48 protein-coding genes and 4 pseudogenes (1 of these 52 running past the window's edge) are annotated in these 55,922 nt (G+C 70.5%); 27 read left to right on the forward strand and 25 right to left on the reverse strand.

All coding sequences use genetic code 11. The features are described 5' to 3' along the window. On the reverse strand, window positions 1–945 hold a 945-nt coding region (locus ACFU5K_RS14190; RefSeq protein ID WP_384060536.1), incomplete at its 3' end, for an IS1380 family transposase. A 508-nt stretch (window positions 946–1,453) separates the two neighbouring features. Here ACFU5K_RS14190 and panD point away from each other — a divergent pair. Then, entirely contained in the window at window positions 1,454–1,879 is a 426-nt protein-coding gene (gene panD / locus ACFU5K_RS14195; RefSeq protein WP_384060538.1) for an aspartate 1-decarboxylase, read from the forward strand. A gap of 36 nt (window positions 1,880–1,915) precedes the next feature. Then, window positions 1,916–2,272: a GNAT family N-acetyltransferase gene (locus tag ACFU5K_RS14200; protein WP_384060540.1), complete on the forward strand. Its 357-nt coding sequence runs from the start codon at window positions 1,916–1,918 to the stop codon at window positions 2,270–2,272. 325 nt (window positions 2,273–2,597) lie between these two features. Here ACFU5K_RS14200 and ACFU5K_RS14205 read toward each other — a convergent pair whose 3' ends face one another. From ACFU5K_RS14205 to ACFU5K_RS14225, 5 genes are all read right to left on the reverse strand, one after another. Next, window positions 2,598–3,881: a diaminopimelate decarboxylase gene (locus ACFU5K_RS14205; RefSeq protein WP_384060543.1), complete on the reverse strand. Its 1,284-nt coding sequence runs from the start codon at window positions 3,879–3,881 to the stop codon at window positions 2,598–2,600. Between the two features lie 139 nt (window positions 3,882–4,020). Then, window positions 4,021–4,818, reverse strand: a complete 798-nt coding sequence (locus ACFU5K_RS14210; protein ID WP_384060546.1) for a family 1 encapsulin nanocompartment shell protein — start codon at window positions 4,816–4,818, stop codon at window positions 4,021–4,023. Next, a complete protein-coding gene (locus ACFU5K_RS14215; RefSeq protein WP_384060549.1) occupies window positions 4,818–5,885 on the reverse strand; it encodes a Dyp-type peroxidase in 1,068 nt (355 codons plus the stop codon). The genes ACFU5K_RS14210 and ACFU5K_RS14215 overlap by 1 nt, the downstream gene beginning before the upstream one ends. A 251-nt stretch (window positions 5,886–6,136) precedes the next feature. Then, a complete protein-coding gene (locus ACFU5K_RS14220; protein WP_384060552.1) occupies window positions 6,137–7,960 on the reverse strand; it encodes an ABC transporter ATP-binding protein in 1,824 nt (607 codons plus the stop codon). Between the two features lie 434 nt (window positions 7,961–8,394). Beyond that, window positions 8,395–8,853 (reverse strand): DUF5709 domain-containing protein, encoded by a 459-nt coding sequence (locus ACFU5K_RS14225; RefSeq protein ID WP_384060553.1) that lies wholly within the window; start codon window positions 8,851–8,853, stop codon window positions 8,395–8,397. 121 nt (window positions 8,854–8,974) lie between these two features. Between ACFU5K_RS14225 and ACFU5K_RS14230 the strand changes: the two are divergent. The 4 genes and pseudogenes from ACFU5K_RS14230 to ACFU5K_RS14245 all read left to right on the forward strand — a co-directional run. Beyond that, window positions 8,975–9,189 (forward strand): annotated as a pseudogene (locus ACFU5K_RS14230) (carboxylate--amine ligase); the annotation flags it as partial. A 408-nt stretch (window positions 9,190–9,597) separates the two neighbouring features. Next, window positions 9,598–11,190, forward strand: a complete 1,593-nt coding sequence (locus ACFU5K_RS14235; protein ID WP_384060555.1) for a UDP-N-acetylmuramoyl-L-alanyl-D-glutamate--2,6-diaminopimelate ligase — start codon at window positions 9,598–9,600, stop codon at window positions 11,188–11,190. A 343-nt stretch (window positions 11,191–11,533) separates the two neighbouring features. Further along, window positions 11,534–13,042: a carboxylesterase/lipase family protein gene (locus ACFU5K_RS14240; protein WP_384060558.1), complete on the forward strand. Its 1,509-nt coding sequence runs from the start codon at window positions 11,534–11,536 to the stop codon at window positions 13,040–13,042. Window positions 13,043–13,247: 205 nt separating this feature from the next. Continuing rightward, a complete protein-coding gene (locus ACFU5K_RS14245; RefSeq protein ID WP_384060694.1) occupies window positions 13,248–14,384 on the forward strand; it encodes a S1 family peptidase in 1,137 nt (378 codons plus the stop codon). Between the two features lie 160 nt (window positions 14,385–14,544). Here the strand turns inward: ACFU5K_RS14245 and ACFU5K_RS14250 are convergent, their stop codons facing one another. Together ACFU5K_RS14250 and ACFU5K_RS14255 are read right to left on the reverse strand one after the other, a co-directional pair. Then, a complete protein-coding gene (locus ACFU5K_RS14250; RefSeq protein ID WP_384060561.1) occupies window positions 14,545–14,925 on the reverse strand; it encodes a hypothetical protein in 381 nt (126 codons plus the stop codon). A gap of 154 nt (window positions 14,926–15,079) precedes the next feature. After that, window positions 15,080–15,310: pseudogene (locus ACFU5K_RS14255) on the reverse strand (family 1 glycosylhydrolase); the annotation flags it as partial. A 92-nt stretch (window positions 15,311–15,402) separates the two neighbouring features. Here ACFU5K_RS14255 and ACFU5K_RS14260 point away from each other — a divergent pair. Beyond that, the gene (locus tag ACFU5K_RS14260) at window positions 15,403–16,740 is read left to right on the forward strand and encodes an ROK family transcriptional regulator (protein ID WP_384060563.1); all 1,338 of its coding nucleotides are present in this window, start codon (window positions 15,403–15,405) and stop codon (window positions 16,738–16,740) included. Between the two features lie 306 nt (window positions 16,741–17,046). Beyond that, window positions 17,047–18,315, forward strand: a complete 1,269-nt coding sequence (locus ACFU5K_RS14265) for a transglycosylase family protein (protein WP_384060566.1) — start codon at window positions 17,047–17,049, stop codon at window positions 18,313–18,315. Here the strand turns inward: ACFU5K_RS14265 and ACFU5K_RS14270 are convergent. The 6 genes from ACFU5K_RS14270 to ACFU5K_RS14295 form a co-directional block, all read right to left on the reverse strand. Then, complete coding sequence (locus tag ACFU5K_RS14270) at window positions 18,285–19,487, reverse strand: DMT family transporter (protein WP_384060567.1); 1,203 nt, start codon at window positions 19,485–19,487, stop codon at window positions 18,285–18,287. The genes ACFU5K_RS14265 and ACFU5K_RS14270 overlap by 31 nt on opposite strands. A gap of 245 nt (window positions 19,488–19,732) precedes the next feature. Then, complete coding sequence (locus ACFU5K_RS14275) at window positions 19,733–20,188, reverse strand: ATP-binding protein (RefSeq protein ID WP_384060569.1); 456 nt, start codon at window positions 20,186–20,188, stop codon at window positions 19,733–19,735. 98 nt (window positions 20,189–20,286) lie between these two features. Beyond that, a complete protein-coding gene (locus tag ACFU5K_RS14280; protein ID WP_327112058.1) occupies window positions 20,287–20,730 on the reverse strand; it encodes a response regulator in 444 nt (147 codons plus the stop codon). Continuing rightward, on the reverse strand, window positions 20,727–22,352 hold the full coding sequence (locus ACFU5K_RS14285) for a CHASE3 domain-containing protein (RefSeq protein WP_384060573.1): 1,626 nt from the start codon (window positions 22,350–22,352) through the stop codon (window positions 20,727–20,729). The genes ACFU5K_RS14280 and ACFU5K_RS14285 overlap by 4 nt, the downstream gene beginning before the upstream one ends. Continuing rightward, window positions 22,349–23,605, reverse strand: coding sequence for a PP2C family protein-serine/threonine phosphatase (locus ACFU5K_RS14290; protein WP_384060574.1), 1,257 nt, complete (start codon window positions 23,603–23,605; stop codon window positions 22,349–22,351). Before ACFU5K_RS14290 ends, ACFU5K_RS14285 begins: the two co-directional genes overlap by 4 nt. Before the next feature lie 117 nt (window positions 23,606–23,722). Continuing rightward, window positions 23,723–24,580 (reverse strand): RNA polymerase sigma factor SigF, encoded by an 858-nt coding sequence (locus ACFU5K_RS14295; protein WP_384060696.1) that lies wholly within the window; start codon window positions 24,578–24,580, stop codon window positions 23,723–23,725. A 280-nt stretch (window positions 24,581–24,860) separates the two neighbouring features. Between ACFU5K_RS14295 and ACFU5K_RS14300 the strand changes: the two genes are divergently transcribed. The 3 genes from ACFU5K_RS14300 to ACFU5K_RS14310 all read left to right on the forward strand — a co-directional run bounded on the left by ACFU5K_RS14300 (window position 24,861) and on the right by ACFU5K_RS14310 (window position 28,562). Next, window positions 24,861–26,324 carry an MFS transporter gene (locus tag ACFU5K_RS14300; RefSeq protein ID WP_384060577.1) on the forward strand — a complete coding sequence of 488 codons (1,464 nt, stop codon included), beginning with the start codon at window positions 24,861–24,863 and terminating at the stop codon, window positions 26,322–26,324. Between the two features lie 157 nt (window positions 26,325–26,481). Further along, the gene (locus tag ACFU5K_RS14305; RefSeq protein WP_384060579.1) at window positions 26,482–27,972 is read left to right on the forward strand and encodes an SDR family NAD(P)-dependent oxidoreductase; all 1,491 of its coding nucleotides are present in this window, start codon (window positions 26,482–26,484) and stop codon (window positions 27,970–27,972) included. 401 nt (window positions 27,973–28,373) lie between these two features. Continuing rightward, window positions 28,374–28,562, forward strand: coding sequence for a hypothetical protein (locus ACFU5K_RS14310; protein ID WP_384060581.1), 189 nt, complete (start codon window positions 28,374–28,376; stop codon window positions 28,560–28,562). Between the two features lie 76 nt (window positions 28,563–28,638). Here ACFU5K_RS14310 and ACFU5K_RS14315 read toward each other — a convergent pair whose 3' ends face one another. The 3 genes and pseudogenes from ACFU5K_RS14315 to ACFU5K_RS14325 form a co-directional block, all read right to left on the reverse strand. Then, complete coding sequence (locus ACFU5K_RS14315) at window positions 28,639–30,078, reverse strand: lipase maturation factor family protein (protein ID WP_384060584.1); 1,440 nt, start codon at window positions 30,076–30,078, stop codon at window positions 28,639–28,641. Window positions 30,079–30,108: 30 nt separating this feature from the next. Further along, a pseudogene (locus tag ACFU5K_RS14320) lies at window positions 30,109–30,617 on the reverse strand (DUF1990 family protein). 73 nt (window positions 30,618–30,690) lie between these two features. Next, window positions 30,691–30,918, reverse strand: a pseudogene (locus tag ACFU5K_RS14325) (YndJ family transporter); the annotation flags it as partial. Between the two features lie 150 nt (window positions 30,919–31,068). On the opposite strand from ACFU5K_RS14325, the gene ACFU5K_RS14330 reads away from it, so the two are divergent. From ACFU5K_RS14330 to ACFU5K_RS14340, 3 genes are all read left to right on the forward strand, one after another. Continuing rightward, window positions 31,069–33,132: a SpoIIE family protein phosphatase gene (locus ACFU5K_RS14330; RefSeq protein WP_384060586.1), complete on the forward strand. Its 2,064-nt coding sequence runs from the start codon at window positions 31,069–31,071 to the stop codon at window positions 33,130–33,132. A 120-nt stretch (window positions 33,133–33,252) separates the two neighbouring features. Next, complete coding sequence (locus tag ACFU5K_RS14335) at window positions 33,253–34,611, forward strand: wax ester/triacylglycerol synthase family O-acyltransferase (protein ID WP_384060588.1); 1,359 nt, start codon at window positions 33,253–33,255, stop codon at window positions 34,609–34,611. Between the two features lie 77 nt (window positions 34,612–34,688). Further along, the gene (locus ACFU5K_RS14340) at window positions 34,689–35,549 is read left to right on the forward strand and encodes an Fpg/Nei family DNA glycosylase (RefSeq protein ID WP_384060591.1); all 861 of its coding nucleotides are present in this window, start codon (window positions 34,689–34,691) and stop codon (window positions 35,547–35,549) included. A gap of 9 nt (window positions 35,550–35,558) precedes the next feature. Here ACFU5K_RS14340 and ACFU5K_RS14345 read toward each other — a convergent pair whose 3' ends face one another. Continuing rightward, window positions 35,559–35,804 (reverse strand): hypothetical protein, encoded by a 246-nt coding sequence (locus ACFU5K_RS14345; protein WP_384060593.1) that lies wholly within the window; start codon window positions 35,802–35,804, stop codon window positions 35,559–35,561. A gap of 72 nt (window positions 35,805–35,876) precedes the next feature. Between ACFU5K_RS14345 and ACFU5K_RS14350 the strand changes: the two genes are divergently transcribed. The 4 genes from ACFU5K_RS14350 to ACFU5K_RS14365 all read left to right on the forward strand — a co-directional run bounded on the left by ACFU5K_RS14350 (window position 35,877) and on the right by ACFU5K_RS14365 (window position 39,765). Beyond that, window positions 35,877–36,629, forward strand: coding sequence for a LytR/AlgR family response regulator transcription factor (locus tag ACFU5K_RS14350; RefSeq protein ID WP_384060595.1), 753 nt, complete (start codon window positions 35,877–35,879; stop codon window positions 36,627–36,629). 63 nt (window positions 36,630–36,692) lie between these two features. Continuing rightward, window positions 36,693–37,055 carry a hypothetical protein gene (locus ACFU5K_RS14355; RefSeq protein ID WP_384060598.1) on the forward strand — a complete coding sequence of 121 codons (363 nt, stop codon included), beginning with the start codon at window positions 36,693–36,695 and terminating at the stop codon, window positions 37,053–37,055. Further along, window positions 37,052–38,542: a cation acetate symporter gene (locus tag ACFU5K_RS14360; RefSeq protein WP_384060601.1), complete on the forward strand. Its 1,491-nt coding sequence runs from the start codon at window positions 37,052–37,054 to the stop codon at window positions 38,540–38,542. The genes ACFU5K_RS14355 and ACFU5K_RS14360 overlap by 4 nt, the downstream gene beginning before the upstream one ends. After that, entirely contained in the window at window positions 38,539–39,765 is a 1,227-nt protein-coding gene (locus ACFU5K_RS14365) for a sensor histidine kinase (RefSeq protein ID WP_384060603.1), read from the forward strand. The genes ACFU5K_RS14360 and ACFU5K_RS14365 overlap by 4 nt, the downstream gene beginning before the upstream one ends. Window positions 39,766–39,806: 41 nt before the next feature. Here ACFU5K_RS14365 and ACFU5K_RS14370 read toward each other — a convergent pair whose 3' ends face one another. Further along, window positions 39,807–40,313, reverse strand: a complete 507-nt coding sequence (locus ACFU5K_RS14370) for a hypothetical protein (RefSeq protein WP_384060605.1) — start codon at window positions 40,311–40,313, stop codon at window positions 39,807–39,809. A 111-nt stretch (window positions 40,314–40,424) separates the two neighbouring features. On the opposite strand from ACFU5K_RS14370, the gene ACFU5K_RS14375 reads away from it, so the two are divergent. Continuing rightward, window positions 40,425–40,622, forward strand: a complete 198-nt coding sequence (locus ACFU5K_RS14375) for a zf-HC2 domain-containing protein (RefSeq protein WP_384060608.1) — start codon at window positions 40,425–40,427, stop codon at window positions 40,620–40,622. Here the strand turns inward: ACFU5K_RS14375 and ACFU5K_RS14380 are convergent. After that, window positions 40,556–41,125: a sigma-70 family RNA polymerase sigma factor gene (locus tag ACFU5K_RS14380; protein ID WP_384060610.1), complete on the reverse strand. Its 570-nt coding sequence runs from the start codon at window positions 41,123–41,125 to the stop codon at window positions 40,556–40,558. The two genes, ACFU5K_RS14375 and ACFU5K_RS14380, sit on opposite strands and share 67 nt — an antisense overlap. 257 nt (window positions 41,126–41,382) lie before the next feature. Between ACFU5K_RS14380 and ACFU5K_RS14385 the strand changes: the two genes are divergently transcribed. Continuing rightward, complete coding sequence (locus tag ACFU5K_RS14385; RefSeq protein WP_384060613.1) at window positions 41,383–42,594, forward strand: CapA family protein; 1,212 nt, start codon at window positions 41,383–41,385, stop codon at window positions 42,592–42,594. A 35-nt stretch (window positions 42,595–42,629) separates the two neighbouring features. Here the strand turns inward: ACFU5K_RS14385 and ACFU5K_RS14390 are convergent, their stop codons facing one another. Beyond that, window positions 42,630–43,091 (reverse strand): universal stress protein, encoded by a 462-nt coding sequence (locus tag ACFU5K_RS14390; RefSeq protein WP_384060615.1) that lies wholly within the window; start codon window positions 43,089–43,091, stop codon window positions 42,630–42,632. Window positions 43,092–43,255: 164 nt separating this feature from the next. Between ACFU5K_RS14390 and ACFU5K_RS14395 the strand changes: the two genes are divergently transcribed. Continuing rightward, window positions 43,256–44,104, forward strand: coding sequence for a polysaccharide deacetylase family protein (locus tag ACFU5K_RS14395; RefSeq protein WP_384060617.1), 849 nt, complete (start codon window positions 43,256–43,258; stop codon window positions 44,102–44,104). Between the two features lie 102 nt (window positions 44,105–44,206). On the opposite strand, the gene ACFU5K_RS14400 is transcribed toward ACFU5K_RS14395, so the two are convergent. Further along, window positions 44,207–44,869, reverse strand: coding sequence for a class F sortase (locus ACFU5K_RS14400; protein WP_384060619.1), 663 nt, complete (start codon window positions 44,867–44,869; stop codon window positions 44,207–44,209). Window positions 44,870–45,194: 325 nt separating this feature from the next. Here ACFU5K_RS14400 and ACFU5K_RS14405 point away from each other — a divergent pair, with 325 nt between their 5' ends. Further along, entirely contained in the window at window positions 45,195–45,818 is a 624-nt protein-coding gene (locus ACFU5K_RS14405) for a hypothetical protein (protein ID WP_384060622.1), read from the forward strand. A 97-nt stretch (window positions 45,819–45,915) separates the two neighbouring features. On the opposite strand, the gene ACFU5K_RS14410 is transcribed toward ACFU5K_RS14405, so the two are convergent. Together ACFU5K_RS14410 and ACFU5K_RS14415 are read right to left on the reverse strand one after the other, a co-directional pair. Then, complete coding sequence (locus ACFU5K_RS14410) at window positions 45,916–46,452, reverse strand: hypothetical protein (protein ID WP_384060625.1); 537 nt, start codon at window positions 46,450–46,452, stop codon at window positions 45,916–45,918. A gap of 187 nt (window positions 46,453–46,639) precedes the next feature. Next, the gene (locus ACFU5K_RS14415) at window positions 46,640–47,407 is read right to left on the reverse strand and encodes a hypothetical protein (RefSeq protein WP_384060628.1); all 768 of its coding nucleotides are present in this window, start codon (window positions 47,405–47,407) and stop codon (window positions 46,640–46,642) included. Between the two features lie 761 nt (window positions 47,408–48,168). Here ACFU5K_RS14415 and ACFU5K_RS14420 point away from each other — a divergent pair. The 3 genes from ACFU5K_RS14420 to ACFU5K_RS14430 all read left to right on the forward strand — a co-directional run bounded on the left by ACFU5K_RS14420 (window position 48,169) and on the right by ACFU5K_RS14430 (window position 52,317). After that, a complete protein-coding gene (locus ACFU5K_RS14420; RefSeq protein WP_384060631.1) occupies window positions 48,169–49,125 on the forward strand; it encodes an SCO0930 family lipoprotein in 957 nt (318 codons plus the stop codon). A gap of 202 nt (window positions 49,126–49,327) precedes the next feature. Then, the gene (locus ACFU5K_RS14425) at window positions 49,328–50,146 is read left to right on the forward strand and encodes an SAM-dependent methyltransferase (protein ID WP_384060633.1); all 819 of its coding nucleotides are present in this window, start codon (window positions 49,328–49,330) and stop codon (window positions 50,144–50,146) included. After that, window positions 50,143–52,317, forward strand: a complete 2,175-nt coding sequence (locus ACFU5K_RS14430; RefSeq protein ID WP_384060636.1) for a putative bifunctional diguanylate cyclase/phosphodiesterase — start codon at window positions 50,143–50,145, stop codon at window positions 52,315–52,317. The genes ACFU5K_RS14425 and ACFU5K_RS14430 overlap by 4 nt, the downstream gene beginning before the upstream one ends. A 12-nt stretch (window positions 52,318–52,329) precedes the next feature. Here ACFU5K_RS14430 and ACFU5K_RS14435 read toward each other — a convergent pair whose 3' ends face one another. Continuing rightward, window positions 52,330–53,262: a LysR family transcriptional regulator gene (locus ACFU5K_RS14435; RefSeq protein WP_384060699.1), complete on the reverse strand. Its 933-nt coding sequence runs from the start codon at window positions 53,260–53,262 to the stop codon at window positions 52,330–52,332. 96 nt (window positions 53,263–53,358) lie between these two features. Here ACFU5K_RS14435 and ACFU5K_RS14440 point away from each other — a divergent pair, with 96 nt between their 5' ends. Then, window positions 53,359–54,066, forward strand: coding sequence for a succinate dehydrogenase (locus tag ACFU5K_RS14440; RefSeq protein WP_384060638.1), 708 nt, complete (start codon window positions 53,359–53,361; stop codon window positions 54,064–54,066). Window position 54,067: 1 nt separating this feature from the next. Then, a protein-coding gene (locus ACFU5K_RS14445; RefSeq protein WP_384060640.1) for a fumarate reductase/succinate dehydrogenase flavoprotein subunit crosses the window boundary here: on the forward strand, window positions 54,068–55,922 show its 5' portion. 95 nt of this gene lie beyond the right edge of the window; 1,855 of the gene's 1,950 nt are visible here — the first part of the coding sequence; it begins with the start codon at window positions 54,068–54,070; the stop codon falls past the right edge of the window.

A 55,922-nucleotide genomic window follows, 5' to 3' on the forward strand; every position in this document is an offset into this window, starting at 1 on the left:
GCGGCGCACGATCAGACGGGCGGTGACCTGCTGTTTCTTCGGTTTGGAAGTGAAGGCGGTGTAGGTGGTCTCGGCTATCTCGGCGTCGGAGATCCAGCACTGGCCTTCCTCGTCCCAGAGCGCTTTGGGGTACTTGATCGGCGTCCAGGCCGCTTCATCGATGGCTGCGATGGCGGCCTTGACGGAATTGTTCATCCGCACGGTGATGGAGAAGCGTGCGCCCAGCGCCCGGCAGGCGTTGACGACATCGGCGCCGTAGAACGCGGAGTCCGCGCGCAGCACCAGCAGGCCGCCGGCGCCGCAGGCGTGGGCGGTGCGGATGGTCTCGGCGACGAAGGCTGCTGCCCCGCGTGCGGAGTTCGTCGGTCCTTTGCGCAGTCTGGTGGCGGCGATCACCGGGGCGGACAGGGGTGTGGAGACGACGCCTAGCAGTGCGTTCAGGCCCTTGACCTTGCTGTATCCGTAGCCGGCGCCCTGCTTGGCGTAGCCGTAGGTGCGGCGGATGGTGTCGTCGATGTCCACGTAGGCGACTTGGTCGGCGCCGGGCAGCAGCGGGGTGTGGTGGGCCAGGGCGGGCAGGAACCGGCGGGCCACGGCGTGCAGTTGCTTCACATGTCCGTGCGTGAAGGAGCGCAGGAACGATCCCAGCGTGGAAGGTGCCCGCACCCCGGCGAACAGGCGGCCCATTGCGCCGTGCCGCAACCGGTCCATGTCATCGATGCTGTCGGCGCCCGCGACCATGCCGCCCACCAGTGACATCACTTTCGCCGCGGGGAAGGCGCCGGTGCCGTCCTTCGATGCGGGCAGCCTGATGAGCTCGCCGGCCAGAGCGGGCAGACCGCACCGCTCGGCCAGCCGCACCACCGGCTCCAGCCCGCCGTACGCGATCAGGTTCGGATCATCGAACGCGGATGAGACCGCCGCCGCGGCATGGGAAGATTGCATCTCGGAAGTGCCTTGCCGATCGTGCCTGATGTGGTCCTAGAGAAACCCCATCATCGCAGGTCACAAGGCACTTCTTCGTTTCCGGAAGACTATCCACAGGCATCAAGCCGGTGGATCCGGGATGAGTCGTGGCCATAGTCACGAGAGCCGTCGGCTTTGCCGAACCGGGATTCACTGCTAGGCAGCTGCGCTGCCTCGAAGGTTCTTGCGGAGACATGGCCCCGTCGTGTGCGTCAGGGCCGTCGTCCTGCTGTAGGGGTGACGATGATCACCAGAGCTCTTGAGGGGAGCGCTGCGTGGCTTGTGAGGGTCGTCGGGGTGGAGGCAAGGGAGCGGGTGAGGCTCTCCAGGCTTGCCTGACGATGCGTCAGCAAAGTCAGCATTGGGTCAGCATTAGTCCTGAAAAACCTGCTGCCCCCTGCCCGAACATGCGACTCGTTGTACTCTGGCTGCACCGCACTTGACCTGCGAAAACGCAGGCAGGGAGCCTAGTAGACGGAGTACCTCCATGATGCGTACAATGTTCAAGTCCAAGATCCACCGTGCCACCGTCACCCAGGCCGACCTGCACTACGTGGGGTCCGTGACCATCGACGCCGATCTGATGGACGCCGCCGACCTGCTGCCCGGCGAGCTGGTGCATATCGTGGACATAGACAACGGCTCGCGGCTCGAGACCTACGTGATCGAGGGGGAGCGCGGCTCCGGCGTCATCGGGATCAACGGTGCCGCCGCTCACCTGGTGCACCCCGGTGACCTGGTCATCCTCATCAGTTACGCCCAGGTCGACGACGCCGAGGCGCGCGCGCTGGTGCCGAGTGTCGTGCATGTGGACGCCGACAACCGCATCGTCGCCCTTGACACCGACGCGTCGGCGCCGGTGCCCGGCACGCCCACCGAGCGCAGCCCGCACGCGGTTCCCGCGCGGAGCTGACCCGCCCCGCGCGCACGACAGCGAGGAGCACCCGCCATGGCAGCAGAGCACGCCGCAGTCGAGATCCGGGACGACCGGGGGAGCGGCAAGCTGGTGGCCTTTCTGGGCGGCGCCGCCGCCGGGGTCGTCACGTACTTCGTGATGGACCCCGGCCCCGGCTCCCTCGTGGCCGTGCACACCGTCGTCGAGCCGGAGTACGAGGGCAGGGGCGTCGCCGGCGCCCTCGTCCGTGAGCTCTACTCCATGGCGGCCCGCGAAGGCGTGCCTGTGGTGCCGCTCTGCCCCTACGCCGCCGAGTGGGCCCGGCGCCATCCCGATCAGGCCCCGGAGGCCGGCCATGAGCTCGTGCGGAGCGCCGGGCTGCAGCTCGGGGCGCATCCGGAGCTGTTCTGAGGCACCCGGCGGGGCATGGCTCCACGATCCGTACGTATGGACTCGGCAGGCGAGGGCAGCCGCACGGGGAGACGGTGGAGAGGAGATCCACTCGTCCTGTCCGATGCACTTGGAGGCACGACATGACGCACCCGTATCCCGATCCCGTACCGCCCGCGCCCGCGCCCGTGCCGGGACCGCCCACGCCGGTGCCCTCCCCGCCGCCCGTGCCGCCGGGCCCGGTCCCGCCCGGCCCCGCGCCGGATCCGATTCCGCAGCCGCCGAGCCCGAATCCCGACCCGGTGCCCGAGCCCGAGCCCGCGCCCCAGCCCGCGGGCGGGCCCGCCTAAAGGCCCTCGGCGGGCTCGAAGAGAGAGGTCAGCGCGTCGGAGTGGTTCAGGCCGCTCTCCGCCGCCACCGAGTCCAGCGACTGCGCGTCGCGCACCGGGGCGAAGCGCAGAGCGCCGGACCGCCCGGCGAAGCCGTGTACGGCCGGCCGGAGGAGGCTGTTGTACGCCCACGGGGTGGAGAAGTAGTACGCCCCCGTGTCGTACAGGGCCACGAAGTCGCCCTCGCGCAGTTCCGGCAGTTCCCGTCCACGGGCCACCACGTCCCCGGCGAAGCAGCACGGCCCCGCGATGTCCTGCACCATGGGCGGTCCGTTCCGGGGGCGGCCCTCTCCGTCGAAGGCGCCGACCCTGAGCGGCCAGGCATCGGGCATGAGGACGGTCCGGGTGGCGATCTGCGCACCCGCGTGGGTGAGCGCGATGCGGCGCCCGCCGGCGTCCTTCGTGTACTCCACCCGGGCACCGATGAAACCGTTCTTGGCGAGCAGGGACCGGCCGAACTCGGTGACCAGGTCGTACCGCCCGTCGAAGAGTCCGGGAACAGCCGTACGGAGGGCCGCGACGTACTCGGAGAAGGCCGGCCGGGACTCGTCGTCGTCGAAGTTGACCGGGAGCCCGCCCCCGATGTCGATCCCGGTGATCCGGCGCGCGTCCAGCGCCCCGTTGACCTCCTCGGCCAGGGCGTAGGTCTCGGCGATGCCCGCCGCGATGAGCTCCAGTGGGCAGCCCTGGGAGCCCACGTGGGCGTGCAGCCGGGTCAGCCAGGGCCGCTCCGTGAACGTACGTACGACCTGCTCGCGGGCGCCCGGGTCGCGGAGTGCCACGCCGAACTTCGACGTCGACGTCGCCGTGCTCATGGCCCCGATGGAACCACCGCCGACCTGGGGGTTCACCCGCAGCCCCAGGACGGAGGCCGAGCCGGGGGAGCGGAGGCCGTCGATGCGGCGGATCTCATCGAAACTGTCCGCGTTCACGGCGACACCGAGTGCCAGTGCCAGCCGCAGTTCGTCGCGGGTCTTGGCAGGCGAGTCCAGGACGATCCGCTCGGGAGGGAACCCGGCCTCGAACGCGAGCCGCAGTTCCCCAGGGCCGGCGACCTCGCACCCCATGCCGCAGTCGGCGAGCAGCCGCAGCACGGGGATCAGGGAGGCGGCCTTGGCGGCGAACGTGTGCAGCACCCGCACACGAGGCTCCGCGGCGAACGCGTCCCGCAGCGAGGCGACGGACTCGCGCACCCCGTCCGCGTCGAGGAAGCCCGCGAGGGGCCGCGTCTCACCGAGCATCCCTTCCTCGACGGCCAGGCGGAGGGCCTCGGCGAACCTTGCCGAGCGCTGTGCGTGGACGCTGCCCGCGGCCGGTGCGGGGTCCGGCTGTGTGCGGCGGGTCTCGTCGATGGGAGCCTCCCAGGTCGGCCCTGCGCCCTCAGGCGATGAGCGGGACGACGGCCTCGGGGGTCAGCATCCGGAAGGTGAACGCCTGCTGGAAGTAGAGCCGGACGTCCCTCGCGTCGTGGTCCTGGTAGCCGATGGACAGGTCCTGGCCCAGGCACAGTTCGAAGTCGCCGCCCCGGGTGGACAGCAGCACACCGCCCGACACCGCGGGCGCCCACAGGATCGGGTCCTCCAGGATCCGGCCCAGGTGGGTTGCCACGGGATAGCCGTGGTCGGAGGTCTCGGTCGCCTCCGTGAACGCCTCAGCGCCGAGCAGCAGCCGGTAGGGTCCGTCGACGCCCGCGAGCCGCAGCCGGGTCAGGGCCTGGCTCACCGTGGCCGGGTAGTCGCGTGCGTCCGCGGGCAGCGGCAGCGGGGCGTGCGAGGAACCGTCGCGCAGCCCGGTGATGCCCGCTGCCGCGTATCCGTCGATGACGGCCATGTCCTCGGCGAACGCGCAGGTGCGCGCCGCGTCCTTGACCGGCTGCCAGTCGCTGTCCTCGGAGCCGCGCTCGACGTCGTCCACGGCCGCCCGGGAGACGGTGAACGGCACCCGCCACTCGATGACCGGTGTGGCTGTGCGGGCGCGGGCGATCACATCGGGGGTGGGCGGGTCGATGTCGCGCAGGTGACCGTCACCGACAGCCGAGAATCCCGGCCCCTGCGGGTCGGTCACGTCCACGACCCGGCGGGCCGCGACGTGCCGGCTGAACGTCCGCCGGGCCTCCTCCTCGATCTGGTCCCAGGCGGTTTCGGTGACGGGGGCGAGTTCACGGTGGAGGTTGTTCATCACGGGGCGCTTTCTTGCAGGCTGCCGATGTGCAGAGAACCGTCGCGCACCCTCGCGGGGTCCACGGGCCGTGACACGGTGGTCTGCGGCTCGGGAGCGGCCGCGGCCGCGGTGGATGAGGGCGGTGGCGGAGGGGCGTCGAGGAAGTCGGCGCTGGGAGCGTGGAAAAGGGTGCCGGTGACGGCGGTCGAGAAGTCGAGAATGCGGTCGTGGGTACCGGGTGGACTGCCCAGGAACATGTTGCGGAGCATCTGTTCGGTGACACCCGGGTCGGCCGCATAACCGATGAAGTACGTGCCGAACTCGCCCTGTTCGAAACTGCCGAAGGGCATGTTGGCGCGCAGGATGTCGTGTTCCGTGCCGTCGGGGTCCGTGATGGTGTTCAGGGCGACGTGCGAATCGGCGGGTTTGACGTCGTCGGCGAGTTCGATGTCGGAGAACTTCGTGCGGCCGATGATCCGTTCCTGCTCCTCGGTGCTGATCCGGTTCCAGCCGGGCAGATCGTGGAGGTACTTCTGCACGACGACGTAACTGCCCCCCTCGAACCCGGGGTCCTCGGATCCGACGACGGCCGCCTTCCGTGCGTCGTCGCCGACCGGGTTCTCCGTACCGTCGACGAAACCGAGCAGGTCGCGGTGGTCGAAGTAGCGGAAGCCCTGGACCTCGTCGACGACCTTCACGGCGCCACCGAGCCGGTCGATGAGGTGCGAGGCCCACTCGTAGCAGACGTCCATCCGCTCGGCCCGCACGTGGAACAGCAGATCACCCGGGGTTGCCGGGGCACGGTGCTGCGGCCCCCGCAACTCCTGGAACGGGTGGAGGTGGGCCGGCCGGGGCCCGGCGAAGAGCCGGTCCCAGGCGTCCGAGCCGAAGCCCGTCACGCAGGCGAGACCCGCGCTCGGCATCCGGAAGCCAACCGAGCGCGCGAACGCCGCGAGGTCCGGCAGGACGTCGCGTACGGCGGACTCCCCGCCCGGCTCGATCGTCGCGACCAGGACCAGCGCGGCGCTGGTCAGCGGGGCGACGACGGTCTGGACCACGACGGGGTCCGGTACTGCCTCCGACATGCGCGCACTCCGTGGGTGGTGGGCGGAACTCCCTGCCACTTATCCACACCACGGCTCCGGCCGCACCCCGAGCCGGTCCGGCCGGGCGACGGCACTCCTGGTGCGCGGAACGCCGCTCGGGCCGCCCCTCGGACGCCTCCGGTCCCGCTCGGCGGGTCGCAGGGCCGGTCAGGGGCGGCGGCCCTCGTCGGCGGGGCCGATCGTGACCCGCCCCCGCCGTCGCCGGGTCGGGGGCCGCGCGCACGGCAGGCCTATTCGGTCGCGGCGGCGGGCTGAGCCGCCGCGGTGTCGACGAGGAAGCCGCCGGACTGGTGGTGCCAGAGCTTGGCGTAGGCGCCATCGGTGAGCAGCAGTTCGTGGTGCGTGCCCTGTTCGACGATGCTTCCGTGGTCGAGGACGATGAGGTGGTCCATCGCCGCGACCGTGCTCAGCCGGTGTGCGACGACCAGCGCGGTCCGCCCTTCCATGAGCTGCCACAGGGCCTGCTGGACGAGCGTCTCGCTCTCCGAGTCCAGCGCGCTCGTCGCCTCGTCCAGCAGCAGGACCGGAGCGTCGCGCAGGATCGCCCGCGCGAGGGCGACGCGCTGGCGCTGGCCGCCGGACAGCTTGACGCCGCGTTCCCCGACCATCGTGTCGAAGCCGGCGGGGAGCTGATCGGCGAACTCCGTCACGTGGGCCGCGCCGGCGGCTGCCCGGATCTCCGCGTCGGTGGCTCCCGGGCGGGCGAAGAGGATGTTCTCGCGCAGCGTGCGGTGGAACATGGCCGGTTCCTGGGGGACGTACGCGATCAGGTTCCGCAGGTCGGACTGACGCATCCGGCTGATGTCCTGACCCCCGATCAGGATGCGGCCCGACTGGACGTCGGCCATCCGCAGCAGCAATCGCGTGAGCGTGGTCTTGCCGCCGCCGGACCGCCCGACGAGGCCGAGCCTCGTGCCGCTCGGCACGGCCAGGTCGAGTCCCTCGAAGATCGGCCGGCTCCCGCCGTGGGCGAAGCCGACGTGCTCGAACCGGACGTCGGCGGATCCCCGGCGCACCGGCTCGGGGGCCGGCGGATCCAGCACGGTGGGCGGGTCCACGAGCAGCTCGGTGAACTGCGCGGCCTCGGTCATCGAGCTTTCCAGCCGGCGGTAGATCTGGTTGAACTCGAACATGATGCGGGTCGAACCGGTGTAGTAGGTGAACGCGACCACGATCGCCTCCACGCTGCCTCCGCCCGCGCCGAACGAGACGGCGAGCAGCAGGCCGAGCCCGTTGGTCAGCACCGACAGCGGTGCGACCAACGTGTCGATGCGGAGGTTGCCGTAGTCCCACGAGCGCAGTGTCAGACGTCGCGACTCCGCGACCCGGGACCTGTGCTCGGCGGCCTCCCGCTCCTCGGCCGCGAACGCGCGCACGGTGTCCATGTTCATCAGTGCGTCGGACACGTGCCCCGAGACCCGTGCGATGGCCTCCTCGCGTTCGTTGACCAGCTTCTGACGGCGGCGGATGAGAGGTGCGGCGCAGAACGCGGTCACTGTGATCATCGTCAGCAGCCCGGCGACCAGCAGCGGGTCGTAGTGCCAGAGGATCACCGTGCCGAACAGCAGCGGGGCCAGGCTCCCCACGACGTTGAAGGTCAGCGTGTCGACGAACTCCTCGAAGCGGGCGGCGAAACTCAGCACCCGCTTCGTCAGAGAGCCCGCGAAGTTGTCCTGGTAGAACGCGGCGTCCTTGGCGAACAGCGCGTCCATGCCGGTGACGTACAGGTGCTCGATGCCGCGGGCGTCGACCCGGTTCAGGCAGTGCAGACCCAGCCTCCACAGGGTCTCCGCGAGGAGCAGGACCCCGGCGAACACACCGACGTAGGGGAGCGCCTCGTGTAACCCGATGGCACCGTCCCGCGCGATCCGGCCCACCAGCTTGGCGACGACCAGCGGCGCGACGTAGGTGATCCCGATGTTGCCGAGTGCAGGGAGCAGGAGTGCCGGAACCGACAGTCCTCGTTGGCGGGACAGTTCGTTCAGGTAGTGGCGGAGTGCGAGCCGGACCGGGCCCCTGTCCGGTCCGGTGCCGTGTGAGTGCTGCGATCCCATGCCGACCTCATGTCGCTGCGCGGGCAGTTGCTCCGGGCCCCGCCACGGTGGCCGGCCTCCGCCCCGGGGCGCAGCGAACCACCGGGCACAAGCGCTCGATGCGCGTGCGCGGCGCGGTGTCCGGGGGAGAAAGTGTTCCGTGGCCGTGCGCCTGACGTCCAAGTGTTTTCGGGGGTAACGGCAGTGCACCGGTGTGTTTCGGCCTCGCCGTCCGCGCGCCCTCGCACGACCCGGCGCGCGCCGATCCGCCGGTTCCGCGTGCGGCCCTCGCGTGCACCGGGACGCCCCCGCGCGCACGTCGAGGGCTCACCCAGGGTGCTCGGGGAACGCGCACGCACGGCCGCGTGGGGCCGTGGAGTGCCCCTGGGGAGTGCCGGGCGCCGCCGGGTACGGCCTGATCCGCCCGAAGGGGTCGCGCCGGGCAGGGCCCGTTCCTACCCGAACAGGTCCTCTTCCTCCGGGATCAGATGCATGGCAGCCTCCTCCGCCGAAGCCCCGGCGCCGTCGATCCCCACATCCTGCGCGGTGAGTGTCGAGTGCACATGCCCGTCGCCCTCCTGCGTGAGGCGGCCCGCACGGTCCGTCCCCACTTCGAGGTCATAAGGCTCCCCGTCGCCGTCCGCGAGATCGCCGATACCGTCCCCGGGGTCCGATCTCTCGGGAACCTCCCTGGTCAGGCGGCTGTCGAGGGACTCTCCAGACTGCTGTTCCGCGGCGGTCGTGCCCTTGTCGTCGACGGCCCACGGCCGCTCGGGCGGCGAGTAACCCTCGTCCAGGACGTCGGTGATCCCGGAGGCGTCGAGGGTGTCCTCCACATCCAGCAGGTCATCGGGGTCCGAAGCCTCCGGCTCCTGCGGCTGGTAGACGTCGTCCCCCCGGTCGCTGTAGGTCATTGCGTGCCCCTTCCTCCGGGTCCCCTCTACGTAATTCCACTCCGGTCGGGCGAGGGGCGCAACGGAAGCAGTTTCCCAACGCGAGCGACGCTGTTTCAGATGCCGATGAGAACGATTGTCGATCACTTCCTGTGACTGCTGTCTACCCGCCACCGCTCGGATCGCCGCTCGCCCGGGCTCTCGCCCGAGACGATGGAGAACGCGACCCGGCAGGTGCTCGCAGCCGCCGGGGTTCCGGGGCCGCGGTTCGCGGTCTGCGCGGACGAGGCGGAAGCCGTCGTCCCGGCCCGCGAGATCGGCTACCCGCTGGTAGTGAAGCCGGTGGACCTGTGTGCGAGCACGAAGCCTTCCTCGGGCTCGCCACCCGTCTCGTCGCCCACCGACACGTCCAACGCCTTTGTCAGGACCTCCGAGTGGAATCGGAGTCCCCTTCCGGACGTACACTCGGCCACATGAGTCGCCCCGGCGTCAGTGGGAAGTGCCTGCACCAGGCCGCCCCCGGTGTGCTCGCGAGCTGCCGCACCGCCCCGCACGGGCACGGCTAGCGACCTTCCGCGCCTCCATCGCCTGACGTCATCCCGTCCCTCGTCTCTCCGCCGCGCCAGTGCGTCACCTCGCGCGGCGCGGCGCGCACCGCGTGGACATCGCACCCGCCCTACGTCACCACCGCAGCTCGGCGCACCGCCGTTGCCGCGCTCCGGCGATGGCCGCACCACGGCCCGAGCCACCCTCGAAGGGACCATCTTGAAGCTGAGCGAGCTGCTGGCCGGACAGAATCACCGCATTCTCCAGGGCGACCCCGAGGCCACGCGCATCACCGGGGGAACGGTCTTCGACGCGGACCGGGCAGCGCCGGGTTCGCTGTTCATCGCCGTGCCCGGACATCTGGAAGGCGGTCCGGGCACGGTCGCCGCCGTTCTGGCCCGAGGCGCGGCGGCGGTCATCGTGGAGGACGGCTACGCGCTGCCCTCCGGGGTGGAAGGTGCCTGTGTCGTGCAGGTGGCGGACGTCCGGTCGACGGCCGCCGTGGTCGCGTCCCGCTACTTCGGCGAACCGGGGAGGCGCATGGACGTCGTCGCCGTCACGGGTACCAACGGGAAGACCTCGGTCTCCTACATGGTCGAGTCCGCGCTGCGGATCTCGCAAGGCGTGAGGGCGGGGGTCATCGGGACCGCCGGAAGCCGGATCGGCGACGATCTGATCCCGATGCCCCGCTCGGTACTGACCACTCCCGAGTCCCCTGACCTCCAGTACCTGCTGGGGTGCATGCGGGACCGTGAGGTCGGCACCGTGGTGCTGGAGGCCACGTCGATGGGCCTGTTGACCCACCGGGTCGACCGCACCTTCGTCGACGTGGGGGTCTTCACCAACCTGAGCCAGGACCATCTGGACGACCACGGCACGATGGCGAACTACCGTGACGCCAAACTCCTGCTCTTCCAGGGGCTCTGCCGGCACGCCGTGGTCAACTCCGACGACCCGGTGGGCGCTCGTATCGCGACGATGATGCCCGGCGCGGTGACCACGTACGCCCTCGACACCGAGGCCGACTACCGGGCCACCGACCTGGTCGTGGACTCCACGGGAACCCGCTTCACACTGCACCACGGCGGCGTCAAGTATCCGGCCGCCATCCCGGCCCCCGGCAGGTTCTCCGTATCCAACGCGCTGGCCACGGTGGCTGCCTGCCACACCCTCGGGCACGATCTCGGCGGGCTGGTCTCCGCGCTCGAACAGATGCCGCAGATCCCGGGCCGGTTCGAGCGTGTCACCACCGCCGGCGGCACTTCCGTGATCGTGGACTACGCGCACTCCCCGGACTCCCTGGAGAAAGTACTCGGCACCATCCGTGGTTTCGCCCGGGCCAGGGTCATCACCGTCTTCGGCTGCGGCGGGGACAGGGACACCACCAAGCGGGCGGAGATGGGCTCGATCGCCGGGGCACACTCCGACCTGTGTGTCCTGACCTCGGACAACCCGCGCAACGAGGACCCCGGGACGATCCTGGACCAGATCGTGCCGGGCGTCGAGGAGACCGGCACCCCGTACCGGCGCATCCCCGATCGCCGCCGCGCCATCGAGTTCGCCCTCTCCTGCGCCGGTCCGGAGGATGTCGTCCTCATCGCCGGCAAGGGCAGCGAGCCCCACCAGATCGTCGGTGACGCGCTGCTGCCCTTCAGCGACATGGCCACCGTGCGGGAACTCGGGGGAGTGGGCACGGCGCAGTCAATCCGTTCCGATGCGCTGGATCTTGGCCGGCCCGGCGGACACGCCCCGCGCCCCTCTTGCTCAGGTGCCCCTCTTACCCAGGCCACGGTGAATCGAGAACGGTGCTGACGAAGTCGCCGCGCTCGAAGCCCGGAACGTAGTGCTCGAGCAGTCGTCGATCGTGTCCCGCACCAGTTCGGTCGCCCGGATCGCGAGCTTCGTATCGGGTACGCGTACGCCTGCTACTCCAGGCGGATAGGGCGGCGTGGTGTCACCGGGCTTCCTGTGCGAACGATCCGGGCTCCCACCAGGATCGGCGCACGGCACGTCGCACCCCGGCCGACAGGCCGGACGCCGCAAGACCGATTCACATCTCAGGTGTGTAGACGGTTGCAGTTCAGGTGTTGGTCCGGGGCGCCCGCCCGATGCGAAACTGACGCGAGAGCGGCAGGGACGGAACAGGGGGAGCGGGATGAGGGTGTTCGCCACGAGGACCGGGGTGGTCTCGGGCAGGCCGGCGGCCCGTGATCCGGACGTCGTCGTTGTGCGCGGAATCCCTTACGCCGCTCCGCCCTTCGGCGCGAACAGGTTCATGGCCCCGCGTCCGCCGACGCCCTGGGACGGGGTCCGGGACTGCGCGGCGTTCGGGCCGGTGGCACCTCAGTCGGCGCAGCTGCCTGGGGCGCCCGTCTGGTCACCGGGGGACGAGGACGTCCTCAGCCTCAACATCTGGTCGCCGGTCGGAGACGATCCGCTCCCCGTACTCGTATGGATCCACGGAGGCGCGTACGTCTTCGGCTCCTCGGCGCAGCCCGACTTCGACGGCACGGTCCTGGCCGGGCACGGTGTCGTGGTGGTCACGCTCAACTACCGCCTCGGATTCGAGGGTTTCGGCCGCGTCCCGCCACCCACGGGCGACGGGGAGCCCTGTCCGGACAACCGGGGCCTGCTCGACCAGATCGCCGCTCTTCGCTGGGTGCGGGACAACATCGCCGCGTTCGGAGGCGACACCGAGCGCGTCACGGTGGCCGGGCAGTCCTCCGGAGCGACCTCGGCGGCATGCCTGGCGGCCATGGACGAAGCGCGCGGCCTGTTCCACCGGGTCATTCTCCACAGCGCGGTGAACGCATGCGCCACACCCGGGTCGGCGGCCCTCACGACCGCTGAGGTCGCCGCTGCGGCCGGGGTCCCCGCGACGTACGACGGACTGCTGTCCGCCTCGCCGCAGGCCCTTGTCGACGCGTCCGACCGGGTGGCCGACGGTTACCGGCGCGACTCCGGATCAGGCCAGCGCCATTACGATCCGGCGATCTACGGTCCGGTGGCCGGAGTGCCGTCACTGCCACTCGATCCTCTCACCGCATGTGCCGAGGGGGGCGCGAGGGGCCTCGGCCTCATGGTCTGCCACACGAGCGAGGAGTACTGGCTGCTCGACGCCGTCGGAAGTTGCGCGAGAGTGGACGACGAGGAGCAACTCGCGGTCTTCGCAGCCGACTTCCGTCTGCCCGACACCCTGCTGGACGGCTACCGGGCGCTACGGCCGGGGGCGCCGGTCCGCGACATCTACCTGGCCGTGTGCGGAGACATGCTGTTCGGCGAGTACAGCAGCCGGCTGGCGGACGCCCACGCCGAAGCGGGCGGCCGGGTCCATCTGTCCCGCTTCGTGCGCCGGTGCGGTGGCCTGGGCGAGAGGGTGAGGGCCTGGCACTGCGCCGACATCCCGTTCGCCTTCGGCAACGTGGAGGACGAGTACCTCCACTTCCTCATCGGAGGCCCACCGGGTCCCGCCGACCGGCGGCTCGCGGCGCGCATGACACGGGCGTGGGCGGCGTTCGCGGCGACCGGCGATCCAGGCTGGGCCCCCGTCGGCACCTCAGGGGGCCGTACACACGTGTGGGACACCACGCCCGAATCGTCGGGCAGGACGTGGGACGCCTTCCGTGCACCCTGGCGCGCCGGACTCCCGCTGCTCGCACCCTGAACCGCTGCTCGCACCCTGAACACCTCCCGCACGGAGCGAAGTCCGCCGAATCCCTTCGGGTTTTTGGCATGGACCTGCCTATCGAACTGCACTACAGTCCGTAGCGGCGCCTCTGAGAGCGCTCTCGGACGGCTCTCGGGCGCTTCCTGTTCCACCCCCACGATGCTGGAACAACAGAAGGGGCACTCCCTTGAGGCACACGACGATGGTGCGGACCGGTCTCTCCGCACTGCTCATCATCGGTACCTGGGCGACCGCAGGCCTCACCCAGGCCACGGCGGCGGACTCCGCCTCGGCCGCCGCGGAACCGCAGGCCTCCGCGGGAATCATCACCGCGATGCAGCGCGACCTCGGGCTGACGAAGGGTCAGGCACAGACCCGTCTCGCCGCCGAGAAGGCGGCGACGGCTCTGGAGGGGACCGCACGGAACGCGGCCGGAGCGGCTTACGGCGGCTCCTGGTTCGACTCCGGCAGTGGCAGGCTGACGGTCGCCGTCACCGAGAGCGGCGCGGCGCGTGCCGTCCGTGCCACGGGGGCCGAGGTCCGGGTGGTCGACCACACGGCGCGCAAGCTGGACGCGGTCATGAACCGGCTGGACTCCCTCTCCGCTCCCAAGGGCGTCAGCAGCTGGCACGTCGACCCCCGGGCGAACACGGTCGTGGTGAACGTCGTCTCGTCCGAAGAGCGTGACAACGATGTCCGCGCCTTCGTCGCGAAGGCTCGCGAAGCCGGTCCCGTCACGGTGGAGCGCACCGCCGGGGCCCCGCAGACCCTCGCCGCCGGGACGGTCGGCGGCGACCCCTACTACACCGGCAACGTCCGCTGCTCCATAGGCTTCTCGGTGCACGGCGGATTCGTCACCGCGGGGCACTGCGGCCAGGCGGGTGGCGCCGTCCGAGGGTGGGACGGCTCGGCCATCGGCAACTTCCAGGGATCGTCGTTCCCCGACAACGACTACGCCTGGGTGAACGTCGGCAGCGGCTGGTGGACCGTCCCGGTGGTCCTGGGCTGGGGCACCGTCTCCGACCAGTTGGTCCGAGGCTCGAACGAGGCTCCGGTCGGTGCCTCGATCTGCCGCTCGGGTTCGACCACGCACTGGCACTGCGGCAACGTCCTCGCGAAGAACGAGACCGTGAACTACAGCCAGGGCGCTGTGCACCAGATGACCAAGACCAGCGTGTGCGCCGAACCGGGCGACTCCGGTGGCTCGTTCATCAGCGGTGACCAGGCGCAGGGCGTCACCTCGGGCGGCTGGGGCAACTGCAGCGGCGGCGGCGAGACATGGCACCAGCCCATCAACGAGATCCTCAACCGTTACGGGCTGACCCTCCACACCGCCTGACGCAAGGACTCCGCCGGCTCAGGAGGAACCGACGGAACGTGCGGGGTCTGCTGCGGCAGCAGGGTGGCCCCCTGTCGCAGCAGACCCCCGTGCGCGCGCTCGCCGATCGCCGCCGGCTCCCGGAGGCCGGGCCGTCGGGCCGGCGGGGGCGTGCGGCCGATCAGGCGGATTCCTCGGGGCCTTCGTCGTCGGAGCTCAGTTCCTCCGCCCTCAGCGCAAGGTCCTGGAGCACGTCGGCGGAGGTCACGTCCTGCTGCCCGGAGTCGTGGATCTGTGCCAGCGCGATGAAGGCCAGGGTGAAGGCGCCGACGAGCTGCTCGACGGCTCCGCCCACCTCACGCCCGACCAGCGCCGCCATCTCCTCGACGCTGGCGTCGGCGGGAATGGCGATGTGCGGCATCGTCTCGTTGAGGAGGGTCGTCACCATGCTCCCGCCCACGTCCAGGTCGCCGCTGCCCGTGTCCTCCTCGGCCTGACGCTGTATCTCGCCCGCCTCCGTGAGGATGCCGATCACTCGCTTGAGGACTTCGCTCTGCTCCATACGGCGAGCATATGTGCCGGGACCTCCCGCTCCCCACCGCATCCGGAGGGCGCCCCGAGCGGCTTTCCGGCAGCGCCCGGAAGCGCGGACGCCCCCGGTTCACCAGCGGTCGAAGCGGCTGGGCCGAGGGCGCGGGCTCGGCCCGGAGCGGGGGTCAGACCGCTGTCCGCGGCCTGTCGCCCGACACCTCGCCGATGAGCTCTGCGTAGCGCCGTCCGCTGCTCTTCACGGTGCGGCGCTGCGTGGCGTAGTCGACGTGGACCAGGCCGAAGCGCTTGTCGTAGCCGTACGCCCACTCGAAGTTGTCCAGCAGCGACCAGGCGAAGTAGCCGGCCAGTGGCGCACCCTTGCCGACGGCGCGGGCACAGGCCGCCAGGTGCTCCTCTCCGCTCTTAATTTAAGATGTGATTTAAGAGGTGAGGAAAGTGCGCGTCAAGTGCTGGGGCCGGGGTATGTTGCCGGGACGAAGGGAGCACCATGGCTGAGCGCAGCAGACGGACCGTGCGTGACCTGCGAAGGGGCAATCGGGCGAGGGTATTGCAACGGTTGTATGTCGACGGCCCGTTGAGTCGTCAGGAGCTCGGCCCCGCGACCGGGCTGAGTTCGGGATCCATCAGCAACGTGGTCGCCGAGCTGGCGTCGGAAGGTCTCCTGGAGGAGGCTGGCGTCGTGGACTCCGACGGTGGGCGCCCCCGTACCCTGCTGCGCATCGCCCCGGACAGCGGGCTGTTCATCGGCATCGACATCGGTGAGACACGGGTCCGCATCGAGCTCTTCGACCTGTCACTCACGGAGCTCGCCCGCACCGACCGGCTGCTCGCGCAGCACGGATACGACGTCGAGCGCATCGTCAGCCATGTCCGGTCAGGCGTGTCCGACGTCCTGCGCGGCGCCGGCGCCGACCCAGGCATGCTGCTCGGTATCGGGATCGGGGTGCCCGGCATCATCGAACGCGACGCGCCACAGGCCGCGGGCGGGCCGGGCGCGGTCGTCCACGGCCAGACCATCGGCTGGAGCGCCGTGCCCTTCGAACGGATGCTCCGTGAGGCCGTGGACGTACCGCCCGAGGTGCCGTTCTTCATCGACAACGGGGCCAGGACACTGGGGCAGGCCGAGATGTGGTTCGGTGGCGGCCGGGGCGCGGGCGCCGCCGCAGTCGCGCTCATCGGCTCGGGCGTCGGCGCGAGTGTCAACCGGGGGGACATCCTCGAGGGGGACCGCTCCGACGCGGCCCTGGAGTGGGGTCACACCACGGTGCAGCTGAGGGGGCGGCGTTGCCGCTGCGGTTCCATCGGCTGCCTGGAGGCCTACGCGGGGGCGGCGGCCATGCGTGAGCGGTGGCAGGAGGCTGGTGGCCCGCTGCCCCCCGACGCGGACGACGAGACGGCTCTGGCCGCCCTGCTTGCCGCGGCCTACCCGGACGCGGGCGCACCGGACCCCGTCGCGGTCTCGATCCTGGACGAGACCGCGGAATGCCTCGGCGCGGCGCTGGCCGACCTGGTCAACCTCTTCCTACCCGAGCGCATCCTGCTCGGCGGCTGGGCCGGCCTCTTGATCGGCCCCCATCTCCTCCCGGACATCCGCCGGTACGCGCAGGAGTACGCACTCAGGCACGCGGTCGCCCGCACCACGATCGACCTGGGCCACCTGGGTCCCGACGCGGTCACGGTGGGGGCGGCGACCCTGCCGCTGTCCGACTTCCTGGCGCGCGGGGGCATCCGTCCCGCGCCCGGCCGCCTCCCCGTCGTCGCCGAGACGTCCGAGCGCTCACCCGTCTCGACGGTGCGCGCCCGCGGCCGCACATCCGCGGGCTGAGCGGCTGCGGTACGGCCGCGGCGCGGTGGTGTCGGCGGGCCGCACCCCCCTCGCGGAGGGGCGTCTCGCACCGGCCGGCCGCAGAGCGTCCGCCATGGAGGGCATTTACGGCATCGGACCGACGTCCGGACAGAGCGCTCTCCTGCGAGGCCGCACCCACTGTGACACCGTGTTCCTGATCGGGAATGGGGTCGTGCGCCGGGGCGCGTGCGCTGCGGGTATCGGTCCTTCCCTTGTCACCGCCCTTCCCCTGCCCATAAGTTGGCCGCTTGCGACGTGTCCTACTGCCAGTGGGGGAGCCTGATCATGGCCGCGAACGGACGGCACCGCAGATACCAGCCCAGCCGCATTAACCGTGCTTCGCTCACGGTGACGGCCGGAGGAGCGGGCATCGCGCTCCCGCTGCTCACCGCCGCTTCGGCGGGCGCCGCATCGGCCGATGTGTGGGAGAAGGTGGCCGCCTGCGAGGCGACCGGGAACTGGCACATCAACACCGGGAACGGCTACTACGGGGGGCTGCAGTTCACCCGGTCCACCTGGGCCGCGTACGGGGGCACCGCCTACGCCGCACGGGCCGATCTGGCGACCAAGGATCAGCAGATCGCCGTCGCGGAGAAGGTGCTCGAAGGCCAGGGCCCCGGCGCCTGGCCCACGTGCTCGGTGGGTGCGGGGCTGAAGCGGGGCGGCGACGCGCCCGACCTGCTCCCGCAGTCGCGCCCGGGTGCCGAGCCCGTCAGGAGCGCGCGCGCGAAGACTGCCGGTGCACCGGAGGAGACCGCCCGTGACAGGGCGGCGAAGACGTCACCGACGTCCCTGCCCGGCAAGCGCCACTCGTACACGGTGGCGCACGGGGACTCCCTCTCCGGCATAGCCTCCGCCGAGCGGGTACGGGGCGGCTGGCAGCGGCTGTACGCGGCCAACCGTGCGGTGGTCGGTTCCGATCCCGACCTCATCCTTCCGGGGCAGCGGCTGTCCCTCGATGTCGCCGGGACGCCGAAGGCGGCCCCGAGGCCGGCTGCGGCCGCCCCGCAGCGGAAGACCGCGGAGAAGCCGGCCCCGCGGCAGAAGGCCGCCGAGAAGACCGCACCCAGGACCGAGGCCCCGAAGGCCACGCGGAAGGCCGCCCCTGATCCCGCCACCCGGAGCGAGAAGAAGAAGACGGCCAAGCCGCATTCCGGATTCACCGCCCCCGTGGCGGCGCGGACCGGGACCCCGTACCACCAGGCGGGTTCGTGGTCGAGCGGCTATCACACGGGTGTGGACTTCCCCGTGCCCACCGGCACCTCGGTGAAGGCAGTCGCCTCCGGGAAGGTCGTCTCGGCGGGCTGGGCGGGAGCCTACGGCTACGAGATCGTCATCCGGCACAGCGACGGCAGGTACAGCCAGTACGCCCACCTCTCCTCGCTCCACGTCCGGGCAGGCCAGCAGGTGGGCGGCGGCCAGCGGATCGCGCGCTCGGGATCCACCGGCAACAGCACCGGTCCGCACCTGCACTTCGAGATCCGCACCGGTCCCGGCTACGGATCCGACGTCGACCCACTCGCCTACCTCAGGGCCGGCGGCGTCAGCGTCTGAACGGTGCCCGTCGGGTCCTCTAATTCACCCCGGCGCGCCCGGCCGGCAGCGGGCTGTCTCCCGTGGAACTCCACACGCCCGCTGCCGTGGTCCAGGGGGAGGGTCAAGGGCAGGGAGAGCGCGTTGGGCGCCGGAAAGGGATCCGGCAGATGCGTGCCCGAGCGGGCCGACGGCGAAGCCGGCTCCGGCAGTTTCGCCGTAAGAGGCGCGTCGGCCTCCTCCGCTCTGCCGTCCACGGGTGCCGGCACATGAGCCCCGTTCCTCGCGGGCTCCGGCGATCGTGTCCCTCCCGTGGCGGGGGCCTGCACATGAGCCCCGCCCTCCGTGTGCTCCGGCGCGTGCCGCTCGCGGCCGACCCGCTCCGTGGTCAGCAGCACCAGCCCGACCGCGGCCAGCGCTCCGCAGGCCAGGGCGAGCAGGGTTCCCGTCAGGCCGTAGCGGAACTGCTCCCCGAACAGGGTGATGCCGACGGCGGCGGCGACCACCGGGTTGACCACGGTGACCGTCGCCAGGGGCGCCGCGAGTCCCGCGCCCCGGTAGGCGGCCTGGGAGAGCAGCAGTCCCGCGGCCGCGAGTGCCGCGATCACCAGAAGGGTCGGCAGTCCGGAACGCACCGAGCCCGAGGTCCACTCCACCGCCACGGTCTTCGTGAACACCGATGCCATACCGAAGGCGATCCCCGCGCCGGTCGCCAGCACCACACTGCGCGGCATCGGCCGGTGCAGCCCCTTGGCGAAGACGAGCACGACCACCACGGCTCCCACGGTCGCCGTCGCCAGCATGAACTGCTCCGGCCCCGCCAGCGAGTGCGACCTGGCGCTCCCCGTCAGGGCCAGCAGTCCGGCCAGGCCCACCGTGGCCATCACCGCGCCACGCCATGCCGTTCGGCCGGCCCGGCGGTGCACGAACACCGCCGCCATGGGCAGCGCGAACACGATCGTCAGCGCACCGAGGGGCTGTACGAGGCTGAGCGGCCCGTACGCCAGTGCCACCACGTGCAGCAGCGCCCCGACGCCGTTGAGCCCCACAGCCACCCACCAGGTGCCGTTGCGCAGCGGTGCGTACGGGCGGCTGCCGTCGGCGGCGGCCACGCGCTCCTGGACGATCGCGCCCGCCGCGTAGGCGACCGCGGAGACCAGTGACAACAGCACGGAAAGCACGAGGGAACTCATGTACACCACGATGTCCCGTCGGAGCCGCCGCGTCGTCGTCCCTGAGGCGGCGATTCGGCGTACTGCTCCAGTAGTACGTACATCACTCCTGGGTCCTCCTCTCGACGGTAGTCCTCCTGGCCCGAGGGCTCAGAAGTTGACGCAAGAGGTGACGCTGTGCTGCTACGCCATAGCGCGAAGTGGTCGAAACGTCCGCAGATCACCCAGATCTGCGGACACGTGGTGCGGAGGGGCGGGGCGTGCGCTCAGGTACTGAGCTGGAAATCGGCCCGGATGCGCTTGCCCACGGGCACCCGCTCGGCGGTGAGGCGGTCGCAGAGCGCGACCACGATCTCCATGCCGTGACCGCCGAGACGTCCGGGGTCGGGGGAGTGGAGGACCGGGAGTGACGTGCTGGTGTCGTACACCGTGACGCTGATGCGCCGGGCGTTGCCTTCGAGTTCCAGCAGGTAGGGGCCGTGACTGTAGCGGTCCGCGTTGGTGATGAGCTCGCTGACCGCCAGCATCAGGTCGCTGCGCGTGTGCTCACCGAGGACGGCGAACCACTCCGAGACCAGCCGCACCAGGAAGCGGTCGGCGAGGGCGCGGGCCTGTGCGATGCACCCCGGCTCGCCGTCGAACACCTCGGCAGTGAGTAGAACATCGGAGGACGATGACCCCTGACAGGTCTCGTCCGGCCGTGAAGTGGCCTGTTCGTTCATGTGCTCCAGCCAAGGCGCCGCAGGGGAGGTCAGGGACCTCTTCTCGCCGTTCGTGTACCCGCGTCGAGAGATCCCACTCCGGAGGATCTCTCCAGATCTTACGCACGCGGCGGAAGCCGTACCACGCTCACGAAGAAGTCGTCGATCTGGCGAACCGCGCCGATGAACTGCTCCAGATCGACCGGCTTGGTGACGTAGGCGTTGGCGTGCAGTTTGTAGCTGCGCAGGATGTCCTCCTCGGCCGAGGACGTGGTGAGGACCACAACCGGGATCAGTGCGAGTTCGGGGTCCGTCTTGATCCGCTCGAGCACCTGCCTGCCGTCGTACCTCGGCAGGTTGAGGTCGAGGAGCACCAGATCCGGACGCGGGGCGTCCGCGTACTCACCCTGGCGGTAGAGGAAGTCCAGTGCCTCCTGACCGTCGCGCACCACATGGAGGGTGTTGCGGATCTTGTTGTCCTCGAACGCCTCGCGGGTCATCAGTTCGTCGCCGGGATCGTCCTCGACGAGCAGGACCTCGATGGGCTTTACGGCGTCGTTCACGAAGCGTCTCCGGACCGGGGGGGCAGTGCGGCGGGGGCCAGCAGCTCCGCCGTGGTGTGGGTGGGTGCCTCTGGAAGGACAGGCAGGGTGAAGTGGATCAGTGTGCCCTCGGCGGGCGCGGGGTCCAGCCAGATCCGGCCACCGTGGAATTCCACGATCTTACGGCAGAGGGACAGCCCGATCCCGGTTCCCTCGTACTCGTCCCTGCCGTGCAGCCGCTGGAAGATGATGAACACCTTGTCGGCGAACTCCGGCGCGATCCCGATGCCGTTGTCGGCCACCGTCAGGTGCCAGTTCTCGTCCTCGCGCACACACCCGACGGTGATCCGGCACGGTACGTCGGGCCTGCGGAACTTGACCGCGTTGCCGATGAGGTTCTGCCAGACCATGGTGAGGGAAGTGGAGTCGCCGAGCAGTTCCGGCAGAGGATCCTCGCGGACCACGGTGGCCCCGGACTCCTCGACGGCCAGGGTCAGGTTGGACATCGCCCGGTCCAGGCAGTTCCCGAGGTCCACGGGCTTCCAGGTCTGCTGCACCCTGCCCACCCGGGAGAACGTCAGCAGGTCGTTGATGAGCACCTGCATGCGCTTGGCGCCGTCGACCGCGAAGTCGATGTACTGCCTGGCGCGGTCGTCCAGCTCGGCGCTGTAGCGCTTCTCCAGCAACTGGCAGAAGGACGCAACCTTCCGCAGCGGTTCCTGCAGGTCGTGGGAGGCGACGTAGGCGAACTGCTCCAGTTCTGAATTGGACCGGCGCAGCTCCGCGGTCTGCTCGGCGAGCAGCGTCTCCCGTTCCTGGGACTCGGCCAGCTCGGCCACCAGGCGCAGGCGCATGTCCTCGGCCGCGGCCGCCACCGCCCTCACGTCCGACGGACCGCTCACCTCGATCCTGCTGGAGAAGGCACCCGAGCGCACGCGGTTGGACGCGGCGGTCAGCGCGTGCAGCGGCCGGCCCACCACGCGGTGCAGCAGCAGGCTCAGCGACACGACGGTCAGCACGAAGCCGATGACGAGAGCGACGAGGACCCGGTCGCGCGTCGTACGCGCGTCATCGAGATCGGCACGGGCGTGGTCCCGTGCTTCGTCCAGATGGCTTTGCTGGGCCGTGTACAGGACGCGCAGGGCGTCGAACTCCGCCTTGCTGCGCAGGATCGGGCCGGACGACGCACCGGTGGGCCCGCTCGCGCGCACGGCGGCGATGAGCGGCTCAGCGTGCTGGGTACGCCACTCCTGCGCTGCCTCGGCGATCCGGTCCAGGTCCTCGGTGTAGGGCTGCTGGTGGCCGATCAGCGTGCGGACCCTGTCCAGCCGCTCCTGTTCCGCCTGCCTGCCCGCTCTGTAGGGCTGCAGGAACGACTGGTCGCCGGTGAGCGCGTAACCGCGCACTCCGGTCTCCTGGTCGAGCAGCGAGTTCTGCAGCTGGAACGAGGAGGACCGGGCGGGCTGGATGCGGTCCACCAGGTCGGTGGTCCGGTCCGAGATGCGGGAGAGTACGAGCCCGCCGATGACGAGGCACCCGCAGACCACCACCACGAAACCCGCGAGGATCAGATGGACCCAGTTCTGCACCGACAGCCGCGCTATCGGACCGGGCCGTACGGCCGATGTCTCTCCGGTGGTCATGACGTGGCCCTCCAGCCCAGGTGGAGGACTGCGACGTCGTCCGCCAGCCCGCCGTACGGCGCCGCGCTCGCGGTGGCCCCCGCGACCAGTGAGTCCACGAACGCGCGTGGTTCCAGCGCTCCGTTCTTCGCAGCCATCGCCAGAAGTCCTTCCTCGCCCAGTCGTGACTTGGGCCCCGTACGCCCCTCGAAGAGGCCGTCGGTGAACAGGACCAGTTCGCTGTCGGGTGACAGCTCCAGCTCCGTGATCGCCCAGCGGCCCGCACCGGGCAGCAGTCCGAGAGCCATGCCCATGTCGGGCTCCACCCAGCCGACATCCGCGCCCCGCCGCAGGAGCAGTCCGGGGTGTCCGGCGCGCGCGACGTACACACGGTCCCTGCTCGGCGGGAACACCAGCGTGGTCACCGTGGCGAAGACATGGGGGTCCGACCGCTCGGCGACGAGTATCTCCTCCAGGAGACCGATCTTCTGGAGCTGGTTCACGCCGGTCAGCACCGCGGTGCGCCACGCCACCCGGAGACAGACCCCGAGGGCGGCCTCCGCGGCACCATGGCCCGACACGTCGCCGATCACCGCGTGCACCGCGCCGTCGGCGGTCTGCACCACGTCGTAGAAGTCACCGCTGAGCAGTCCGTGGGCGCGTCCGGCCTCGTAGCGGGCGGCGACTCGGAAGCTGTCGTCCAGCAGCAGCGGAATGGGCAGCAGCGCGCGTTCGAGCCGGGCGTTCTCCTGCTCGATCAGTCTGCTGGTCCGCATGGCGGCGGCCGATCGCTCGGCGCTCTTGCGCTGGAGGGCGTAGCGGACGGCACGGCTCAGGGCCTCGGGATCGATCCGGCCCTTCACGAGGTAGTCCTGGGCGCCGTGCGCCACCGCGGAGAGCCCGGTCTCGGACTCGGCCATCCCCGTCAGCACGACGATCGCGGCGTCCGGCGCCGATCCGACGAGCTGGCGGACGGCGTCGGGGCCGTTCACGTCCGGCAGGTGGAGGTCCAGCAGTACGCAGACCGGCGTGCGGCAGGCGAGCAGGAACCGCCGGGCCTCGGCGAGCGTCTTGCACCAGGTGAGAGGGGCGTCCAGCTCACTGTCCGTGAGCATCTCCTCGACGAGGAGCGCGTCGCCCGCGTCGTCCTCGACCAGGAGGAGAGTCGCGTCGATGTCCCAGAGGGACACCTCGGAAGGGGTGAGCGCCCTGTGCTGCTCCGGGATCCGGCTGAGATCTGCCACGCGCGCAGAGGTGTCCAACGGCTCGGTCACACTCCACTCCCTCCGACGGACGGCTCGGGACACCCACGGCCGTTTCGGCAGGAAGCATATGTGACCGGGACCGGCATCAGGCCGGGCCCCGGTCATTCGGATACGTACTCTCTGGGGTCAGGCTTCGACGCTCATACCGGCGCGCAGCCGCGTCACGATCCGGCTGAGGAGCCGGGACACGTGCATCTGGGAGACGCCCAGCTCAGCACCGATCTGGGCCTGGGTCATCTCCATGCCGAAGCGCATCTGGACGATCTTGCGCTCACGGTCGTCCAGCTGCTGCAGCAGGGGGGCCAGCGTGTGCAGGTTCTCGACGCTCTCCATGGCCGGGTCGTCCTCGCCGAGGACGTCGGCGTAGGCCCGCTGGTCGCTGCCCGATTCACTCTCGGCGCTCGGAGTGTCCAGCGAGCCGGCCGAGTAGCCGTTGGCCGCGACCAGACCCTCGATGATCTCTTCCTCGGAGAGGTCCAGGTGTGCGGCGAGCTCGGCGACCGTCGGGTCGCGGTCCAGCTTGCCCGACAGCTGCTCCTTGGCCTTGGCCAGTTCGACACGCAGCTCCTGCAGCCGGCGCGGCACGTGCACGGACCAGGTGGTGTCCCGGAAGAAGCGCTTGATCTCACCCACGATGTACGGCACCGCGAACGTGGCGAACTCCACTTCGCGCGACAGGTCGAACCGGTCGATCGCCTTGATGAGGCCGATGGTGCCGACCTGGATGATGTCCTCGGTGTCGTCCCCGCCCCGGTTGCGGAACCGCGAGGCCGCGAAGCGCACCAACGAGAGATTCATCTCGATCAGGGTGTTGCGCGCGTACTGGTACTCGTGGGTCCCCTCCTCCAGGGACTGGAGCCGGTCGAAGAACAGCTTCGACATCGCGCGCGCGTCCTGCGGGGCTACCTTGCCGGCGTCCTCGATCCACGGGAGAGCGGCCGCGCCGGAACCCTTGTCCGCCTCGTCGCACTGCGTCGCCGCCATGCCGATCGCTTCGGTGGTTCGCACTGCCGTCATGGTGTCGCCCTCCCTGGAACCCGATGTGGTGATCCGCGCGTGCCCGGCTTCGCGGATCTCATGCCTGCGAATCCCGAGGTCTTTCCACGCGTCCTCACATCCTCGGGCCGTCGGATGCCCGTGCCGCCATCGATCCCAGCGATTTGACACATTTCGAGCTGATTTGCTCCTCCTCTTTCCTGGTGGCGTGTGAGGACTGCCTCATTCCGGGCACGAGTGGTGTTCCCGGAGAGCAGAAGGAGGGGCCGTGAGCGATATCGGCGCGGCAGGGCAGAGGACGGTCACGACCAGGATTCCCGCCCGACTGGACAGGCTGCCCTGGTCCCGATGGCACTGGATGATCGTCATCGGGCTAGGCACCGTCTGGATCCTCGACGGACTGGAGGTCACGGTCGTCGGGAACATCGCCAGCAGGCTCTCGGAGGAGGGGAGCGGACTGGCCATCAGCGGTGCCCAGGTCACCGGCATCGCCGCCGCGCTCTATGTGGCGGGAGCCTGTAGCGGAGCGCTGGTCTTCGGCTGGCTCACCGACCGCTTCGGGCGCAAGAAGCTGTTCCTCATCACCCTCGCCGTCTACCTGGCGGCCACCGCGCTCACCGCGGTCTCCTTCTCAGCCTGGTGGTTCTTCCTCTTCCGCTTCCTCACCGGCTTCGGGATCGGCGGGGAGTACGCGGCCATCAACTCGGCCATCGACGAACTGATCCCCAGCAAGTACCGCGGGCGGGTCGACCTCATCATCAACGGCAGTTTCTGGCTCGGGGCGGTGGCCGGCTCCCTGCTCTCCGTGGTGGCGCTGAACACCGACATCTTCCCGAAGGACATCGGCTGGCGGCTCACCTTCGCACTGGGCGTCGTCCTCGGCCTCGTCATCCTGCTGGTGCGCCGCCACGTGCCGGAGAGCCCGCGCTGGATGTTCATCCACGGGCGCGACGAGGAGGCGGAGAAGCTCGTCGACTCGGTGGAGCACGAGGTCGAGGAGGAGACCGGGAGGGACCTGCCCAGGGCGGAACCCGCCATCACCGTCCGGCAGCGCGAGAGCGTCGGCTTCGGGCTCATCGCCCGGACGGTCTTCCGCTCGTACCCGAAGCGAGCGGTCCTCGGACTCTCCCTCTTCGTCGGTCAGGCCTTCCTCTACAACGCCATCACGTTCGGGTTCGGCTCGATCCTGGTGACGTTCTTCGACGTGTCCAGCGGTGCCACCGGCTACTACTTCGCTGTCATCGCGTTCTGCAACTTCCTCGGGCCGCTCCTCCTCGGCCGCCTCTTCGACACCGTCGGGCGCAAGCTCATGATCGCGGGGACGTACATCCTGTCCGGTCTGCTGCTCTTCGGGACCGCGGGGCTGTTCGGGGCCGGGTGGCTCACCGCCGTCACCATGACCGGCTGCTGGTGCCTCGTCCTCTTCGTGGCCTCCGCCGGGGCCAGTTCCGCCTATCTGACGGTCAGCGAGATCTTCCCCATGGAGACCCGGGCGATGGCCATCGCCTTCTTCTACGCCGTGGGCACAGCCGCCGGAGGCATCACGGGCCCGCTCGTCTTCGCGGACCTGACCGGGAGCGGTGTCGTGGGCGACACGGTCCTGGCGTTCTGCATCGGGGCCGCCCTCATGGTCGCCGCCGGACTGGTCGCCTCCTTCTTCGCGGTCGCGGCCGAGCAGAAGTCCCTGGAGGACATCGCGACCCCGCTGTCGGTCAGTGAGGGCAAGGGATGACGGCCGAACGGAACAAGGTCAGACTCATGGCAGACTTGACCGGGGCATTCGGCCCGTGGCGTGCCGGGCCCCACCGGCTCCCCGCCGGACCCCCTCCCCACCGAAGCCCCGCCGAAGCCCGGCGCCGGCGCGAGTGACGAGTGACAGAGGAACGGCAATGACGGTGACAGAGGACAGCCCGGAGTTCGCTCCCGGTATCGACGAGTTCGGTCCCGGTGTCGACCCGGACAGGCTGGCCGTCTGCCTGAGTGTGCTCGACGAGCTGAACACCATCGAGGTGGACCACCCCGACGCCGTCGCCGTACGCCGGGCCACCGCGGGCATCTACCGCACGGTGAAGCAGCGCCGGCGCCAGGAGCGGCGTGCCGCGAAGACGGCGCACGACAAGGCCGTCACCGAGGCCACGGCGACCGGCTCCGCCGAACGCATCGACGACGAGACGCAGGGCGTCCTCCCGTCCTCCTCGGCCACCGCCGAGATCGCCGGCATCCTCCAGCGCCCGCGCTCCTGCTACATCTGCAAGACCCGGTACGTCGAGGTGGACGCCTTCTACCACCAGCTCTGCCAGTCGTGCGCCAAGGAGAACCGGGACCGGCGCGATGCGCGCACGGACCTCACGGGACGCCGTGCCCTGCTCACCGGCGGCCGGGCGAAGATCGGGATGTACATCGCGCTGCGGCTGCTGCGCGACGGCGCGCACACCACCATCACCACACGCTTCCCCAACGACGCGATCCGACGATTCAAGGCGATGCCCGACAGCGACGACTGGATCCACCGCCTGAAGATCGTCGGCATTGACCTGCGCGACCCGGCCCAGGTCGTAGCCCTCGCCGACTCGGTCGCCGCGGAGGGTCCGCTGGACATCCTGATCAACAACGCCGCGCAGACCGTACGCCGCTCCCCCCAGGCCTACAGCGAGCTGCTCGGTGCCGAGTCGGCGCCGCTGCCCCCGGGGGAACTCCCCGCCGCCGAGGTCATCGGGACGTTTGGCAGCGGCACGGTCGACCGTGTGGCGGCCCTGCCCGCGGCGCGGCGGGAGGGCCAAGGGCTGAGTGCGCAGGACGTCACCGATCTCGCTCTGGTCACCGGGTCCGCCTCACCGGCGCGCATCGCCGCCGGCACCGCGATCGACGCGGGTGGTCTGGTCCCGGACCTGCACGACACCAACAGCTGGATCCAGACCGTCGAGGAGGTCGAGCCGATCGAGCTCCTCGAGGTCCAGCTCTGCAACTCCACGGCACCCTTCATCCTGATCAGCCGGCTGCGCCCGGCGATGGCCAGGACGGCGTCGAAGCGTGCCTACGTGGTCAACGTCTCCGCGATGGAGGGCGTGTTCGGCCGCGGCTACAAGGGCGCGGGCCACCCGCACACGAACATGGCCAAGGCGGCACTGAACATGCTGACCCGGACAAGCGCGCAGGAGATGTTCGAGAAGGACCGCATCCTGATGACGGCCGTGGACACCGGCTGGATCACGGACGAGCGTCCGCACCCCGACAAGATGCGCCTCGCGGAGGAGGGCTTCCACGCCCCCCTCGACCTCGTCGACGGCGCGGCGCGGGTCTACGACCCGATCGTCCGCGGCGAGGAGGGCGAGGAGCTGTACGGCTGCTTCCTCAAGGACTACGCGCCCGCCGGCTGGTGACCGCCGGGCCTCCCCGGCCCCTCCGGCAGCTCTGATTCCTCCCGCGTTTCTTGTCCCTCCCGCACCCTCGGCATCATCAGCGCCGCAGGTCACGCGGGTGTACAGGCGATCGGAGGCGGCCCCGAAATTGCGGGGCCGCCGCCGCTCTTGTTGGCTGAAAGTGACCCGGGCCACACGTTCTGTCGAGCGGGATCCCGCTCATTTGGTTAGTCTGGGGTGAACGGACGCCACCAAGGAACCCACAAACCTTCCTCGGCCGTCCCGGGACAGGTCTTTATGAAGCCCGACGTCCCGCCCCGTAACGGCGCCACCGCGACCGAACTGTTTCTGCCCCTGCCTCAGAGGGCGGTCGACACGGTTCTCACAGCCGCAGCGTCGCCACCGCCCCGGGGATACGCGACATGAAGGAGTCCGCGGTGACACCTGAGATGACCAAGAGCGAGACGCGCCCGGCCGACTCGGCCCGGGAGCGGACCGGCCGACCCGAGAAGCTCCGGAACATCGAGGTCTGGGCCCGGTCGGCCCCGATCAGGCTGGCTGGATACGAGGACGACCTCGCCGAGCCCCATATCCTGCCCGGCATCGACTGACCCTCGCGGTCGCCCCCCACAGCGCTCGGCTCCGGCCTCCGTCTCCGTGACGGGGGCCGGAGTCCTGTGAGCCCTGTCAGGCCGGCCCGTCGTCCGGCCGGAGCGGGACCGGCCGGGCCATCGGCCGCATGAAGTCGCGCACGTAGGTCCGTTCCCACCAGCAGCCGGTGGCACGCAGTTCCCGCAGGTCCGTGAAGCGGTAGTGGAAGACCCTGGCCCGGACGTGGGCGGGCGGCCCCTCGGGGAACGGGTTGTGGCCCAGGAGGCGCAGCGTGTCGCGGTCACCCCGCAGCAGGCGTTCGACGAACGGTCCGAACCATGGGCGCGCGTACGCGGGGGAGAGCGCCGCGAACCACATCATCCAGTCGAGCCGCAGGTGGTACGGGGCGAACTGGCGCGGAAGCCTGCGCGGGTCGCCGGGTTTTCCGCGGAAGCCGTATTCGAGCCAGCGCGTCCCCTCGTGGATCACCGGCTCGCGGGTCCCCTCGACCACCACCTCCAGTCGCATCCTGCTGATGCTCCCGAAGGCCCCGTAGGTGTTGACCAGGTGCAGCGGGTCGAAGGACCGGTTCATCGCCTGACGGCGGGAGGCGAGGTTGCGGGCCGGACGGTAGCTGAGCAGCAGGACGAGGACGGCGACCGCGAGGACCACGACCTCGTACCAGAGCGGTGGCGCGGCCTGCGCGGGCGGGGGGCCGGCGATCGGCGACCAGTCGACCGCGGCGAGGGCGAGCACGATCGTCAGCCAGTTCAGCCACGCGAAGTTGCCCGACAGGACCAGCCAGAGCTGGGTGACCACCATCAGCCCCGCCGCGCCGCTCGCCACGGGCTGGGGGGTGAACAGGAGGAAGGGCACCACGAGTTGGGTGGCATGGTTGGCCGCGGCCTCCACCCGGTGGACCGGTCTCGGCAGACGGTGGAAGAACCAGCTCAGCGGCCCCGGCATGGGCTGGGTCTCGTGGTGGAAATCCAGACAGGTCAGCCGTCGCCAGCACTCGTCCCCGCGGATCTTGATGAGTCCCGCACCGAACTCCACCCGGAAAAGCAGCCAGCGTAGGAGCCACAGGACCAGCACCGGGGCGGCCGTGTCCGCGTTGCCGAGGAACACGGCCAGGAACCCCGTCTCCAGCAGGAGTGACTCCCACCCGAAGCCGTACCAGACCTGGCCGACCTGGACGATCGACAGGTACAGCACCCAGGGCACGGCCCACAGGGCCATCGCACCACCCAGGGGGAGATGTCCGTCGGCCCCGGCCAGGAGGGCGAGCGAGACCGCGGCGCCCGTCCACGCGACCACGGCGAAGAAGCGGTCGGAGTAGTGCAGCCGGAACAGCCCCGGGGCCGCGCGCCACGGGGTCCTGCGCAGCAGGTCGGGCACGGGCAGCATGCCTCGGGAGCCGATCAGCGCCCGGAACTGGAGTGCTGCGGCGACGAACGCGACCAGGTACACGGCGGCCAGTGAGCGCTGGAAGACCAGCCTGCTCAGCCAGTAGCCGTCGGCGGTGAACCACTCCATCGCCCCCAGTATCCGGCGTGCTCCCGCCCGTCAGGCGGCCGACACGGTCCGGCGCAGCATGTTTCCGAGCCGCCGCGCGTACCACCGCTGGACGAGCGGTACGAGAGGGCCGGCGAGCCGCGCGTACCAGCGGGCGGGCCGCGAGAAGGCCGTCACGCTGAACCAGAGGTCCCGTCCTCCGCCAGTTCCACGACGAAGCTCTCCTCGCCACGTTCGGGGTGCCGCGCGCGGGTGCCGTAGGCGAAGCCGGTGCGGTTGTCCTCGTACACCGCCCAGACGACTTCGCAGGGAGCGACGACGCGGAACCGTCCGATTCCCGCCGACACCTCGACCAGGACCCCGGCCGCCGCCCGGGCGGCCGAGGCGTTCACACGTGCCCCGGCCGCCCGGTGCATGCGCCACTCGGTGACAGCGGCTCCCGCGGCCTCGAACCCCGCCTGGCCGGTGCCGATGCGGGCCCTGTGGTGCAGGTGGTCGTAGCCGTCGGGGAGGGGCCCGAGCCGGGTGGCTCCGACCTCGGGGTATGTGAGGGTGTTCATCGGTACTCCTTCGTGGATACCCCCACCTTGAGGTGGGGGAGGAGACGAAGCACCTGCGGAGCAGGGCTGCGAGTCAAACGGTTCCGCCTTCCGGCCGGTTGAGGTCCTGGAGCTGGCGCCGGGCCAGCAGAGCACAGAGCGCGAAGCCCAGTGCGTTGCCGAGTCCGTGCGTGGCGGCCATCCAGGTCAGTGTGGGGTGGGGCAGTCCGGTGGCCTCGCCGAGCGCCCAGCTCAGCGCGAGCGCCATCGTCGCCACGAGTACCGTGGCCGAGACGGCGAGCATGACACGTGCGGCGCGGTCGACCAGGGACACAGCGCCCACCTCGTCTCACGTCGGCGAACTGAATTGAACGCGTTCAGTTCTTGCGGTGCCGAGCATAGGGTCTCTTCTGAACGCGTTCAAGCGTCGTTTCGGTCGAGGAATCGGGCAAATAATGGCAGAGTGGCGCATATGGATGATCGGGCGGGTGCCCTGTCACTCCCGGACGACTGGCCCGCCCACCCGGATCTCAGCCTCGCCCTGAACCGAATGGGCAGCTTCGACTGGGATCTGGACAGCGGCCTCATGCACATGGACGAGCCCGCCCTCGACGTGTTCGACCTGCGAGCCGACGAGTACGACGGCGATCCGTCGACGCTCGGGCAACGTGTGCCCGCGGACGAGGCGGTGCGGCTCGACGGGCTGGTTTCCCAGGCGCTGAAGAGCGGCCGGAGCAACTACGGCGCGTACTTCCGCCGGACGAGGCGCGACGGCACCCCATGCTGGACCCACACCCAGGGGTTCATCCGCCGGGACGGCACCGGCCGGCCCCGCCGGATCATCGGCATCGTCCGCGACGCCACCCAGGAGCTGGCCGAGTCCACGGCCCGCCGGACCGTCGACGAGGGACGGCGCCGGCGCACCAGCCTCGTCGAGGGGACCACGGCCGCCCTGGCCCACGCGCGGACGGTCAAGGACGTCACCGAGGTGCTCAAGAGCTCCCAGGGTCTCGCCAACCTGGGGGCCACCAGCCTCGTCATGGGCCTGCTGGAGTCCGGTCGCATCCACCTCGTGGCCGACGGACCCGTGGGGGCGTTCGTGCAGGGCACCCGCTACACCCGGGTGGACGAGCCCTACCCGATGAGTGAGGTGATCCGCACGCTCACCCCACGCTTCATCGAGAGCGCCGAGGACTTCGCCGCCTCGTATCCCATCCTCTGGCCGCACATCAGTCACCTCGGCATCACCGCCGCCGCCTACATGCCCCTGATCGCCCAGGCCCGCCCCATCGGGGCGCTCGGACTCCTCTACGGCGACAAGGCCGGATTCACCGCCGACGAGCGCAATCTGCTCGTCGCGCTCGGCAGCTCGATCGCCCAGAGCCTCCAGCGGGCCATGCTCTACGAGCAGGAGCACGACCTCGCCGAGGGCCTCCAGCAGGCGATGCTCCCGCGCCGGATCCCGGAGGTGCCGGGGGCGCAGGTCGCCGTCCGCTACCGCTCCGCCCGGCTGGGACGCGACATCGGCGGCGACTGGTACGACATCATCGCGCTCCCCGGAGGCCGGGTCGGCGCCGTCATCGGCGACGTGCAGGGGCACGACACGCACGCGGCGGCCGTCATGGGCCAGCTCCGGATCGTGCTGCGCGCCTACGCCGCCGAGGGCCACAGCCCGGCCACGGTGATGGCACGGGCCTCCGTCTTCCTACACGAGCTCGACACGGACCGCTTCGCCACCTGCACCTATGCCGAGGCCGACCTGACCACCGGAGTGGTGCAGCTGGTCCGGGCCGGTCACGTCGATCCCGCCCTCCGGGACGTTGACGGCAGCTGCCGCAAGCTGCCCGTGGACGGCGGGCTGCCGCTGGGGCTCTCCGCCGAGTTCGGGCGGCTCGAATACCCCGTCAGCACCGTAGACCTCGATCCGGGCCAGACGATGATCCTCTACACCGACGGCATGGTGGAACTCCCCGGAACCGACCTCGACGAAGGCATGCGGCTGCTCGCCTCGACCGTGGCCGACGGGCCGGAGGACCTGCAGAAACTGGCCGACCGGCTCTGCGAAGTCATCGACGAGCGCGGCGGCGAGGACGACATGGCGGTGCTGCTCCTGCGCCGCAACGCCGCCCACGCCCCGCATCCGGGCGGCCGGCTCCAGCAGCACGTCGCACAGAACGACCCCGAGGCGCTCAGTTCGTGCCGTCACATGATTCGGGCGGCGGTGCGCGCCTGGGGTGCCAAGGAGCGAGCGGACGAGGTCGAACTCGCCGCCGACGAGCTGATCACCAACGCGCTGATGCACACCGACGGCGGCGCCATCGTCACCATCCGGGTGCTCACCGGACCCGAGCGGCGCCTCAGGGTCGACGTCGAGGACCGCTCCAGCGCGTTGCCGCGCCGCAGGGAGGCGGGGGAGTCCGGGGTGTCGGGCCGTGGCCTCATGCTCGTCGACCGGCTGACCGATGTGTGGGGAGTGGAGTCCCGAGGCAACGGCAAGTGCGTGTGGTGCGAATTCCTCATCCGGGGCCACCGGTAGCGCCGTCGTCAGGGCGCCGACAGACTGTAACAGTACGTAATATGCCCATGCTTGACCGTAACCGACCTGTAGGGATTGACTTCGATCCCGCCGTTCCGCTGTCGACGACGCGAGGCCCCGTTGAGTACCGAGCTCCTGGCACCTCTTGATCTGGCTTTCTGGCACCTCGAAACCGATGCCCATCCGATGCACCTCGGCGCGCTGGCCGTCTTCGAGCCGGCCTCCGGTGCGCAACCGCGGGAGCTGCTCGAACTGCTCGGGGCCCGCGCCGCCGCCATCCCCCGGCTGCGCAGGCGGGTACGCGACGTCCTGCTGCCCGTAGGGGGCGCGGCCTGGTTCACCGACAAGGACTTCGACGTGCACCGGCACGTCAGGCGGATCGTGCTCAGCGGGGACGACTTCATGCCGCAGGCGACGCGGCTCGCCGGTGAGCTCATGGAGCAGCCACTGGAACGGGGCCTGCCGCCCTGGCAGATGTACGTGCTGGACAGCGCGGGCGACGGCCCGTTCGCCGTGCTGGTCAAGCTGCACCACGCCCTCGCCGACGGGATGCGCGCCGTCGCCATCGGCGCGGGGATCTTCGACCAGATCGCGTCCGCCGCCCCCGGCCGCGGCGCGGTACGCCGCCTGAACCCGGTTCCGCCCCGTCCGTGGCTGCCCGGCCCGTACGAGGCGGCGGGTATGGCGCTTGACCGGCTCGGCGACGTACGCCGGGCACTGGGCGTAGGGGCGTCCGTCGTGCGCGCCAGCCGCCTCGATCTCCGCGGATCGACGGCGCTGACCGCGCGCTCCAGCGGAACACGCCGCCTGGCCACCGCTGAGCTCGACGCCGACACCGTGCAGCGCATCCGTCGCATCGAGGGAGGCACGGCCAACGACGTCCTGCTCGCACTGGTCGCCGGCGCGCTACGCCGCTGGATGCTCGAACGGGGCGAGGCTCTGCCGGGCGCCGACCCACGCGCCCTAGTGCCCGTGTCGCGCCGCCGGCCGGGCGGCGCTGCGACCGGCAACAGACTCTCCGCCTACCTCCTGGGGCTCCCCGTCGGCGAACCCGACGCGCGGGAACGCCTGCGCCTCGTGCGCACGGGGATGAACCGAAACAAGGCGGCCGGGCCCCTGCGCGGCGCCGGAGCGGTCGCCGTGCTGGCCGATCAGCTGCCGGCGCTGGCACACCGGTTCGGGGCGCCGCTGGCCGGGAACGCGGCCCGGATGCTCTTCGACGTGCTCGTCACAAGCGTGCCCCTGCCGCGGTCGGCTCTCTCGCTCGGCGGCTGCCCCCTGCGAGCCGTCTACCCGATGGCTCCGCTTGCCTGCGGTCAGTCGCTCGCCGTCGCACTGTCCACGTACGGCGGCAGGGTTCAGGTCGGACTTGTCGCCGACGGCAAGGCGCTGCCGGACCTCGACCGGCTGGCGGCCGCGGTGCACGACGAGCTCCGCGAGCTGCACGCTCTCCTGCCCACGGTGCCCGCTCCCGCGTGACGGCCTGTCGCCGCACCCCTGTTGACGCGCCCGAGTGATCCGATGCGTCCGCGCGTCCTGTGCGGCAGGCTGGGGGCATGCCCGAACTGCCGGAAGTCGAAGCCCTGCGGGACTTCCTCGACGACCATCTGGTCGGCAAGGAGATCGTCCGCGTACTCCCGCTCGCGATCAGCGTCCTGAAGACGTACGATCCGCCGCCGACCGACCTCCAGGGCTCCACCGTCACCTCCGTGGCCAGGCACGGCAAGTTCCTCGACATCACGGCCGGCTCCCTCCATCTGCTCATTCACCTCGCGCGCGCGGGCTGGCTGCGGTGGAAGGACAGCTTCCCCGCCACCCCGCCACGTCCCGGCAAGGGGCCGCTCGCGCTGCGGGTGGTGCTCGCCGGGGGCGACGGATTCGATCTGACGGAGATGGGAACCACCAAGCGCCTCGCGGTCCATCTGGTGCGCGACCCCGCCGACGTCCCCGGGGTCGCGCGACTCGGCCCCGACCCGCTCGCCGACTCCTTCGACCGGGACGCGTTCGCGACGCTGCTCGGTGGGGAACGCCGGCAGATCAAGGGAGCCCTGCGCGACCAGTCCCTGATCGCGGGTATCGGCAACGCCTACAGCGACGAGATCCTGCACGTCGCGAAGATGTCGCCCTTCAAACTCACCACGTCCCTCGGTGACAACGAGATCACCCACCTCTACCACGCGATGCGCACCACCCTCCAGGAGGCCGTCGAACGATCCCGGGGAGTCGCGGCGGGCCGGCTCAAGGCCGAGAAGAAGAGCAGCATGCGCGTCCACGGCCGCACGGGCCTGCCCTGCCCCGTCTGCGGTGACACCGTGCTGGAGGTGTCGTTCAGCGACTCATCGCTCCAGTACTGCCCCACCTGCCAGACCGGAGGCAAGCCCCTCGCCGACCGGCGGCTGTCCCGCCTGCTCAAGTAGGCCGGGCGGTCAGTGCCACCGGCGGACGCGCCCCTGCCACCAGGCCCCGAGCGGCCCGGCCGTCGCGGGCGGGACTTCGGCCGGCATCCGGTGCGAGTAGGCGACCAGCCGGTCCACGACCTCGTCGAACTCGCGCACCTGGATCACGCACACGGAACACCGCGTCAGGTGCTCCTCGAAACGGAAGGCGTCGGCAGTCCCGAGCACCCCGAGTGCATAGGCTCCGGCGTCGCGGTGAGGTTCGATGGCGCGCATGCACTCAGGTACGCGACGGACCCGGGAATCACTCAAGCCGTCACACCCGGACAGGACCTAAACTCCGGCCTCATGCTGCGCGTACTCGCCGTCGACGACGAAGAACCCGCCCTGGAGGAGCTCCTCTACCTTCTGCGCGCCGATCCCCGCATCCGCAGCGCGGAAGGCGCCACCGGCGCGACCGAGGCGCTGCGCCGTATCGGCGGTGCCGTCGACGCGGGACCGGATGACCCCTCGGCGATCGACGTCGTGTTCCTCGACATCCACATGGCGGGCCTGACCGGACTAGACGTGGCGCAGCTCCTGGCCGGTTTCGCCGCGCCCCCGCTCATCGTCTTCGTCACCGCGCACGAGGGCTTCGCCGTGCACGCCTTCGACCTCAAGGCGGTCGACTACGTCCTCAAGCCGGTCCGCCGCGAGCGCCTGGCCGAGGCCGTGCGCCGAGTCGCCGAACAGGTCGGCGAACGCTCCGCGCCCGTCCACGACACCGCGGCCGACCAGGTCGCCGTGGAGCTCGGGGGAGTGATCCGCTTCGTGCCCGTCGACGACATCGCGTACGCCGAGGCGCAGGGCGACTACGCCCGGCTGCACACCGCGACCGGCAGCCATCTCGTCCGCATACCGCTCACCACGCTCGAGGAACGCTGGCGCTCCCGGGGCTTCGTGCGCATCCACCGCCGCCACCTCGTGGCACTGAACCGGATCGACGAACTCCGGCTCGACGCGGGCAGCATGAGCGTCCGCATCGGGGCGGCCGAGCTCGCCGTCAGCCGTCGACACACCCGCGCCCTTCGTGACCTCCTCATGCGGCAGACCGGCCGCTGACCTGGCCCTACCCGGCCCGGGCCCCTTCCCAGCGCGCACCCGCGCCGCCTACACTCCGGGCCCATGTCCGCAGAGAGCACGCCCCGGCGCGAGGTGGTCACGGGCGAGCCCCGGCGCGTGCGTCCGCTGCCCCGATACCGCGCACAGTCGGAGATCGACGAGCAGACGGCGCTCGGCGGCGCCTACGTACGTTCGCTGATGCGCAGCCAGCTCAGGGCCGGACTCACGGCCTTCGCCGTGCTCGCCCTCGTGGCGGGAACCCTGCCGCTCGTCTTCGAGGCGCTGCACAGCAACACCGTCGTATGGGCGGTGCTCGGATTCGCCACCTACCCACCGCTCACGCTGGCCGCCTGGTGGTACGTGCGCAGGGCGGAGCGCAACGAGCGCGACTTCGCCCGGCTCGTGGAAGGCCGCCCCGCACCGTGAGCCCACCCGGACACCCGGCCGCGGTCGCCGCGGTCGCCCTCGTCGTCCTGGCCACCGTCCTCGTCGGCGGTTTCGGGCTGCGGATCTCCCGGACGACCTCCGACTTCTACGTCGCCTCGCGCACCGTGCGGCCGCGCCTCAACGCCGCCGCGATCAGCGGTGAGTACCTCTCGGCCGCCTCCTTCCTCGGTATCGCGGGCCTGGTTCTCGTGCACGGCCCCGACATGCTCTGGTACCCGGTCGGGTACACCGCCGGATATCTGGTGCTGCTGGTCTTCGTGGCGGCGCCGCTGCGCCGCTCGGGGGCGTACACCCTGCCCGACTTCGCGGAGGGGCGGCTCGAATCGCGTCAGGTGCGCCGACTGGTCAGCGTCTTCGTCGTGGGCGCGGGCTGGGTCTACCTCGTGCCGCAGCTCCAGGGGGCCGGTCTCACCCTGAAGACCCTCACGGGTGCGCCCGGCTGGCTCGGTGACGTGCTGGTCGCGTCCGTCGTCGTGGTCGCCGTCGCGGCCGGGGGGATGCGGTCGGTCACTTTCGTACAGGTCTTCCAGTACTGGCTGAAGCTCACCGCGCTCCTGGTGCCCGCGATCTTCCTCGTGCTCGCCTGGCAGGGCGACGGCCGGCCCCGTGTCACCTTCGACGAGCAGATGTCCGTCTTCCGGGCCGACCATCCGCTCTACGCGACGTACGGGCTGATCGTGGCGACCTTCCTCGGCACGATGGGGCTGCCCCACGTCGTCGTCCGCTTCTACACGAGCCCCAACGGCCGCGACGCCCGCCGCACCACCGTCGCCGTCCTCGCGCTGGTCGGCCTGTTCTATCTGCTGCCCCCCGTCTACGGGGCCCTGGGACGGCTGTACGCGCCCGAGCTCATACACGGCGGTGACGCCGACGCCGCCGTACTCCTGCTGCCCGCCCGGGTCATCGGCGGCCTCGGCGGCGACCTGCTCGGCGCGCTCCTCGCAGGCGGTGCGTTCGCGGCGTTCCTGTCCACGGCCTCCGGGCTCACCATGGCCGTCGCCGGAGTGATCACCCAGGACGTCCTGCCCTCGCGCGGCGTACGGCACTTCAGGCTGGCGACCGTCCTTGCCATAGCGGTGCCGCTGACGGGCTCGCTGCTGGTCAGCCGGGTGCCTGTGGCCGACGCGGTGGGCATGGCGTTCGCGGTCTCCGCGTCCTCCTTCTGCCCCTTGCTCGTCCTCGGCATCTGGTGGCGGCGCCTCACCCCGCCCGGCGCCAGCGCCGGACTCTTGCTCGGGGGCGGTTCCGCCCTGCTCTCCGTGGCCATCACCGTCAGCGGCGCGGTCCGCCCGCCGGGCTGGCCGCACGCCCTGCTGGCCTGGCCCGCCGTCTGGTCCGTACCGGTCGGCTTCCTCGCGATGGTTCTGGTCTCCCTCGCGACCCCGGGACGGATACCGCCCGGCACCAACGCCGCCATGACACGGTTCCACCTGCCTGAAGCGCTGACCTCGGGGCGCGGGCGGTGACCGGGGCGGGTATCGCCGCCATCGCGGTGCTGGCGCTGCTGCTGTTCGGGACCGGTTTCCTGCTCGGCCGCACCGCCCGTCCCGTGCGCACCAGCGACGTGGGCACGCCCGTCGAGCACGCCACCTTCGAGACGCTGCACACCGCCTCCCTCGCCGCGCCTCCGCTGCGCGCCGGACTCACGGAGGAGAGCGCGCGCCGATCCGCGCGACGGCTGCGCTCACTGCTCGGCACGGACGCGCTCTGCATGACCGATCGCGACCGGATGCTCGTGTGGGACGGAGAGGGGGAACACCACGGCAAGGACGTGATGTACCACGTCGAAGCGCTCCTCGCCAGCGGCCGGGACACCGCCTTCCACAGTGACTGCGGCGACATCGACTGCCCCCTGCGCTGGGCCGTCGCCGTTCCGCTGACGGTCGACCACCGCGTCCTCGGCACCCTTGTGGCCTACGCGCCCCGGGAATCAGCGGTGCTCGCCAGGGCAGCGGGAGAGGTGGCACGCTGGGTCTGCGTACAACTGGAACTCGCCGAGCTCGACCGGTCGCGTACGCAGCTCATCGAGGCGGAGATCAAGGCGCTCCGGGCCCAGATCTCCCCGCACTTCATCTTCAACTCCCTGGCCGCGATCGCCTCGTTCGTCCGGACCGACCCGGAGCAGGCGCGTGAACTCCTGCTGGAGTTCGCCGACTTCACGCGCTACTCGTTCCGCCGGCACGGTGACTTCACCACCCTGGCGGACGAGCTGCACTCCATCGACCAGTACCTCGCGCTGGTCCGGGCCCGATTCGGCGAGCGATTGTCCGTCACCCTCCAGGTCGCCCCCGAGGTGCTCCCCGTCGCGCTGCCGTTCCTGTGCCTGCAGCCGCTGGTCGAGAACGCCGTCAAGCATGGCCTGGAGGGGGCCGTCACCCACCCCCGGGCACTCGACGCGACCCGGGGGGCGGACGTCCCGATCCGCATCACGATCAGTGCGCTGGACGCCGGTGCCGAGGCCGAGGTGGTCATCGAGGACGACGGGACGGGCATGGATCCCGAACGTCTGAGGCAGATCCTGCGGGGGGAGGGCGGCACATCGAGCGGCGTCGGTCTGCTCAACGTGGACGAACGCCTGCGCCAGGTGTACGGCGACGACTACGGGCTCGTCATCGAGACGGGCCTCGGAGCCGGCACGAAGATCACACTGCGGCTTCCCAAGTACCGGGCGGGTGTGCACGGTTCCTGACCACCGGCGCGGGGCCGGTGGACCATCACCCGTCCGGGATCTCAGTAGAGGTGGACGGCCAGATGCCCGAGGGGCAGACCGAGCTGCCACGCCGGCGTCCAGACCTGCGCCTCGCCGTCCTCGTCACCCACCGGCTCCCACGGTGCCGGGCCGATTGCGTCGAGGTCCGCGGCCAGCAGTTCGGTGTCCTCCAGCCACCGCCAGGCCGCGCGTGCCATCGCCAGGTCAGGGTCGGCGCGCCCGTCGGGACCGCTGGGCCGCGCGATCGCCTCCAGCCGGGCGCAGACCCACCTGCGCCATGACGCGCCGTACGCGGTGAGCAGCCGCAGCTCGTCCACCCTCACGGCGGGCAGTCCCTCGGCCGCCGCCCCGTCGGAGAGGAAGATCGTCAGGGCGAGCGCGTCCCGCCCGGCCCGGAACTCCAGGGTGGTCGGCTCCATGAGGTCCCCGGTCACGAGCAGTTCGTCCGCGATGTACTCGGAGTACATCCACGCCATCGGCACCAACAGCCCGCCCCCGCCGGCTTCGTCGCAGTAATCGGGACGCATCCCGTCTCGCCTCTTTCGTCTACTCGGCACCGGGCCACACGCAGCATTGAACCGGGGGCGCGTGCCCCGCGTGGGCAGAAGGGCAGGATCCGTCCGGAGAATCGAGGTGTGATGACCGCCGACCGCGGCGATGGCCCGCACGTACGGCAGTTGCTGGGCGCGTATGTGCTCGATGCCCTGGCCGCCGACGAGAGCGGTCCGGTCGCCGGCCACCTCCAGCGGTGCGCGGTGTGCGCGGCCGCCTACGTGGAGGTCGCGGAGGCGGCGTCCCTGCTGGGGCTGGTGGACGAGGAGGACCTGCTCGAATAGCCGGGAAGGTTCCGCGACAGGACGCGCAACGCGTAGTACGAACGGGACTTCACCGTGCCCGGCGGTATCCCGAGCACCTGCGCCGTCTCGCGCACGCTGAGCCCGCGGAAGTAGATCTGCACGAGCACCGCGCGGTGCTCCGGGCTCAGCGTCCGTACGGCATCGCGCACGTCCAGCGAACGGGCCGCGGCCTCAGCGGTGTTGTCCCGGGCAGGCGCGGTCTCCAGAACCACGTCACTGACCTCGGCCGGCCGCGCCTGGCGGGACCTCCGTGCGTCGATGGCCAGGCGCCGCGCGACGGTGAACAGCCACGGACGCATCGAGTCGTAGGGGGCGTCGAAGGCCTCGGGGTGCTGCCAGGCGCGTACGAGCGTCTCCTGAAGCAGATCCTCCGCCCGCTGCCGGTCACCGAACGTCAGCCCCAGCAGGAAGTGGAAGAGTGCGGGCCCGTGTTCCCTCTGCATCCGGGCGAGTTCCCGTTCATCTGTGGTCGCGGTGATCATGGTGAACGTCCCTTCCCGAAGAGGCCCCTGACGCCTCGCTCCCGCCTGGCGTATACGAACGCATCAGGGCGCGGCGGAACAGGCGGTGCACCGAGGCGTGCGCCGAGCGGTCGCACGGAGCGGCGAATGGTGCGGTGAACGGTCATCCGCAGGCGATACGGCCGGTTCAGGTACTTCACGGCTTTTGTCCTTGACTCGGCAGTATGGATATATGTGTAGTCGGATGGCTAGAACTGTCCGAACAGGGAGTCGTGCTGATGACGAAGCGCATCCGACGGACCGCGGCGATCGCTGTCGCCGGCCTGCTGGCCACAGTGACGGCCTGCTCCGGTTCGTCCTCTTCACCCCCGGGCTTCGCGGGCCGCCACCTCGCGGCCGGTCGCGGTGCGCACGGTGCGGACAGCGGCGGGGGTGTCTTCACACTTCTGGCCGCGGGCGGCATCCTCCCGCACTCCCCGCTCATCGACCGGGCGGCGGACGACACCGACGGACAGGGTTACGACTTCCGCCCGATGCTGAAGGGTGCGGCCCGAGCCGTCTCGGGTGCGGATCTGGCCATCTGTCACATGGAGACGGTGTACGGGCAGCAGGGAGGCCCTTACACGGGCGCTCCGTCCTTCAAGTCGCCGCCCGAGCTCGCGACGGCCCTGCGCGCCATAGGATTCGACTCGTGCTCCACCGCATCCGACCACAGCCTGGACGACGGTTCCCAGGGCATCGGGCGGACACTCGACGCCCTGGACGAGGCGGGCGTCGCCCACGCCGGGTCCGCCCGTTCAGCGGTGGAAGCGTCGCGCCCCACCCTGCTCGTGGCGGGCAAGGGCAAGGGCGCGGCCAAGGTGGCCCATCTCGCCTACACCCAGGGCACCGCGGGCATCCCGATGCCGGCGGGGCGACCCTGGGCGGTCGGCCTGATCGACAAGGCGCAGATCGTCGCGGACGCGAGGAAGGCCCGTGAGGCCGGTGCGGACGTGGTGGTCGTCTCCCTGCACTGGGGCACCGAGTGGCAGGACGCTCCCGACGACGTCCAGCACACCCTCGGCCGCGAACTGACGGCTTCCGGCACCGGCGGCCGTCCCGACATCGACCTGATCCTCGGTACCGGGGCTCACGTTCCGCAGGCGTACGAGAAGGTCAACGGCACGTGGATCGTCTACGGGGCGGGAAACCAGATCGCCGGTCCGACGGCCGATCGCGAAGGGGTCCAGGACCCGCGCGCCGGGGAGAGCTCCATGGGCCGCTTCACCTTCGCGCCGCCGGTGGAACCGGGGCGGCGCTGGGCCGTGACGAAGGCCGAATTCGTACCGCAGTGGTTCGACCCGGAGGCGGGACGGATCGTCGGCCTCGCCCCGACGGCATCCGCCGGGGCGGGTGCGAGGGGCGCTCGGCTGCGCGGGATCCACGACCGCATCGGCCGCGTCGTCCTCAGTCGCGGCGCCGCCCAGGACGGACTCGTCGAGGGGCGGTGACCGGCGGGCGCCCGGCCGGCTCCCCGGAGGGTGTCCTACGGCACCACGGTGACCGGCCAGCGCCCGGACTTCACCAGACGTACGGCGACGGAACCGACGAAGCGGTGCCCGGCGGACTCCGAGGCGCCCACCACCACTGCGTCCGCCTTCAGTTCATCAGCCGCAGTCACGAGTCCGTTGTAGGGATCACCGCGGAACGTGTGGAACTCCCAGCGGACGTTCCATATGTCCTTGAGTCGCTCGGTGGCCTTTCTGATCTCGTTCACCAGCCCCTCCGCGACCTCACCCGTGGCGTCGGCGACCGGCGCGCCCAGGGCGGCGCCGGCCGGCATCACCGGCTGGACGTAGACGAGGGCGAGCATCGCGTTCTGCCGGCGTGCCAGGCCCGCGGCGTAGGCCGCGGCCCGCATCGAGGACTCGGAACCGTCGAGGCCCGCGACGATCACCTTGGGGCCGTCCGTGCCGCGCTCGAAGCGGTCTTCCTGCTGTTCTGCCACGGCCACGAGGGTAGCCGCTGTCGCCACGCGCACCGCCGCCGCCTCCACCTGCGCGGCGCAGCCCGCGGTGAAGACCGCGTGTGCACTGCATCCATCGGGTGCAATACGTGACCTCCCCGGTGTCGTCGAGCGGTGCCGGCGCAACTCCGTGCGAGCAGTTGTTCATGAAGCATGATCAGATTTCAGCGGACCGCCGAACGCTGCTGCGCCTGGCCCTTGCGCTCGGGGCCGCCACGGCCGTGCACATGATCGCGGCGGATCCGGCGGGTACGCCCGCTCGCCCGGGTGGCGAGCCGCAGCCGGCCCCGGCGGCTGGACCTCCGGCGAGCGCGCAGGCGGGCCCGGGCGCCTACCGGCTGCGACCCATGACCGCGGGGGCCCCGTCCCGCTTCCGGCCCGCCCCGCCCCCCGTCCGCACCCGGCCCTTCGAGGAAATGCCGGAGCTGGGGGGCGACGCCATGGTCCTCAGCTTCGACGACGGTCCCGACCCGCGGTACACCCCGGACATCCTGGCCGTCCTGCGCAGGTACGACGTCCGCGCGATGTTCTTCGTCTGCGGCGAGATGGCGGCGGACAACCGGGACCTGCTCCGCGAGATGGCCGACGACGGGCACGTGGTCGGCAACCACTCCTGGTCGCACCCGCTGATCCCGAAGCTCTCGCGGGCCGGTATCCGCGAGGAGCTGGGCAGCACGAGCGAGGTCATCGAGAAGGCGGTGGGTGCCCCACCGCTCTGGTACCGGGCCCCCTACGGCGCCTGGAACCGCAACTCCTTCGAGATCGGCGCCTCGATGGGCATGGAACCGATGGCCTGGACCGTGGACACCCTGGACTGGACCGAGCCGGGTGCCGACACCATCGTGCGCAGGGTCAAGAAGGGTGCGGCTCCCGGCGTCGTGGTCCTCTCGCACGACGCGGGCGGCAACCGCTCCCAGAGCGTGGCGGCCCTGCGGCGGTACCTGCCCGCACTCATCGAGAGGGGTTATCACCCGACGGTCCCGCGGCGGGTCTGAGCGAGGTGACACGGGGGCCCGGGGGCGGGCCGCCCCGTTCCCGGGAGCGGGGCGGCCCCCGGTTCCGACGGTCGCGGGGTGGAGGCGAGGCGGAGGGACCTGTCAGCGCGTCTCGACCAGCCGGGCGAACACCACCACGTTGCCGTCGTAGCCGTTGGCCTTCGTGTAGCCCCCGCCGCATGTGATGACCCGCAGCTCGGCGTAGCCGGTGTCGCCGTACACCCTGGGCCCGGGGAAGTCATCCTTGGCGAACACCTCGACGCCGTAGATCTCGAAGACCGCGGTGCGGTTGTCGTAGCGGGACACCTCGATGTGCTGCCCCTTGCTGAGCGAGCCCAGGCCGTAGAAGACCGCGGGGCCCGCCAGATTGTCGACGTGGCCCACCAGGACGGAAGTTCCGCGCTGGCCAGGCGCGATGCCGTTCTGGTACCAGCCCGCGAGGTTGGGGTCCTGGGCGGGCGGTGCCTCGATCCAGCCGGCGGGGTCCAGGTTGACGTCCACGATCGGGGCGTCGACCTGGATCGAGGGGATCTGTACGCGCTCGGCCGGGGCGTACGCCAGGGGCTGCACCGGCTCACCGTCGACCGGGGCGGACGGGGGTGTGTCCCGCGGGCCGGCCACCGAAGCCGCGGCGGCGGGTTGCGGTGGTCCGGGTGAGGTCTCCGCGCCATTGCGCATCAGCGCGAGCCCGGTGAGCATCACCAGGGCGATCGCACCCCACGGTGTACGTCTGATCCGCTCGCCGCCCCACTGGTCCCGGCCCATGGTTCTCCCTTCGTCGCGACATCGCCACGCTAGGCGCGGGTGTCCGCGGCGGCCATCAGGGAAGGGCGAACGGGTGTCGGCCGGCCGGGGCCGACCGACACCGCCTTCTCTTCGGAGTAATCAGCGGATAAAAGTTCTGACGGTCCGTGACCTGCGAGTCCGTCAGATCAGAGGTACGCCGCCCGGCGTGTCGGCTCACCGGGGTGGAGCAGTGTCGAAATGCGCGGCTTGCAGTATTTAGTGAGTGTTCGTCATGGGATGCGTTTTCTTCGACAGATCCCGGAGGGCAGGACTCCGGGGCGCGCTTCCCGCTGGAGGTTCAACGATGCGTGCTTCACGCGCTCTCGCGGTGACCGCGACCGCCTTCGCGGCGGTCGGGCTGGCCGCTCCGCTGGCCGCCGCCGGCGGCGGCCCGGGCAGCAACCCGAGCAACTTCCCGACCAACGTCACCGTCAACCCGTCCTCGGTCCACCAGGGCGCCACGATGAAGGTCAGCGCGGAGGGCTGCGGCCGTTCCGGCGGCCGGGTGTGGTCGAACGCGTTCCCCACGGTGAACCTGTCCCCGGGCCGGGTCGGTTACGCCACGGCGCACATCCGGCACGACGCGACGCCGGGTCAGTACAGCCTGTCCGTGAGGTGCAACAGCGGCGACAACAACTTCGGCGGCGGCAACGGTGGGAACGGGGGCAACGGCGGGAACGGGGGCGACGGTGGCAACGACCGCGGGAACGACCGCGGCAACGACTCCGGCAACCGCGGTGACCAGCACGACTCGGTCGCCACGGCCCGCTTCACCGTGCTCCCGTCCCGCGGCGCGCAGGGCGGCCTCGGTGGCTCGATGGGTCCCAGCTCGGTCGAGATGCAGGTGGGTGGCGGTCTCGTCGCCGCAGCAGCCCTGGGTGGTGCCGTCTTCGTCGTCCGTCGCCGGATGAGCAATGCGGCGATCTGACGCGTCGAAGCTCCTGCCCGGCCCGATACGCCCGTCGCCCCGAGTCCTGGACAGGACCCGGGGCGACTGTCGTATGTCCGCAAGAGGCGCCGTGCCGTCAGTGCTGACGGCTGGTGCGCCGCTTGCGCAGGACGTAGAAGGCGCCGGCCGACGCCGCCGCCACCAGAGCCGACCCGGCTGCGATCTCCGCGGGGTCCATGGTGTCGATGCTGCCGCCGAGGCCGCCCATTACTCCGTTGGGAGAAGCGGTGGAGCTGGTGGTGGGAGAGGTCGTCGGGGTGCTGGTGGCGCCACCCGAGATGGTCAGGTTCGCCGACCGGGTGGTCGATCCGCAGCGGAAGGTCACCTCGTAGACAGCGCCCCTCCTGGCCTCCCGGTCGACGGTGGCGGTCGCCGACCTGCCCCGTGGGATGGTCGTCGTGTCGAAAACACCCGAGAAAGCGGTCGCGTCACTGGTACAGCCCATGGCGCCGAGGGTGACCGACCCTCCCGGGGCGACCGTCGAGGGGGTGATGGTCGGAGTGAACGAGGTGGACGTGCCGCCGGTGAGCGTATGGGCCGATGCGGCCGGTGCCATAGAAAGGCAGGCGGCGGCGCCCAGCAGGGCGACGGGTGCGACACGTATCGCGCGCATGGTGAATCCTCCGGGTCCCGAGGGGCAGCCGCGGAACGGGTTTCCGCAAAGTATGGGAAATGCACCTCGATGCCCGAACGGTAGAAGCGTCGCATATCACCCGCGATCGGGGTCAGGCGAATGGGGCAGCCATGTCCCCCGGCCGGCGGACCGGGGCCGGGGGAGTGGGGCTGGGTCCGGCGCGTGCTTATCCGCCCGTCGCGCGGGGGAACAGGTCGACGAACGGGGCCGTCGTGGCGGAGATGCCGCGGCCGAAGGGGGCGTCGAAGTCCCAGATCAGGAAGAGCAGGAAGGCGATGAGGACGCTGAAGAGGCCCGCCAGGAGCAATTCGCGGAAGGTTCTGCGGATCTGGAGCGTGAAGATCAGCCCGACCGTGACCAGAGCTCCCGTGATCAGGCCGAACCAGACGACCCCCGGCATGGTCGCGCCCGCGTTCTGCCCCCGTGACCCCCGGGCGTCGTCGACGGCGGCCACCTGGTCCACCAGCGGCTGGTAGGCCTGGCCCTCGTGGTCCGTGCGGGGCTTGTACTCGGTGACGTCGGCACGCACCCGGTCGAGGAGCCTGGTCCCCTCCTCGGTGAGCGCACCGTGGTCCGTCATGTGCCTCCATTCGTCACCCACGACATGTGCCACGTAGGCGTCGACGTCGCTGCGGATACGGTCGCGGACCTCGGCCGGGTAGACGGCCGACCGGGCGCTGACCTCGTGCAGGGCCTGTGCCTCAAGGCGTACGGATTCCTGGGCGGCGCTGCGGCCCTCCCAGACACCGGCGATGGCGAGGCCGAGGACGATCGCGTAGACCACGCCGATCATCATCGTCATGTACTCGATGACGTCGGGCGTCTCGGAGGGGTCGTCGTCCTCGGCCACCCGGCGATTGCTGAGGACTGCGATGGTCAGGACGACGGCACACGCCGACGCCATGGCAATGGTCAGAACAAGCCATTCCGACATGGGATCCCTTCACGGTCAGCGGGAGGAGCGGGGGCGCAGCACGGCAACGGCGAAGACGGCCGGCGCGGTGATCAGAAGGGTGAGAGACACCAGTGACGGTCCGGACCGTGGTGCCTTGCGGGGTGGCTTGCGGTAGGTGGGCAGCGCCACCGGAGCGGGTGCCGGCGGGGCAGGGCGTGTGGTCGGCGGCGGTGGCGGAGCGGGCTTCGGCTTCGCGGGGGGCGGTGCGGGCGGTGCGGGCGGAGGGGGCGGTGCGGGCGGAGGGGGCGGAGGGGGCGGAGGGGGAGGCTCGGGCGCCTGTGCCGGTGGTGCCGGTGGTGCCGGTGGAGGCGGGGGCGGTGGAGGTGGCGGGGGAGGCGGAGGGGGTGGCGGTTCGGGTTCGGGCTCGGCGATGACCGCCGTGCACCGCCCCTCGCCCGAGACGGCGATGGACGATCCGTCCTCCCCCTGCCCGATGGAGGCCACCGCACAGTCGTCACCGAAGGCGGGCGGGGGGACGGCGAGCAGCACTAGCAGGGTGGTCGCTGTCAGCCGCCATATGCGTGATCCGTACACGCCGGGGAGCATGTTCCCCGCAGCCGCCGGACACGCGGCTGACGCAGGTGATTCGCCTGATGGTGGGGACATTCGGCGATTCGCGTTTGCGCCCGGCGGAACTTTCTGGGCGATGTATTGAACACCTGGACCCCGCCCGCCCGTACCTAGGGCCACGAAAGGCGCGGACTCGCGTCCTGGACGGCAGAAGGACTACGGGAGTCGACATGAATACCTGGCGGAACGCCTCTCTCGCGGTGACCGCGGCGGCCCTGTTGGCGCTGACGACGGCGTGCGGTCAGGAGCAGGGCACCGCGTCGCCCAACGGCCAGTCGGTGGGCAACGCGGCCGCCCAGCAGCCGGCGGACAGCGGATACGGCTCGGCCGGCGGTTACGGATCCGACGTCGGGGCGGACAGCGCACCCAAGGAGGCCGGCCAACTCGCCGTGTGGGAAAGCAAGAAGCTCGGCGAGGTACTGACCGACAGTGAGGGATTCACGCTCTACCGCTTCGACAAGGACACGGCCGAACCATCCAAGTCGAACTGCGAGGGCGACTGCGCGAAGACGTGGCCGGTGGTGTCCGCGGGCAACGCCACGGCCGCGGCGGGAACCGACGCCGAGCTCATCGGCGAGGTGACACGTGCCGACGGCACCAAGCAGCTCACCGTCGGCGGCTGGCCGATGTACCGCTACGCGAAGGACACCGGGCCCCAGGAGACCAACGGCCAGGGCGTCGGCGGCACGTGGTTCGCCTCGGCTCCCGACGGCAAGAAGGCGGTGGCCAACGCGGACGGAGCGGCGGCCGACCAGCCCGCCGACCTCGCGGGACTTTCGGTCCGAAAGGATCCGAAACTCGGCGACATCGTGGTGGACAAGCGCGGTATGACGGTTTACCGCTTCAAGAAGGACTCGGCGTGGCCGATGAAGTCGGCCTGCACAGGTGACTGCCTGAAGAAGTGGCCGGTCGTCAGTCCCGTGTCGAAGAATGACGTCGACGGAGTCACCACCAAGGGATTCGTCACCTTCAATCGCCCCGACGGCATCAAGCAGCAGTCGGTCGACTGCTGGCCGGTCTACACCTTCTCCGGTGATGCGAAGCCGGGCGACACCAACGGCCAAGGCGTCGGGGGCACATGGTACGCGGTCTCGCCCGAGGCGAAGCTCGTGGGAGCCCCGAAGTAGTCGTCGGCAGTCCCTTGGTACCGGTCCGTCGCCGAATGCGCACGCGCAGCGACGGACCGGTCGCACATGCCTGCGGTGTGTGACCAATAACGGATCTCTAATTTCCGTTTCCACTCGCTCTCCTGGCGGTCGATCAGTAGCCTCTGGTCAACACTGACCATGAACATGGCCGGATCGCCGTGGCGACTTGTTGGAGACATCGATGGAGCGTCCCGCCTGGGCACCGCAGGGCATTGACATCTCGGTGCCGAGCGTGTCTCGCATGTACGACTTCTATCTGGGCGGTTCGCACAATTTCGAGGTGGACAGGGAAGCGGCCCGCAAGGCCATGGAGTTCATGCCTGGTCTGCCCAAGGTCATGCAGGCGAATCGCGCCTTTATGCGGCGGGCCGTGCACTACGCCACCACTTCGGGCGTCAATCAGTTCCTGGACATAGGCTCCGGTATCCCGACCTTCGGCAATGTGCACGAAGTCGCCCAGGCCGACGACCCGGAGGCCCGGATCGCCTACGTCGACCACGACCCGGTCGCGGTCGCACACAGCCAGGCGGTCCTGGAGGGCAACGAACGGGCGGTCGTCGTCGCGGCGGATCTCCGTTCACCCATGGAGATCCTGGAGAACCCGGAGATCAACGCCCTCCTCGACCTCGACAAGCCGGTGGCGCTGCTCCTGGTCGCGGTCCTCCACTTCATCGAGGACGCCGACGATCCGTACGGGGCGGTCGCGGAGCTGAGCGAGGCACTCGCCCCCGGCAGTCTGCTCGTCCTGACCCACGCCTCGTACGAGGGCATCCCCCTCTCCCAGGAAGAGGCGGGCGGGACGGTCGGCGTCTACCGCAACATCCGCAACCCGCTGGTCATGCGGACCCGCGCCGAGGGCAGCCGCTTCTTCGAGGGGTACGAGATGGTCGAGCCCGGCCTGGTCTCCATGCCCGACTGGCGTCCCGAATCCCCCGGGGTCCGCGCGCAGGAGGACCCCTTCGCCTTCTCGGGCTTCGCCGGGGTTGGACGCAAGGCGTGAGCACTCCCGCCCAGTCGTCCGGCACGCCAGACGCGGAACCCGACGGCCCGGAGGGCCGTCTACGGAGATTCGCCACCATATGGAGCCGGGCGATCTTCCCCTCCACGGCCACCTCTCTGACCCGGCCGGAGTTCGAGGAGCACCTGCTGCCGCTCGCCCGGGAACTCGACCGGGCCCTGCACGCGCGGGTCTTCGACGCCGCACCCGCGCACGGTGTCGGGGGCTTGTTGGTCGCCGCACACTGCACGGACCCCGACGCGCTGAGTTCCACGCTCGGCGTCGTCGATTCCTACCTCGTGCTCTACTGCGGCGGCAACGGTCCGGTCGAGCTGTCGACCGAGGACAGCCGGGCACGCTGCGCGCGCATCCAGCACGCTCTCGCCGGCGGCTTCAGTCAGGCGCTTCGCGAGCGGACGCTCGCCGAACAGGAGGCGATCGCCCGCTCGGCCCTCACCGCCCGCTCGCACGCCGAGCAGGCACTGCACGCCACCGAGGCGCGCTTCCGCGCGGTCTTCAAGGACGCCGCCGTGGGGATCGGCATCGCCGATCTCGAAGGGAACATCCTGGAGATCAACGACACCCTCACCAGGATGTTCGGCGGTCTGGAGAACCACGTCCGCAGCCACAAGGTGAACGAGTGGGTCCACCCCGAGGACTCGCCGCACGTCTGGAAGTACTACGAGGAACTGGTGCGCGGCGATCGCGAGCACTACAGCGTCGAGAAGCCGTACTACCGCAACGACGGCACGGTGCTGTGGACCAATCTCACCGTGTCCCTGCTGCGGGACGCCGAGGGGCGGCCGCAGTACCAGCTCGCACTGATGGAGGACACGACCGAGCGCCGGCTGCTCAATCTTCGGCTGCGCTACGAGGCCACGCACGACGCGCTCACCGGCCTGCCCAACCGGACGCTGTTCTTCGAGCGGCTGGAGAAGGCGCTCGCGCCGAGGGACGGCATGCGCTTCGGGCTCTGCTACCTCGACCTGGACGGCTTCAAGGCGATCAACGACAGCCTGGGCCACGCCGCCGGTGACCGGCTCCTGGTCGAGGTCGCCGACAGGCTGCAGAGCTGCGCGACCGCCCCCGGCGAGATGGTGGCCAGGCTCGGCGGCGACGAGTTCGTCGCCCTCACGACCGGACCGCGCACGCAGGACGAGGTCCACGAACTCGCCGGACGCATCCTCTCGGCGCTCGCCACGCCCATCCGTCTCGACGGCAGGGAGCTGACGGTCCGCGGATCCATCGGCGTGGTCGAGGGCCCGTCGGGCGAACGCACGCCCGCGGAAGTGCTGCGGAGCGCCGACATCACGATGTACCGGGCCAAGGGGGCGGGCGGGAACCGCTTCGCGCTCGCCGACGCCGAGGCCGACGCGCGTGCCATCACCCGGCACGGGCTCACCACGGCCCTGCCCACGGCGCTCGACCGCGGCGAGTTCTTCATCGAGTACCAGCCGCTGGTGCACCTCGGTGACGGAAGCGTGCACGGTGCGGAGGCGCTGGTCCGCTGGTGCCACCCCCAGCACGGGGTGCTCGGCCCGGACCGGTTCATCCCGCTCGCCGAGCACACCGGGCTGATCGTGCCGCTCGGCCGCTGGGTGCTGGAGGAGTCCGTACGGCAGGCGAACTTCTGGCAGGAACGTCACACCGACGGCGGCCCCCTGCGGATCAACGTCAACCTCTCACCGACCCAGCTGCACCACCCCCGGCTGGTCGCCGAGACCGTGGACGTACTGGAACGCTCGGGCCTGGAGCCGGGTGCCCTCTGCCTGGAGGTCACCGAGTCCGCACTGATCGGCGCCGACGACGATCTGCTCAAACCTCTGCGCCAGCTGGCCGAGATGGGCGTCGACATCGCACTGGACGACTTCGGCACCGGCTACTCGAACCTGGCGAACCTGCGCCGTCTGCCGGTGAGCGTCCTGAAGCTGGACCGTTCCTTCACCCAGGGCATGCAGCACCACCCCGCCGATCCCGTCGACCTGAAGATCGTCGAGGGCATCGTCTCGCTCGCGCACAGCCTTGATCTCGCTGTCACGGTCGAGGGTGTCGAGACCCGGGCCCAGGCCGATCAGCTGCGACAGCTGGGCTGCGACACCGCCCAGGGGTGGTACTACGCGCGTCCGGGTGCCCCGGACGCGATCCACGCGCTCCTGCTGGCGGACGCGGTCTGACGGGACCGCCCCTCAGCCCCCGGCCGGTTCCGGCCCGGCGGCGGCCGCGGGTATGACGGGCGGCCCCGACCTCAGCAGCATCCGCTGCAGCTCGCGGGCCGCACGTGGCGGTTCGACGTCGCTGCGGTGCGCGAGAGCGATCGTGCGCCGCAGCGACGGAGTGGCCAGCGGTGTCGTACGCAGGTCCTGTCCCGCCCTGACGGCGACCATGCGGGGCACCACCGCGATCCCGAGGCCGGCCCGGACGAAGCCCAGCACCGCGTCCATCTCGCCGCCCTCGACCGTGAACGTCGGCTCGAAACCCTCCGCGCGGCAGGCGGCGACCGTCAGCTCGCGCAGGTCGTAGCCGTGTCGGAACATCACCAGCGGTTCGTGTTCGAGGTCAGCGACCGTCACAGAGCCTCCCCGTCCAGGGGCCGGGCGGGAGGCCGACGACACCACCACGAGGTCCTCGTGCAGCAGCTCCACCGTGGTCAGTGCCGGTGAGCCGGCGGGCAGCGGCAGGACGAGCAGCGCGAGGTCCAGGGCGCCCCGCGCCAGTTGCCTCACCAGGTCGTGGGACCCTCCCTCCTCGATGAGGAGCTGGATTCCGGGATGCGCGCCGTGGAAGGCGCGGAGCACGTCCGGGAGAAGGCCGGTGCAGACACTCGGGGTGGCGCCGAGCCTGATCCGGCCGCGGCGCAGCTGCACGAGCTCCAGCACCTCGTGGCGCGCGGTGTCCGCGTCCGCGAGGATCCTGCGCGCCAGCGGCAGCAGCGCCTCGCCGGCGTCGGTCAACGCGATGTTCCCCCGGGCCCGGCTGAAGAGTTCGGCGCCCAGTTCTTTCTCCAGCGCCTTGATCTGCTGGGAGAGCGAGGGCTGCGACACGTGTACGTCCTCCGCGGCCCGGGTGAAGTGCCTGGCCTCGGCCACGGCCACGAAGTAGGCGAGCTGCTGGAAGTGCATGAGGTCGACCTTAGCGAACATCATAGAGAATACCTATGGAAATGACTGGTTTCATGACTTGGACTGATGGTGCTGGTCGGATCTAGCGTCATACCCATGGCACTGGCAACGCGGACGGGCCGACGGCCGTCCATGACGCGTACGCTCTGGGACTCGTCCGTCGGCAAGAAAACGATCATGGCTGTGAGCGGCCTGATCATGCTCGGATACCTCGGCGTCCACATGCTGGGCAACCTGAAGATCTTCTTCGGATCCGGCGAGTACAACCACTACGCCCACTGGCTCAGGACCATCGGCGAGCCCTTCCTGCACTACGAGTGGGCGCTCTGGATCATCCGCGTCGTGCTCGTCGCGGCTGTCGTCCTGCACGCCGTGTCGGCGTACCAGCTGAGCCGCCGCGACCTCCGGGCCCGCCCGACCGCGTACGTGCACAGGAGGGCGCGTGCGAGCTATGCCACACGCACCATGCGATACGGCGGCATCATCCTCGCGCTGTTCATCGTCTGGCACATCCTCGACCTGACGACCGGCACCGTGCACTCCGGCGGATTCCAGCCGGGCCACCCCTACCAGAACGTGCTCGACACCTTCTCGACCTGGTGGGGCAACGTCGTCTACATCGTCGCCGTGCTCGCCCTCGGCCTGCACGTCCAGCACGGATTCTGGAGCGCGGCACAGACCCTCGGGGTGGGCAACGCGACCAGGGACCGCGTCCTGAAGACCCTCGGCAACGCCCTGGCAGTGGTACTGACGGCCGGTTTCGTCTCCGTGCCCGTCGCCGTGATGACCGGAGTGGTGAGCTGACATGAGTGACTACACGAACTACACGACCGGCGAACCGGTCGTCGACGCCAAGGCGCCGGAGGGCCCCGTCGCCGAGCGCTGGGACACCCGCCGCTTCCAGGCGAAGCTCGTCAATCCGGCCAACCGGCGCAAGCACACCGTCATCGTCGTCGGCACCGGCCTCGCAGGCGGCTCGGCAGGGGCGACACTCGCCGAACAGGGCTACCACGTCGTCCAGTTCTGTTTCCAGGATTCGCCCCGGCGCGCACACTCCGTCGCCGCGCAGGGCGGCATCAACGCCGCCAAGAACTACCGCAACGACGGCGACTCCGTGCACCGGCTCTTCTACGACACGGTCAAGGGCGGGGACTTCCGTGCCCGCGAGTCGAACGTGCACCGCCTGGCGGAGATCTCCGTGGAGATCATCGACCAGTGCGTCGCCCAGGGCGTTCCCTTCGCCCGGGAGTACGGCGGCCTCCTCGACAACCGGTCCTTCGGCGGCGTCCAGGTCTCCCGTACCTTCTACGCCCGGGGCCAGACGGGGCAGCAGCTCCTCCTCGGCGCCTATCAGGCACTCTCCCGGCAGATCGCGGCCGGCAACGTCGAGCTGCACGCCCGTACGGAGATGCTCGACCTGATCGTCGTCGACGGCAAGGCACGCGGCATCGTGGCCCGCGACCTCGTCACCGGGAAGATCGACACCTACTTCGCCGACGCGGTCGTCCTGGCCAGCGGCGGCTACGGCAACGTCTTCTACCTGTCGACGAACGCCATGAACTCCAACGCCACCGCGATCTGGCGGGCCCACCGCCGTGGCGCCTACTTCGCCAACCCCTGCTTCACCCAGATCCACCCCACGTGCATCCCGCGCACCGGCGAGCACCAGTCGAAGCTGACCCTGATGAGCGAGTCACTGCGTAACGACGGACGCATCTGGGTCCCGAAGGCCAAGGGCGACGAGCGCCCGGCGAACGAGATCCCCGAGGACGAGCGCGACTACTACCTGGAGCGCATCTATCCGGCCTTCGGCAACCTCGTGCCCCGCGACATCGCCTCCCGCGCCGCCAAGAACGTCTGTGACGAGGGCAGGGGCGTCGGCCCCGGAGGCCAGGGCGTGTACCTCGACTTCGCCGAGGCCATCGAGCGGATGGGGAGGAAGAACGTCGAGGAGAAGTACGGCAACCTCTTCGACATGTACGCCCGCATCACCGCGGAGAACCCCTACGAGACGCCCATGCGCATCTATCCGGCCGTGCACTACACGATGGGCGGACTCTGGGTCGACTACGACCTGCAGACCACGATCCCCGGCCTCTTCGCCATCGGCGAGGCCAACTTCTCCGACCACGGTGCCAACCGGCTCGGGGCCTCCGCGCTGATGCAGGGGCTCGCCGACGGCTACTTCGTCCTGCCGTCGACCATCAACGACTACCTGGCCCGCAATCCCCACTCCGAGGCGATCGACGCCGGCCACCCCGCGGTCACCGAGGCCGTCGCAGAGACCGAGGACAGGCTCAACCTCCTCCTCGCGGTCGACGGGGACCGCACCCCGGACTCCTTCCACCGGGAGATCGGCGAACTCATGTGGGAGTTCTGCGGAATGGCGCGGACCGAGCAAGGGCTCCGCAAGGCACTCGACCGGATCCCCGAGATCCGCGAGGAGTTCTGGCGCCGGATCAAGGTGCCCGGCACCGGTGAACAGTTCAACCAGTCGCTGGAGAAGGCCAACCGCGTCGTCGACTACCTGGAGCTCGCCGAGCTGATGTGCCTCGACGCCTTGCACCGGGAAGAGTCCTGCGGCGGTCACTTCCGCGAGGAGTCGCAGACTCCGGACGGTGAGGCCGCCCGCCGGGACGAGGAGTTCTCCTACGCCGCGG

Source organism: Streptomyces sp. NPDC057428, from assembly GCF_042803195.1.
Taxonomy (GTDB): Bacteria; Actinomycetota; Actinomycetes; order Streptomycetales; family Streptomycetaceae; genus Streptomyces.

Coding starts and splice junctions, on each gene's coding strand:
- ACFU5K_RS14350 (WP_384060595.1), top strand. CDS start 35,877: ATGCTGCGCGTACTCGCCGTCGACGACGAAGAACCCGCCCTGGAGGAG.
- ACFU5K_RS14260 (WP_384060563.1), top strand. CDS start 15,403: ATGGCTGAGCGCAGCAGACGGACCGTGCGTGACCTGCGAAGGGGCAAT.
- ACFU5K_RS14220 (WP_384060552.1), bottom strand. CDS start 7,960: ATGGGATCGCAGCACTCACACGGCACCGGACCGGACAGGGGCCCGGTC.
- ACFU5K_RS14315 (WP_384060584.1), bottom strand. CDS start 30,078: ATGGAGTGGTTCACCGCCGACGGCTACTGGCTGAGCAGGCTGGTCTTC.
- panD (WP_384060538.1), top strand. CDS start 1,454: ATGATGCGTACAATGTTCAAGTCCAAGATCCACCGTGCCACCGTCACC.
- ACFU5K_RS14380 (WP_384060610.1), bottom strand. CDS start 41,125: ATGATCACCGCGACCACAGATGAACGGGAACTCGCCCGGATGCAGAGG.
- ACFU5K_RS14305 (WP_384060579.1), top strand. CDS start 26,482: ATGACGGTGACAGAGGACAGCCCGGAGTTCGCTCCCGGTATCGACGAG.
- ACFU5K_RS14275 (WP_384060569.1), bottom strand. CDS start 20,188: ATGAACGAACAGGCCACTTCACGGCCGGACGAGACCTGTCAGGGGTCA.
- ACFU5K_RS14245 (WP_384060694.1), top strand. CDS start 13,248: ATGGTGCGGACCGGTCTCTCCGCACTGCTCATCATCGGTACCTGGGCG.
- ACFU5K_RS14215 (WP_384060549.1), bottom strand. CDS start 5,885: ATGTCGGAGGCAGTACCGGACCCCGTCGTGGTCCAGACCGTCGTCGCC.
- ACFU5K_RS14405 (WP_384060622.1), top strand. CDS start 45,195: ATGCGTGCTTCACGCGCTCTCGCGGTGACCGCGACCGCCTTCGCGGCG.
- ACFU5K_RS14270 (WP_384060567.1), bottom strand. CDS start 19,487: ATGAGTTCCCTCGTGCTTTCCGTGCTGTTGTCACTGGTCTCCGCGGTC.
- ACFU5K_RS14340 (WP_384060591.1), top strand. CDS start 34,689: ATGCCCGAACTGCCGGAAGTCGAAGCCCTGCGGGACTTCCTCGACGAC.
- ACFU5K_RS14265 (WP_384060566.1), top strand. CDS start 17,047: ATGGCCGCGAACGGACGGCACCGCAGATACCAGCCCAGCCGCATTAAC.
- ACFU5K_RS14250 (WP_384060561.1), bottom strand. CDS start 14,925: ATGGAGCAGAGCGAAGTCCTCAAGCGAGTGATCGGCATCCTCACGGAG.
- ACFU5K_RS14410 (WP_384060625.1), bottom strand. CDS start 46,452: ATGCGCGCGATACGTGTCGCACCCGTCGCCCTGCTGGGCGCCGCCGCC.
- ACFU5K_RS14415 (WP_384060628.1), bottom strand. CDS start 47,407: ATGTCGGAATGGCTTGTTCTGACCATTGCCATGGCGTCGGCGTGTGCC.
- ACFU5K_RS14355 (WP_384060598.1), top strand. CDS start 36,693: ATGTCCGCAGAGAGCACGCCCCGGCGCGAGGTGGTCACGGGCGAGCCC.
- ACFU5K_RS14310 (WP_384060581.1), top strand. CDS start 28,374: ATGAAGGAGTCCGCGGTGACACCTGAGATGACCAAGAGCGAGACGCGC.
- ACFU5K_RS14240 (WP_384060558.1), top strand. CDS start 11,534: ATGAGGGTGTTCGCCACGAGGACCGGGGTGGTCTCGGGCAGGCCGGCG.
- ACFU5K_RS14345 (WP_384060593.1), bottom strand. CDS start 35,804: ATGCGCGCCATCGAACCTCACCGCGACGCCGGAGCCTATGCACTCGGG.
- ACFU5K_RS14285 (WP_384060573.1), bottom strand. CDS start 22,352: ATGACCACCGGAGAGACATCGGCCGTACGGCCCGGTCCGATAGCGCGG.
- ACFU5K_RS14435 (WP_384060699.1), bottom strand. CDS start 53,262: ATGCACTTCCAGCAGCTCGCCTACTTCGTGGCCGTGGCCGAGGCCAGG.
- ACFU5K_RS14210 (WP_384060546.1), bottom strand. CDS start 4,818: ATGAACAACCTCCACCGTGAACTCGCCCCCGTCACCGAAACCGCCTGG.
- ACFU5K_RS14225 (WP_384060553.1), bottom strand. CDS start 8,853: ATGACCTACAGCGACCGGGGGGACGACGTCTACCAGCCGCAGGAGCCG.
- ACFU5K_RS14200 (WP_384060540.1), top strand. CDS start 1,916: ATGGCAGCAGAGCACGCCGCAGTCGAGATCCGGGACGACCGGGGGAGC.
- ACFU5K_RS14385 (WP_384060613.1), top strand. CDS start 41,383: ATGACGAAGCGCATCCGACGGACCGCGGCGATCGCTGTCGCCGGCCTG.
- ACFU5K_RS14395 (WP_384060617.1), top strand. CDS start 43,256: ATGAAGCATGATCAGATTTCAGCGGACCGCCGAACGCTGCTGCGCCTG.
- ACFU5K_RS14295 (WP_384060696.1), bottom strand. CDS start 24,580: ATGGCGGCGACGCAGTGCGACGAGGCGGACAAGGGTTCCGGCGCGGCC.
- ACFU5K_RS14440 (WP_384060638.1), top strand. CDS start 53,359: ATGGCACTGGCAACGCGGACGGGCCGACGGCCGTCCATGACGCGTACG.
- ACFU5K_RS14425 (WP_384060633.1), top strand. CDS start 49,328: ATGGAGCGTCCCGCCTGGGCACCGCAGGGCATTGACATCTCGGTGCCG.
- ACFU5K_RS14400 (WP_384060619.1), bottom strand. CDS start 44,869: ATGGGCCGGGACCAGTGGGGCGGCGAGCGGATCAGACGTACACCGTGG.
- ACFU5K_RS14330 (WP_384060586.1), top strand. CDS start 31,069: ATGGATGATCGGGCGGGTGCCCTGTCACTCCCGGACGACTGGCCCGCC.
- ACFU5K_RS14205 (WP_384060543.1), bottom strand. CDS start 3,881: ATGCTCGGTGAGACGCGGCCCCTCGCGGGCTTCCTCGACGCGGACGGG.
- ACFU5K_RS14420 (WP_384060631.1), top strand. CDS start 48,169: ATGAATACCTGGCGGAACGCCTCTCTCGCGGTGACCGCGGCGGCCCTG.
- ACFU5K_RS14375 (WP_384060608.1), top strand. CDS start 40,425: ATGACCGCCGACCGCGGCGATGGCCCGCACGTACGGCAGTTGCTGGGC.
- ACFU5K_RS14370 (WP_384060605.1), bottom strand. CDS start 40,313: ATGCGTCCCGATTACTGCGACGAAGCCGGCGGGGGCGGGCTGTTGGTG.